The sequence below is a fragment of the Sphingopyxis sp. genome (genome assembly GCF_035250425.1).
Lineage (GTDB): Bacteria > Pseudomonadota > Alphaproteobacteria > Sphingomonadales > Sphingomonadaceae > Sphingopyxis.
Map to the genome: position 1 here is coordinate 1 of NZ_DATFFD010000233.1, position 57,098 is coordinate 57,098.

Below are 57,098 nucleotides of genomic sequence, written 5' to 3' on the forward strand. Positions count from 1 at the left end.
ACAGTTGCTGGCGATAGAGGCGTGGACGTTCGGCGAGGTGCGCGAGGAAATCGGCCTTGAGCGCCGCGAAATGATTGGGGGTCATGGGGACGTTCGTCTTGCCCCACCAGATGGTGTCGGCGGTCTCGGCGTCCTGAACGATGAACTTGTCCTTGGCGCTGCGGCCGGTGTGCTTGCCCGTCTGGACGACGAGCGGGCCGTCCTTGGCGAGCCGGCCTTCATTGTGGCGCACCGCGTCCTCGATCAGCGCCGAAGTGCCCCAGTTTTCGGCCACCTCCGCCTTCGTCTCGATGCTGTCGCGGCCGAACACAATCTTGGTCATTTGCTTCGCCTTTCCTTGTCCGGCACCGCCGTCTGCATACCTATGCAATGCTTAGCGCGCTAATGGGCTGGCCCGCATCTGCATGGGTGCCGACGTGTCCGCCGATTCCGAAATCCCGGCCGCGTTAGCCCGCTTGGATGGGGAGGTCAAAAGATTAAAGCGGAGCCGCGCGGCGCTTGCGACGAGCGCATAAGCGAGGGAACCGGTGCCATGCGCGCGCGGTTGTCGCTGAACGCCGGATAGGCTAATCGCTCCCTTGGAGCCCGCCCAATGGAAAGAGCATGACGGCAACCATCGCGCTGGTCGACGACGACCGCAATATCCTGCAATCGCTGTCGATCGCGCTGCAAGCCGAAGGATTCGTCACGCGCGTCTATTCGGACGGCGAGGCGGCGCTGAAGCCGTTGATCGACAATCCGCCCGACCTGGCCGTTTTCGACATCAAGATGCCGCGGATGGACGGGCTCGAACTGCTGCGGCGGCTGCGCGAGAAGAGTCAGCTTCCCGTCATCTTCCTGACCAGCAAGGACGACGAGATCGACGAGGCGCTGGGCCTCGCGATGGGCGCCGACGACTATATCGCCAAACCCTTTTCGCAGCGGCTGGTGATCGCGCGCATCCGCGCCATCCTGCGCCGCGTCGAGCTCAACCGGAGCGCGCCGAGCGAGGACGACGAACCCGTCGCCGAGCCGATCACGCGCGGGCGGCTGAGTATGGACCCGGCGCGGCACAAGGTCGCATGGGACGGCAAGGATGTGACGCTGACCGTCACCGAATTCCTGATCCTCGAAACGCTCGCGAGCCGCCCCGGCGTCGTGCGCAGCCGCAACCAGCTGATGGACGCAGCCTATCAGGACGACGTCTATATCGACGACCGCACGATCGACAGCCACATCAAGCGCCTGCGCCGCAAGTTCCGCGAGGTCGATCCCGAATTCGACGCGATCGCGACCCTCTATGGCGCGGGTTACCGCTTTGCCGATGAAAGCTGATGCCCTGAAACCCGACCGGCTGAAACCCGACGCGAGCATCGCCGAGCAGGAGGAATCGCCGCTCGTCTGGTCGGCGCGCTGGTCGCTGACGACGCGCATCCTCGCGGTGAACATATTGGCGATCGCGCTGCTCGCGGGCGGCTTCTATTATCTCGACACCTATCGCAGCCGCCTTGTCGATACGCGCATCGAGGTGATGAAGGACCAGCTCGCGATGCTCGACAGCGCGCTCGAGGCGGCGCGCCCCGACGAGCGGACGCGGCTGATCGAAGAGTTCGCCACGGCGACCGAATCGCGGCTGCGTTTCTACGCCGCCGATGGCCGGCGCATCTCCGACAGTTTCGAAACCGGTCCGCCGACCTATACGCTGCGCGATCCCGACCTCCAGCCATGGAAGCGCGATGCCGCGCGCGCGATGGACCGCGGCATCGACTGGGTCGTTGGCGCGCCCACTTATCCCGATTTCGAGGAACCCCGCGTCGACAGGGCGCAATCCTGGCCCGAAGTCGTCGAGGCGCAGGCGAGCGACGTTGCGGCAAGCCGCTTCCGCTATGCCCCCGAACGCACGCCGCTGCTCAGCGCCGCGCGCGTCGTCGACCTCGATACGCCGCAGACGGTGCTGATGACGCTCAACGCGCGCGACATCACGCGCACCGTGCGCGCCGAGCGGTTCCGCATCGCGGTCGTCGTCTTCCTGGTCCTGCTTGCCTCGGTCCTCCTCTCGCTGTTCCTCGCGCGCACCATCGTCCGCCCGCTCCGCCGCCTCGCGCGCGCCGCGGTGCGCGTCCGGCTCGGCCGTGCGCGCGAAGTCGTCGTCCCGCGCCTGCCGAGCCGCCGCGACGAGATCGGCACACTCGCCCGCGCGCTGTCCGACATGACGCAAGCCCTTCGGGAACGCATCGACGCGGGCGAGCATTTCGCCGCCGACGTGACGCACGAACTCAAGAATCCGATCGCCTCGGTCCGCTCGGCGATCGAGGGGCTCGGGCGCGTCAAGAGTGACGAGCAGCGCGCGCAACTGCTCGCGATCGCCGACGAGGATGTCCGCCGGCTCGACCGGCTGGTGAGCGACATCAGCGAAGCGAGCCGCGTCGACGCGCAATTATCGCGCACCCTGTTCGAACCGATCGACGTCGGCATCATGATCGAATCGATGCTCGCCGCGCGCGCGGCGCGCGTCGACGCGAATGTGCCGCAGCCGCGCGTCGCCTTCGCGCGGCCGCGCAAAGGCACGACGGTGGTGATGGGCGACGGCCACCGGCTCGAACGCGCGATCGACAATGTCATCGACAATGCGATCAGCTTCTCGCCCGAAGCCGGCCTCGTGTGCGTCTCGGCAACGCGCCTCGGCGACGAGGTTCACATCAAGGTCGACGACGACGGCCCCGGCATCGACCCGGCGCAGCGCGACGCCATTTTCCGCCGCTTTCACAGCGAACGCCCCACCGGCGAGGCGTTCGGCCGCCACAGCGGGCTGGGCCTGGCGATCGCACGGACGATCGTCGAGGGGCATAGCGGGACGATCAGCGCCAAGGACCGCGACGACAGCAAACCCGGCGCCAGCCTGCTCATCACCCTCCCCGCGCGCGAAGGCGGGCAGGAAGTGGGATAACCCCGGATTTCCTCCCCCTTGATGGGGGAGGCAGCGAGACTTGGCCGTGCAACGGCCTAGTCTCAGCGGTGGGGGTGCGCTCTCGGCCCGACGCGACGGTGCAAGGACGCACCGTCACCCCCATCCAACTTCGCCTAATCGCTGCGCGAAAAGGCTCCATATCCTTCCCCCATCAAGGGGGAAGGGTCCGATTGTCGCCTTGCGGCACCGCATCGTCGCCGGTAAGCCATGCGCCATGCTTCCGAGCCGGACCAGAACCGATATCGTCAATATCCATGCCAGCTGCGTCGCGGCGGGCAATGGCGGCGTGCTGATCCTCGGCAATTCGGGACAGGGCAAATCGGACCTGGCGCTGCGGCTGATCGACCGCGGCGCCAAGCTGGTCGCCGACGACCGCTGCGACATCTGGTTCGAGCGGGGTCGCCTGTGGTGCCGGCCGCCCGAAAATCTGGCGGGCAAGCTGGAGGTGCGCGGCATCGGGATCATCGAACGCGCGTGGACGGCGCCGGTGCCGCTCGCGCTCGCGGTGCGCCTGACCGAGCGCTACGACCGCATGCCGTCGATCAACCAGGTCGAGATGGTCGCAGGCCGCCCGCTGCCCGCGCTGCTCTTGCCGGCGTTCGAGGCGTCGGCGCCGATCAAGATCCTGCTCGCGCTCGAACGGCTGGCGCCCGGCGCATGATGCATCCACGATGAGTCCGGCCGCCGAATCGCGCCTGTTGCTGGTCACCGGCCTGTCGGGCGCGGGCAAATCGACCGTGCTCAACGTGCTCGAGGATCTCGGCTGGGAGGTGGTCGACAATCTGCCGCTCGCGCTGCTCGAAACGCTGATCGACGCGCCGGTGAAGCGCGGCGAAGCCGGACGCCCGCTCGCGATCGGGATCGACAGCCGCAGCCGGGGGTTCCGTCCGGCGTTGCTCGTGCGGCGGATCAAGGAACTGCGCGAAGGCGGTGGCCGCGACATCCAGACTTTGTTTCTCGACTGCGCCGGCGCCGAACTCGAGCGCCGCTTTTCCGAAACGCGGCGCCGCCACCCGATGGCCGAAGACCGCCCCGCCGCCGACGGGATCGCGCGCGAGCGCGAGATGATGGAGCCGCTCCGCCGCTGGGCCGAGCATGTCGTCGACACGACGAATTACAGCAGCAATGATTTGCAGCAGGAAATCCGCCAGCGTTTCGGCGATGCCGGCGACGGCGAACCCGTGCTCAACGTCATGAGCTTCGGCTTTGCGCGCGGCCTGCCGCGCAACGCCGACCTTGTCTTCGACATGCGTTATCTGCGCAACCCGCACTGGGATCCCAAGCTCAAGCCCGGCACGGGCCTCGACCCCGACGTCGCCGCCTATGTCATCGCCGATCCCGCTTATGAAGACAGCGTCGCGCAGATCGAAAGGCTGATCCTGACTTTGCTGCCGCGCTACCGCGCCGAGGGCAAAAGCTATGTCACCATCGCCTTCGGTTGTACGGGCGGCCGCCATCGGTCGGTCCATGTCGCGGACCGTGTTGCCCAAACGCTACGCGGCCACGGATATGCGCCGACGCTGACCCACCGCAATCTTGACTCTGCCCCGCAAGATGGGCTTGAGGGCAAGCCCCCGCCCGCGTCTCCCGCACCCGGCGGCAAAACATAAGGGTCGACGACTGCATGCCGAACGATAAGGCTCTGCCGCTTCTGGGAATGGTGCTCGTCACCCACGGCCGCCTCGCCGAGGAAATGGTGCGCGCGATGGAGCATGTCGTCGGTCCCCAAAGGGCCATCGCGACCGTCTGCATCGGCCCCAACGACAATATGGAAATGCGCCGCAAGGAAATCGCCGACGCCATTCGCAAGGTCGACGAAGGCCGCGGCGTCGTGATGCTGACCGATCTGTTCGGCGGCACGCCCTCGAACCTCGCGATCAGCCTGCTCGAGGCGGGGCGTACTGAGGTGATCGCCGGGGTCAATCTGCCCATGCTGATTCGCCTGGAGAGCGCGCGCAAGACGATGGAGTTGCGCGCCGCGGTGATCGCCGCGAAGGAAGCCGGCCAGAAATATATTTCGGTCGCGTCGGAAATGCTGGGGGTGGGACCATGAACGAAAATTCCGAGACGGTCGAAATCACCAACCAGCGCGGCCTGCATGCACGCGCCAGCGCCAAGTTCGTGACCTTCGTCAGCCGCCTGCCCGAAAGCGTGTCGGTCGAGGTCGAAAAGGGCGGGTCGCGCGTCAACGGCACCTCGATCATGGGGCTGATGATGCTCGGCGCCGCAAAGGGCGATTCGATCACCATCCACACCAAGGGCGATGGCGCCGATGCGGCGCTGCTGAAACTCGTCGGGCTGGTCAAGGACAGCTTCGGCGAGGATTGACCGGATGACCGGTCGCCGTTCCACCATCGAGAGCCTGTCGAACCCGCTGATCAAGCGGATGCGGCTGCTGCGTGAGAAACGCCATCGTCGCGCCGAGGGGCTGTTCCTCGCCGAGGGGCTGCGCATTGCGACCGAGGCGCGCGAAGCGGGCGTGTTGCCGCGGTGGCTGTTCCTCGGCCCCGAGGGCGACGCGCACCCGCTCGCGGCAGCGCTGGTCGCCGACACGCTGGCGGCGGGCGGCGAGGTCATCGACACGACGGGTGCGATTCTCTCGAAACTGTCGGGCAAGGATAATCCGCAGACGGTGGTCGGTATTTACGCCGAACCGCAAACGACGCTGACCGATCTCGACCGCGATGCCGCACCGATCTGGCTCGTTGCCGAACGCCTTCGCGATCCCGGCAATCTCGGCACGATGCTGCGCACCGGCGATGCGGTCGGCGCGGGCGGGCTGATCCTGCTCGACGAATCGACCGATCCCTATGCGGTCGAGGCGGTGCGCGCGAGCATGGGGGCGATCTTTACGCAGAAGCTGGTGATCGCGCGGTGGGAGGAGTTTCTCCCCTGGCTCCGCCAAGGCGCCGGCCAGCTTGTCGCGACCTGGCTCGGCGACGATACGCAGGATTATCAGGCGGTGCGCTACACCGCGCCGACCTTCATTCTCACCGGCAATGAATCGCAGGGCATGCCGCCCGAATATGCCGAAGCCGCCGACGTGCGCGTCAAGATGCCGATGATGGGCAAGGCCGACAGCCTGAACGCCGCGGTCGCGACCGCGGTGATGGCGTATGAAGTGCTGAACCAGCGGCGAAGCTGAAAAGCGGCAATGCGTTCAGCGCGCGGCCATTGACGTGTTACTATGCGATTCCTTTCCCGTTCGCATCGAGCGAAGTCGAGATGCCCCTCGACCCGGCGCGATAACGATGGGTGTCTCGACTTCGCTCGACACGAGCGGGATGAAGGAGTCAGTCAATGCCGAAATTCGCTCCCTTTCTTGTTCTGTGTTTCGCGCTTTCCGGCTGCATGCCGGCCGACGAAACCCCACCACAGACACCCGGTAGCACGCCCGTCGCGGCCTATATGGCGCTCGGCACCGAACCCGGCTGGACGCTCGAGATCACGCCGTCGCGGCTCAATTATGACGGCGACTATGGCGAGACCAAGATCATGGTGCCGAACCCCGGTGCCAAGCCTCACGCGGGCGGCGAGCGCTATGTCACCGGGCGGCTCACCGTCGACATCGCACGCGGCGAATGCAGCGACGGGATGAGCGACCGGCGTTACGCCGACACAGTGACGGTGACCGCCGACGGCAAGACGGTGAAGGGATGCGGCGGCAAGATCCTGCCGCCGAGCGAACTTGCGGGCACGAACTGGACCTTCGTGTCGATCGGCGGCGTCGCGGTCGCGGCGGACCGGCCGACGTCACTGCAATTCGATGGCAACCGGCTGAGCGGCAGCGCGGGCTGCAACCGCTTTTCGGGGACTTATTCAGTCGATGGCGGGACACTCAAGGCTGGGCCGCTGATGGCCACCGAAATGGCGTGTCCGGGCATGGAGCTGGAACAGACCTTCTTCAAACTGATGGCGACGCCGGTCAGCCTGACCTTCGCCGGCGATGGCACGCTGATCCTGACGGGCGAAAACGGTAAAACAGCGGCGCTACGGCGGGTAATTTAAGCACCTCCCATCTCCGTTCGTGTCGAGCGAAGTCGAGACACCCATCGGCAGTCCTCAACCTCACGGCATCTCGACTTCGCTCGATGCAAACGGGATTTCAGAATGGGCTTATTCCCCCGCGTCGTTGACCGCCGCCGGCGCCGCCGCGAGTTTCGCCAGCGGGCGCGCTGCTTGCTCGGCCACCGGAAGCGACGCGATTTCCTTGTCGCCGGTTTCGATGTCGAGTGCCTCGAAGCGCTTCGCCTGCGTCAGCACCTGGCTTTCGAAGCTGCCGACAAAGGCATTATACGCCCCCGTCGCCTGATCGAGATTGCGCCCGACCTTGGCGATGTGCGAGCCCATCACCGACATGCGCGCGTAGAGTTCCTTGCCGAGCGCCGCGATCTCGCGCGCCTGATTGGCGAGCTTTTCCTGCCGCCACACCGCCGCGACGGTGCGCGCGATCGCGATGAGGTTGGTCGGGGTCGCGAGCAGCACCTTGCGCTCGAATGCATAGTCCCAAAGCTCATGGTCCTGATCGAGCGCGGCGGCGAGGAAATGCTCGCCCGGTACGAACATCACGACGAAATCGGGCGTATCCGGAAACTGGTTCCAATAAGCTTTAGCACCGAGCGCATTCACGTGCGCCCGCATCGCAGAAGCATGCGCGTCGAGATGCTTCGCCTTTTCCACCTCGTCGACCGCGCCGAACGCGTCCTGATAGGCGTTGAGCGACACCTTGGCGTCGATCACGAGATTCTGCCCGCCGGGAACGCGCACCACGACGTCGGGGCGCAGCCGCCCGCCGTCGCCGTCGTTTACGCTCACCTCGGTCTGGAAGTCGGCATGTTCGGAGAGGCCGCAGCTTTCGAGCACGTTGCGCAATTGCTGCTCGCCCCAGCGCCCGCGCGCCTTGGGGGCGTTGCGCAGCGCGTTGACGAGCTTCGCCGCCTCGCTCGACACGCGCTCGGTGCCCTCGCGCATCGCGGCGATCTGACCGTGGAGCAGGCCGAAGGCATCACGCCTTTCGGCCTCGACCTTGCCGACGGCTTCCTCATATTTCTGCAATCGTTCGTGGACCGGATTCAGCAGCGCTTTCAGATTCTGTCCCGCCGTCTCTTCGCTCTGGCGAAAGCGCGCGTCGGCGCGTTCGAGGAACGCCTTTTGCGCGCCATCGAGCATCACCTGCCCGACCTCGCGGAACTGCGCGGTGAGCGCCGCCTGCGCGTCCTTGAGCTGCGCGATCTGCGCGTCATGGGCTTCGTCGCGCGCGCGCTGTTCGCTGAGCAAGGCGGCAAGCTGGATGTCGGCCGCCTTGCGTGCCTCGGCCTCGGCGGCAAGGTCGGTGACCGCGCTCTTGAACCGCTCTGCCAGCCCATCGCGTTCGGCCATGAGCGCGCCCGACTGGCGGCCGGCGAAAAGCCAGCCGATCAGGGCACCGATGGCAAGGGCAACGAGGGCGACAATGAGCGAGCTTCCATCCATCGGCGGAACATAGGACGAACACCGGGGGCTTGGCTAGGGGCTAATTGGGGAGCGGGGCGAGTGTCGGCTTTGGGGTGGGGAGCGGACATAGTCAGTTCCTCCCCGGAACGGGGAGGAACTAAAACGTCCGCTACCGGTCGAATTGAGACACTACCGCGCCCCGCCGCCCGCGAACGGCAGGATCGCCCGGTAAGCGTCGATCCCCGGCGCGCCGCCGACGATCATGCCCTGGGTCAGCAGCCAGTAATGGCGGACGATTTCGGCCTGCTGTTCCAGCCCATAGCGTTCGAGCAGCCAGCCGGGCTTCAGGCTGTAGCTGTACGTCGCGAACGGGTGGCGCATCAGCACCAAATACCAGCGGCCGCGCGTCTGCGCCTGCCACACATGCGTCATTTCGTGGATGAACAGCCCCTGCAATCGCTGCGACGCGGCGCTGAAATCCTCGCAATAGAGTTCGCCATGCGGGTTGAAGTGCAGGCTGCCCATCGGCGCCATGACGATGTGCCGCGGCTGGAAGAATATCCATTTATGGTGGTTCACCCGCACGCGGTCGTAGGCGATCGCGTCGCCGAACACCGTCCGGGCGAGCGCGATTTCGCCGGTCGTCAGGGGTCGCGACGGACGCGGCACCCGCGCTTACTTCTTGGCCGCGTCCGGCGCCGCTTTTTCGGCACCCTTCTCCATCGAACCATGATCCATCGCGCTATGGTCCATCGCGCCCCCGGCGGCGGCGCCCTCCGCCGGTTTGATCACCATGTCGAAGAGGATGCGTTCATTATTGTTGTTCGTGAAGACGAACGCCATCGGCAGCTTGCCCGCGCGCACCGCGGCGCCGTTGATGCCCCAGATCATCAGATGCTTGCCGCCCTGCTTGAAGACAAGCTCGCCCTTCGCAGGGACGTCGGCGCGGAGCAGCGGCTTCATCGTCACGACGCCGTTTTCCTTGACGCTTTCGTGCATTTCGACGCGCTGCGCGAGGTCGGCGGTCACCGCGACGAGCTGGACCGGCTGCGGCCCGCCCTGGACGCGGAAATAGCCGACCGCCGGACGGTCGGGGGTCGCGCCCATCACGATATGGCCGCTGACGACGTTCAGCGGCTTGGCAGCGACCAGATTATCGCCGCAGGACGTCAGGGTCAGCGCGGTGGCGGCGAGTGCAAGGATCGCAAAAGGTTTCATTTTGGGAGGACTCCGTAAAAGCGTGTCATTTCGCGCCCTCGATAAGCCCTGAAAGCTCTTGTGCCAAGGATTAGCGCACCTATATCGCCCCCATGAAACCCATGGACGGCGTGCCTTTTGAGGGCGCCGGAGAAGCAACAAGGACTGAATACCAATGGCAAAAGTGATCGGGATCGACCTGGGCACCACGAACAGCTGCGTCGCGGTGATGGAAGGCGGAAAACCCAAGGTTATCGAAAATGTCGAAGGCACGCGCACGACCCCGTCGATCGTCGCCTTCGCCAAGGACGGCGAGCGCCTGATCGGCCAGCCGGCGAAGCGCCAGGCCGTCACCAACCCCGAAAACACCGTTTTCGCCGTGAAGCGCCTGATCGGCCGCCGCTTCGACGATCCGATCACCAAGAAGGACACCGAGCTGGTCCCCTACACGATCGTCAAGGGCAGCAACGGCGACGCGTGGGTCAAGGCCGGCAACGAAGATTATTCGCCGTCGCAGATCTCGGCCTTCATCCTTCAGAAGATGAAGGAAACCGCCGAGGCCTATCTGGGCGAAAAGGTCGAGCAGGCGGTGATCACCGTTCCCGCTTATTTCAACGACGCGCAGCGTCAGGCGACCAAGGACGCCGGCAAGATCGCGGGCCTCGAAGTGCTGCGCATCATCAACGAGCCGACCGCGGCGGCGCTGGCTTACGGCCTCGACAAGACCGAAAACAAGACGATCGCGGTCTATGACCTTGGCGGCGGCACTTTCGACATCTCGATCCTCGAGGTTGGCGACGGCGTGTTCGAGGTGAAGTCGACCAACGGCGACACCTTCCTCGGCGGTGAGGATTTCGACAGCAAGATCGTCGAATATCTCGCCGACGGCTTCAAGAAGGACGAAGGCATCGACCTTCGCTGCGACAAGCTCGCGCTCCAGCGCCTGAAGGAAGCCGCCGAAAAGGCGAAGATCGAGCTGTCGACCGCGGCATCGACCGAAGTCAACCTGCCCTTCATCACCGCCGACGCCAACGGGCCGAAGCACCTGGTGAAGACGATCACGCGCGCCGACCTCGAAAAGCTGGTCGAAGAGCTGGTCAAGCGCACGCTTGAACCCTGCAAGAAGGCGATCAAGGACGCCGGCATTTCGGCGAGCGAAATCGACGAAGTCGTGCTCGTCGGCGGCATGACGCGCATGCCGCGCGTCCGCGAAGTCGTGAAGGATTTCTTTGGCAAGGAACCGCACACCGGCGTGAACCCCGACGAAGTCGTCGCGATCGGCGCCGCGATCCAGGCGGGCGTGCTGCAGGGCGACGTCAAGGACGTGCTGCTGCTCGACGTGACGCCACTGTCGCTGGGCATTGAAACGCTGGGCGGCATCATGACCAAGATGATCGACCGCAACACGACGATCCCGACCAAGAAGTCGCAGGTCTATTCGACCGCCGACGACAATCAGTCGGCGGTGACGATCCGCGTGTTCCAGGGCGAGCGCGAAATGGCGGCGGACAACAAGATCCTCGGCCAGTTCGACCTCGTCGGCATCCCGCCGGCGCCGCGCGGCGTGCCGCAGATCGAGGTGACCTTCGACATCGACGCCAACGGCATCGTGTCGGTCCACGCCAAGGACAAGGGCACCGGCAAGGAGCAGCAGATCAAGATCCAGGCATCGGGCGGCCTCAGCGACGCGGACATCGACCAGATGGTCAAGGACGCCGAGCAGTTCGCCGAAGAGGACAAGACGCGCCGCGAAGCGGCCGAGGCGAAGAACAACGCCGAAAGCCTGATCCACTCGACCGAACGCCAGCTCGTCGAGCATGGCGACAAGGTCGACGCGGGGCTGAAGTCCGAGATCGAAGCCGCGATCGCCGAAGCCAAGACCGCGGTCGAAGGCGGCGACCCCGCCGCGATGACCGAAAAGAGCCAGGCGCTCGCGCAGGTCGCGATGAAGCTCGGCCAGGCGATCTACGAGAAGGAGCAGCAGTCGGCCGCATCCCCCGGCGGCGACGAAGCTGGCGAGGCGAAGACCGACGAAGACGTCGTCGACGCCGAATTCTCCGAAGTCGAAGACGACAAGAAGTAAGAAACTCCCCTGCCGGACCCCTTACCCGGGTCCGGCGGGCCGGAGGGGGCCTGTTTGACCTATGTCACTCGACATCGATTATTACGAACTGCTGGAAGTCGATCGCACCGCCGACGAGGCCGCGCTGAAGGCGAGCTATCGCAAGCTCGCGATGAAATATCACCCCGACAAGAATCCGGGGTGCGACAATAGCGAAGCGCGCTTCAAGGCGATCAGCGAAGCCTATGACTGCCTGAAGGATCCGCAGAAGCGCGCCGCCTATGATCGTTTCGGCAAGGCCGGCGTCAACGGCAACGGCGGTTTCGGTGGCGGCAATGGCGCCGATTTCGGCGACATCGGCGATATTTTCGAATCGATCTTCGGCTCGGCGTTCGGCGGCGGCCGCCAGCAGCGCGGTCCCGCGCGCGGCGCGGACCTGCGTTACGACATGGAGATCAAGCTCGAGGACGCCTTTGCCGGCGTCACGCGCGAGATCCAGGTCGATGTCGCGGCGCGCTGCGAGACGTGCGACGGATCGGGCGCGAAGCCCGGCACCCGCACCAACCGCTGTTCGACCTGCGCCGGCCACGGCAAGGTGCGCGCGCAGCAAGGTTTCTTCATGGTCGAGCGTACCTGCCCGACCTGCCAGGGCGCGGGCGAGGTCATCGCCGATCCGTGCAATACATGCCATGGCGAAGGCCGCGTCGACCGGCGCAAGACGCTGACCGTCAACATCCCCGCCGGGGTCGACGAGGGCACGCGCATCCGCCTGTCGGGCGAAGGCGAGAGCGGCGCGCGCGGCGCGGCGCCGGGCGACCTCTACATCTTCCTCCACATGGCGCGGCACAAGCTGTTCGAGCGCGAAGGCACGACCTTGTTCACGCGCGCGCCGATCAGCTTCACGACCGCCGCGCTCGGCGGCGAAATCGGCATCCCCGGCCTCGACGGCCGGATGCACGACATCGCCATCCCCGCGGGCATCCAGTCGGGCAAGCAGCTGCGCCAGCGCGGCGCGGGCATGCCGGTGCTCAACGGCCGCGGCCACGGCGACCTTGTCGTCCAGATCGACGTCGAGACGCCCACGAAGCTGACCGCGCGGCAGAAGGAATTGCTCTGCGAGTTTCGCGAGACCGAGACGGGCGACGAGTGCCCCGCGAGTCAGGGCTTTTTCGGCCGCATCAAGGAAATGTGGGACGATCTGACCGATTGATTTTCGTCGTTGCGAATCTATCCGTCGTCATTCCCGCGAAAGCGGGAACCCAGTTTGAGCAAACCACGGTAGCTACTGGGTTCCCGCTTTCGCGGGGATGACGAAGTTTTTAGCCGATCTCTGCCCTGAGCTCCGCAATCAGCGCCTTCACCTTGGGCAGCCTTGCCTCCTCCTCGTCGAGGATCGCGTGGAACGCGCGGCGTTTGATCGCCTTCAGATCCTCGCCCGCCAGCGCGCCTTCGCCGCCGACGCTCGACGCCACGATGTCGATCAGCCGGTCGGCGCCGTGGAGCCGGCCCCAGAGATAATCATTCTCGCGGTACGCGCGGCTGAAGAAGGCGCCGAAGCTGTTGAACTCGACCCCCTTCAGCATCGCCGCCGCGCCGCCGGTGCGGATCGCGGTCGCGTCCGACGGCGAGATGCGGTCGATCTTGATCGGGTCGAACTCATCGAACCCCTCGCCCTGCAGCAGCGGCAAGGTCGCGATATCGTAAAAGGGGTAGCCGAGATAGGCGAGCAGGAGCGTCCGCCGGTCGCCCTTGGGCATCGCTGCGAGCCCCGCGGCGATGAGCGCGTCGGCCTCGCCATCGACCGCGCGGAGGTCCCGCCGCGCCGCGATCGCATCGATCCAGTCGCCGGGTCCGGCGTCGGCGGGCAGGTCGAGATCGGCAAGCCAGCTGTCGCCCTGCCGGTCGAGATAGAGGCCGAGCGCAGTGAAGATCGCCTCGCGCATATCTTCGCACACCGGGTCGCGGCCGTCGCGCGTCGCCTCGACCGCGGTGTCGAGCTCGCGCGCGAGGAAACGCAGGCGGCGGATGCGAAAGCCGAGATCGTGGGTGCGGAAAAAGACGATGGCGTCGCTGCTCGCGCCCGCGCCGCGTTTGCCCGAAATCCGGTCGAGCCCGCGTGCGCGCGCCTCCTCCCACAACCCCAGGCGCCGGTTCGCCTGATGGACCGCGCCTTCGGGCGGCAGCAGCCGGTCGATCAGGCTCGCCATCTCCTCGACCACCGCCGACAGCTTGAGGTGGCCATAGGGCGCATAGGCGAAGCCCGCGCGCGCCGATGCCTGATCCTGTGCCTTGGCGCGCCATTTTTCGAGCCGCGCGACCGTTGGCGTGTCGAGGAAGAAGGTGGTGCCGAACAGCGCCGCGACCTGTTCCTCGACCTCGACCTTCATCGCATCGACGATATGCTGCATCCGGCGGATGCGGCGCGACATCCCCTCGATCGCCTCGACATTCTCGCGGATCGGCTGTTCGCGCGGAATTTCGGACAGTGCGCCCAATATGGTAGCCAGAAAGCCGGGAAGCCGCGCGCCCTCGCCCGACACCTGTTCGCCCGGCTTGCCGAAGCTGATCGAGCGATAATCGGGCTTGGGGTCGATATAGACGAAACGGCGATCGATCTCGCGCCGCGCCGGGCGCTGCTTCAGCGCCGCGATGGCGGGCCGGAAGGGCGCATTCGCGAGCACCGAACCGTCTATCAGCACGCGGTCGGCGGGATCGCCTTCGCCGCCCGCCGGAAGCTGCGCATGGATGAAAGCCTCGCGGCCCGGCCATGCGATCTTGCGCTTTTCGAGCACCCGGTCGAGTTCGCGCAAGGTGAAGGGCGGAAAGGCACCGGGAAAACTCGCCGTCGCGCGCGCCGCCGCGGTCAGTCCCGGGACGTCGTCGAGCCGATTGCCGAGGCGGCTGTCCTCGCGAAAATGCAGCATCAGCCGGTGCTCGTCCTCGGTCACGCGCGCCGGGCTGTTGAGCGCCAGCGGTACGCTGTGCCCCGCGAAATCGGTGACCGAGACAAACAGGTCGACCGGCTGCCCGCCCGGCACCAGCACCGGCCCGCGCGGCCCCGCGTCCATCGCGTCGAACGCATCGAGGAGCAGGTTCGTGAAGGTTTCGCCGCCGAAGGGCGGTTCGAACCAGCGCGCGCGGACGAAGCGCGACAGCTTGACGCGCACCTCGTCCTGCGCGCCTTCGCCGACGGTGCGGTCGATGGCATTGCCGCGCTTCTTCATCATCCAGCCGGCGATCGGCACCGCCCAGAATTTGGTCGCCGCCGACAACGGCCGCGCGTCGGGGTCGATCAGCCGGTCGACGTCGGCATCCTCGAGCCAGAGGTCGGTGAGCGGGTCGAGCGACTGCCCCGTCGCCAGCGCACGCGCGAGGAAAATGCCGTTGATGCCCCCCGCGCTGGCGCCCGCGACGATGTCGGCGAGCACGCGCAGCCGCACATTGCTGCGCGCCGCGATTCCCGCGAGCAGCTCGCCATAGACTTTGCCCGCCCCGGTCAGCGGCGCGCCATCGTGGAAGGCGCGCGATGCCGCGGCGAGCCGCCAGACCTCTTTCGTGATGCCGTGCATATAGACGGCGAGGCTGATGCCGCCGTAGCAAATCAGGGCGAAGCGCAGTTCCTTTTCCCGCATTGGCAAGCTGATAGCGGGGTTTTGGGCGCTACGTCACCCCTTCCCCCTAGATGGGGGAAGGATACGAAGTCTTGTCGCTGCGCGACTAGACGAAGTTGGATGGGGGTGAGGGTGCGTCCTCGTACCATCGCGTCATACCGAAACCGCACCCCCACCGCTGCGACTAACCAGCAAGCTGGCAAGTCTCGCTGCCTCCCCCAATCAATGGGGAGGGGAAATCCCTTGCTTTTGCGAATGTGTCGCACTAGCGCGCACTCCGAAACAGGAGCTATCATGAATCGCAAAATTGCCGCCGCCGCGCTGCTCGGAACCGCGCTTTCGTCGCCCGCCTTCGCGCAGGACACCGCCCCCGTCGACGCGGATAGCGCGGCGGGCGAGACGATCGTCGTCACCGCGGCGCGCACGATCCTGCCGCCGAACGCGCTGCCGCTGACGATCGACATCATCGGCAAGGATGCGCTCGACCAGCAGCTCGCGATTTCGGGTTCGGTGACCGACGCGGTCGCGAATCTGACCCCCAGCTTCTCGCCGACGCGGCAGAAGCTTTCGGGCTCAGGCGAATCCTTGCGCGGGCGTTCGCCGCTCTATGCGATCAACGGCATCCCGCAATCGACCCCGATGCGCGACGGCAGCCGCGACGGCTTTACCATCGACGGCTTTTTCGTCGATCGCGTCGAGCTGATCTTCGGGTCGAACGCGCTGCAAGGCATCGGCGGCACCGGCGGCATCGTCAACCAGGTCACCGTCGGCGCGCCGAAGGAAGAGGGGCTTTCGGGCCGCGTCCTGCTGCAGGGCACCGCCGACAATGATTTCTCGGGGGCCGGAATGGGCGGCAAGGCCGGCGGCCTCGTCCAGTATAAGGCGGGCCGGTTCGACGCGAGCGTGGGCGCGACCTATGAAATCCGCGGCGTCTTTTCGGATGCGAAGGGCCGCCCGATCGGGCTCAACCTGACGCAGGGCGAAACGCAGGACAGCAAGGCGACGAACTTCTTCGCGCGGCTTGGCTATGAGCTGTCGCCGAGCGCGCGGCTCGACCTGATCGCGAGCCGCTTCGAGCTCAAGGGCGACGGCGATTATGTCGCGATCCCGGGCAACCGGGCGCTCGGCCTGCCGACGAGCGCCGTGCGCGGCACCCCGCCGGGTGTACCCGCGGCGAACCGCACCGAAAGCGTCGCGCTGTCGCTGACCGACACCGACCTTTGGGGCGGCAATTTCGTCAGCCAGATCTTCTTCAACCGCAGCCGCGACACCTTCGGCGGCGAGGTGCGCGACGCGCAGGGCCGCTATATCGCGACTTTCCAGGATCCGGCCATCGGCCCGATCGGCGACGTGTTCGACCAGTCGCAGAACCGCAGCCGCAAATTGGGCGCGAAGTTCAGCTACGAACGCGCCGTCCCGGGCTTCGAGGATCTGACGCTGACGATCGGTTTCGATGCGCTCGTCGACAAGACCGAGCAGGCGCTGATCGCCACGAACCGCGTCTGGGTGCCGCCGAGCGATTTCCAGAGCCTCGCGCCCTTCGGTCAGGCGAACCTCAAATTGTTCGACGGCGTCGTCCGTCTCGCCGGCGGGCTCCGCTGGGAAAATGTGAAGATCAAGATCGACGATTTCCACACGCTCGCCTCGACGACCTTCGTCGCCTGCCCCGCGCCGCCCGCGACGCAGCCGGTGCCATGCGGCCTCGCAAGCTATGGCGGCGTCGACGTTGCCGGCGGCAAGCCCAGGTTCGAGGATCTGCTGATCAACGGCGGCGTGATCGTCGAGCCGTGGGATGGCATCCGCGCCTATGCAAGCTATGCCGAGGGCTTCACCGTTCCCGACATCGGCCGCATCACGCGCAGCGTGAACCGCACCGGGGTCGACATCGACACTTTCCTCGACATCTCGCCCGTCGTGTCGAACAACCGCGAGATCGGGTTCGAGGTGAAGCGCGGGCCGGTCGATGCCAGCGCGGCCTATTTCTGGTCGTCGAGCGACAAGGGCCAGCTGCTGATCACGCGCCCCGACCGCATCTTCGACGTCCAGCGCCTGCGCGTCGAAATCCAGGGGCTCGAAGTCAATCTCGGCGTCCAGACGCCGATCGACGGGCTCAAGCTCAATGTCGGCTATGCGCATCTGATCGGGCGCTTCGACAGCGATGCGGTGCCCGACGGCAAGGTCGACAGCGACCTCGACGGCGTCAACATCTCGCCCGACCGCCTCAATCTCGCGGCAAGCTATAACAGCGGCCCCTTCTCGGCGCGGATCCAGACGCAAGTCTATATGAAGCGCCGCTTCGACGGCAAGGCGCGCGCCGCCGATGATGCCCGGGGCAGCCCGCTCAAGCTCGCCGACAATGATTTTGGCGGCTACACGCTGACCGACGCCTATGTCCGTTACCAGACGGGCTTTGGCGGTATCAGCCTGTCGGCGCAAAATCTCTTCAACAAGCAATATATCGACTATTCGAGCGATACGCGTCTGCCGAGCGACCAGCTGTCCTATTTCGCTGGCCGCGGGCGCACCTTCACGCTCGGCTGGGATTATCGCTTCTAACATGATGAAGCTGCTCGACACGCTGCACCGCTGGACGGGGGGACTGATCGGCCTCGTGCTCGCGCTGCTCGGCCTGTCGGGCACGATCCTGCTCTATGAGCATCTGTGGATCGGATTTCCGGGGACCGGCGATCCGCTGCGCGGCGACCTCGCGACGGTCGCCACGACCACCGAAAGGCTGATGGCGACGCCGGGCGCGCAGGGCATCATCTATGCCGACGACCGTTTCGGGCTGCATCAGCTCCGCCTCGGCAAGGAAGCCGGCGCCTACGCCAGCCAGTCGGGCGACATCGTCACGCACTGGGCGAGCCAGTGGGAACGGCCCGAGCTGTGGATCTTCGATTTCCATCATCATCTGTTCGCGGGCGACAATGGCGAATGGGTGATCGGGATCGCGGGGCTGTGCGGGCTGTTCTTCGTGATCAGCGGCGTGATCCTGTGGTGGCGGACGCGGAGGACGTTTCAGCTGCGACTGTGGCCGAAACGGATGTCGCGTCCGTCGATCGTGATGCACCACCGCGACCTTGGCGTCGTCGTCGCGCCGCTGCTGCTGATTTCGATCGTCACCGGCACGATGATGATCTTCCGCCCGTTCGCGCTGGGGGTCGTTGCGCCCTTCGGGCCGGTCGCCGAAACCGCGAAGGCGCTTGATCCGCCGAAATACAAGGGCGGGCCGCTCGCCGAAAAGCCCGATTACACCGCGATGCTGACCGAAGCGCGGCGCCGCTTTCCCGAGGCCGAATTCCGCATCCTCAGCCTGCCGCGCAAGGCGGGCGACCCGATCATGCTGCGGATGCGCCAGCAGGCCGAATGGCTTCCCAACGGTCGCTCGACCTTGTGGTTCGACGCAGCGAACGGCGAGCTGCTCGGCGCGCGCGATGCGCTCGTAATGCCGAGCGGCGCGCAGGCGTTCAACATGGCCTTCCCGATCCATGCTTCGAAGGTCGGCGGCTGGACGTGGCGCATCGTGCTGACGATCTCCGGCCTCGCGATGACGATGCTCGGCAGCCTTGCGGTGTGGACCTTCTGGTTCAGGCGGCCGAAGACGGCGAAGCAGTCGGTGAAGAAGGTGGCTTTGGCCACGAGTTAAACACCATCGTCACCCCGGACTTGATCCGCGGTCCATGCCGAGGGCGCAGAAATGGATGCCGGATCAAGTCCGGCATGACGAAAGAATGAGGAGCGCCGCTCCCCGCGCTTTCCTATTTTACCGGCCGCCCTATATCCTGCGCAGTCCATGACCCGCGCCCGCGTCCTCCTCCTTACTGCCGCCCTCGGCCCGCTCGACTATCGCGTGCCCCACGGCACCGACGCGCCGCTCGGCAGCGTCGTGATCGCGCCGCTCGGCCCGCGGCGATTGGGCGGCGTGGTGTGGGAGGATGCGAGCTTCGGCGCGCCCGAGGCGGTCGGCGACAATCGGCTGCGCAATCTCTATGAAGTCGTGCCCGTCCCGCCGGTGCCCGCGCCGCTGCGCCGCCTCGTCGAATGGACGAGCGACTATTATCTCGCGCCGCCCGGCGCGGTGCTGCGCATGGTCCTCCCCGGCGTCGCCTTCGCCGACGCGCGGCGCCCGATCGTCGAATATCGCGCCACCGGCGAGCTGCCCGCGCGGATGACGCCGCAACGCATCGTCGCGCTCGAAGCGATCGGCGAGCGGCAGGGGATGGTGCGCGAACTCGCCGCGATCGCCGAGGTCAGCGAGGCGGTGATCCGCGGCCTCGTGAACACGGGCGCACTCGAAGCGGTGACCGTATCGGCCGACCAGCCCTATCCCGAACCCGACAGCGGCTTTGCCCCGCCCGATCTCTCCGGCGAACAGACCGCCGCCGCCGCGCAGTTGAGGGACGCGGTGCACGCCGAAAAATTCGACACTTTGCTGCTCGACGGCGTCACCGGGTCGGGCAAGACCGAAGTCTATATGGAGGCGATCGCCGCCGCGATCGACGCGGGCAAGCAGGCGCTGGTGCTGCTCCCCGAAATCGCGCTCACCGAACCGATGCTGACACGCTTTACCGCACGTTTCGGCTGCGAGCCCGTCGCGTGGCACTCGGGGCTGCGCTCGACCGAACGCCGCCGCGCGTGGCACGCGATCGCATCGGGAGACGCGCGCATCGTCATCGGCGCGCGCTCGGCGCTGTTCCTGCCTTACGCCCGGCTCGGCGTCATTGTCGTCGACGAGGCGCATGAGACGAGCTTCAAGCAGGAGGATGGCGTCCATTATCACGCGCGCGACGTCGCGGTGATGCGCGGGCATTTCGAGGGGCTGCCGGTGATCCTCGCCAGCGCGACCCCCGCGCTCGAAAGCCTCGCGATGGTCGAAGCGGGGCGCTATCGCCATATCCAGCTCCCCGCGCGCTTCGGCGGCGCGACCTTGCCCGACCTTGCGGCGATCGACATGCGGCAGGATCCGCCCGACCGCGGCCGCTGGCTCGCGCCGCCACTCGTCGACGCACTCGCCGATCGGCTCCAGAAGGGCGAGCAGAGCCTGCTCTTTTTGAACCGTCGCGGCTTCGCGCCGCTGACGCTCTGCCGGACGTGCGGGCACCGTATCCAGTGCCCCAACTGCACCGCGTGGATGGTCGAGCACCGCCTCGTCCACCGCCTCGCGTGCCATCATTGCGGCCATGTCATGCCGCCGCCGCGCCTCTGCCCCGAGTGCGAGGATGAGGACAGCCTCGTCGCCTGCGGCCCCGGGGTCGAGCGCGTCGCCGACGAGGTGAGCTTACGCTTCCCCGAGGCGCGCGTCGCCATCGTCACCTCGGACACGCTCTGGTCGCCCGCGAAAGCCGCCGAGTTCGTCGACAATGTCGAGGGGGGCTTGGTCGACATCATCATCGGCACCCAGCTCGTCACCAAGGGCTATCATTTCCCGAACCTCACATTGGTGGGCGTCGTCGATGCCGACCTCGGGCTTGACGGCGGCGACCTCCGCGCGTCCGAACGCACCTTCCAGCAGATCGCGCAGGTCGCGGGGCGCGCCGGGCGCGGGGTGAAGCCCGGCGAGGTGCTGATCCAGACACGCGTCCCCGAGGCGCCTGTCATGGCGGCGCTGGTCGCGAACGACCGCGACGGTTTTTATGCCGCCGAGGCCGCGGCGCGGAAGTTCGCCGGCGCGCCGCCCTATGGCCGCTTCGCCGCGCTCGTCATCTCGTCGGAGGATATCGAGGTCGCGCGCGGCGTCGCGCAGCGGTTGGGGCAAAAGGCGCCGGTCGCCGACGGCCTCGCCGTCTATGGCCCCGCCCCCGCGCCGCTCGCGATGCTCCGCGGCCGCCACCGCTTCCGCCTTTTGCTCCACGCGCCGCGCAGCTTCGACCTGCAAGGGACGATCCGCGACTGGGTCGCCAGCGTCGACTGGCCGGCAAAGGCGCGGCTTGCGATCGACATCGACCCCTATAGCTTTGTTTAGCCGTAACAGGGCTTTACTGTAGCCGGGCGCGCTGGCAGCATCCCAGCGGGTTATGATGCGGGGGGCGCATAATGAAGAGAATCGGCTTGGGCCTGCTGGCCGGGATCGCGATGGTCGCCATGACGGGACCGGCCGAAGCCAAATGGCTGCGCGCCGACACCGACAGCTTCATCATCTATAGCGAAAGCAACGAAAAATCGCTCCGCGAATTCGCCCAGAACCTGCAACGGTTCGACACCACGCTGCGCCTCCTCTTCAAGGTCGAAACGCCCGGCGAGGAAAGCAAGCTGCCGATCTATCTGGTTGCCGCGGCGCCCGACGTCGCCGAATTGGCAACCGGATCGCGCAGCGCGTCGATCGCGGGCTTTTACCGGCAGGACCGCGACGGCAGCTTCGCCATGTCCTTTCGCCAGAATAGCGGCAGCAACGTCACCGGCACATCGGCCGCTCAGCAGGTGCTGTTCCACGAATACAGCCATCATTTCATGAAGCGCCACCTGCGAGCGGCGTTTCCGTCGTGGCTGATCGAGGGCTTCGCCGAATATTATTCGACCGTCGATTTCGACAAGCAGGGCCGCGCGATGATCGGCCAGCCCGTCTATCGCCGCGCTTATGGCCTGTTGGAGATGCCGAAAATTCCGGCCGAGAGGCTGTTGTTCGAACAGCCCGGCGCGATGCGCAACAGCGGCCAGATGGACGTCTATTACGGCCGCGCCTGGGTGCTGACCCACATGCTGTTCCACAGCATCGCACGAGCGGACCAGATCAACGCCTATACAAGTGCGATCAACAGAGGGATCGACCCCAAACAGGCGGCGACCGACGCCTTCGGCGACCTCAAGCTGCTCGACAAGGATCTGAACCGCTATATCGAGGGCAGACTGAGCTACCGCACCACGCGCGATGCCGTTCCTGTCTCGGCCAATATCAAGATCGCGCCGCTATCGGCGGACGAAGATGCCGTGATCATGGCACGGCTCGAGCGGCTGAATGCGCGCGGCGACGCGGCGCGCCTGACCAAGGCGCGCGACACGCTGCGCAAGCTCGCCGCGGCGCAGCCCGCCAACGCCGATGTCCAGTTCGAACTCGCGGCCGCCGAATGGGACATGGACAGCGGCAAGCGCGACCTTGCGGCGATGCGGGCCGCGTTGGACAAGGTGCTCGCGGCCAGGCCCGACCATGTCCGCGCCAACGTTCTGCTCGGACGGCTCAAGCTGTATCAGCTAAGCGAAAAGGGCGAGGATGATGCGGTCGCGTGGCGCGAGGCGCGGAAGCCCATCCAGCTCGCCAACCGCACCGACCCCGACGACGCGGTGCCGCTCTACGCCTATTTCGACAGCTTTCGGGCCGAAGACAAACGGCCGAGCGAGATGGCGATCAAGGCGCTCGAGCGCGCCTTCGTGCTCACGCCCGAAAATATCGAGATGCGGGTCGCCTATGCCTTCGCGCTCGCGAATCAGGGCGAGTTCGAGCGCGCGGTGCGGCTGGCGCGGACGGTCGCCTTCGATCCGCACGACACTGGCCAGGGCGAAGCGATGCTCGCACGGCTGGAGGCGATGCAGGGCCGCCGCGCGGACTCCGGCAAGGAAGCCGTCGCCGGCGACGCCGACGACTAGAGTGCCGGTTTTGATGGAGTCAAAACCGGCACTCTGGATTCTTGTTTGTCCGCGATTTCCGAGCCGTGAAAAGTTCCATTTCACTCGAAATCACTCTAGGGTCAGACCCTGGCCCTTCTTCAATAATCGGGTTCGGCGCCGCCCAGCACTTGCGCCGCCTGCCCCGCCAGCCACGCCATCGCCGCCGCCCACGGCTGGTGCCCGTGGCTGATCCGCGCGACGCCGAGCGCGGCGAGTTCCTTGTGCGTCGGCCCGCCCTTGCCGCGCAGGATATTCACCGGCAGCGGCGATCCTTCACAGATCGCGCCGATGCATTTGGAATCGAGAAGGAAGGGAACAAAGAGCCCGCCCGTCCCGGCGTCGGCATAGGCATGCGCGCGCTCGAGCGTCGCGGCGACAAGCGCATCGCCATCCTTCGCCGCGTCGCGTCCCAGGAACAGGTCGCAGCGCGCATTGACGAAGATGCCGGTGTCGGCGGCAGCGCGATACCGTGCGGCCGCGTCTGCAATCGCGAGCAGTTCCTTCTGCCCGGGTAGCCGGTCTTCCATGTTGATACCGACCGCGCCTGCTTCGCGCGCCTGTGCCACCGATTCGCCCACCGCCGCGGGGTCGTCGCCATAGCCCGCTTCCATATCGATCGTGACGGGCAGGTCTGTGACCGCCAGTATCTGCGCGAGGTTGGCGAGCGCCGCTTCGAGCGGAAAATTCTCACCATCGGACGATCCGTGCGCCGAAGCGACGCCCCAGCTGCCCGTCGCGATCGCCTTCGCGCCCGCCGCGGCAACCGCCCTGGCGCTCCCCGCGTCCCAGATATTGACGAGGATCAGCGGATCGCCGGGGACGTGGAGAGCCTTGAACGCGGCAATTTTATCAGACATCAAAAACTCTCCCTCTTGAGCAATTCTTCCTTGATCGGCAGGCCGTAAGCATAGCCGCCGAGCGTTCCGTCGCTGCGTACCACACGGTGGCACGGGATCAGCACCGCCACGTTATTTGCGCCGTTCGCGCTCCCCGCCGCGCGCACCGCCCCGGGCTTGCCCACCGCCGCGGCGATATCGGCATAGCTGCGCGTCTCGCCCGCCGGGATTTTCCTGAGCTCGCGCCACACCGCTTCCTGAAAGGCGGTGCCCTTCACATCGATCGGGATATGGTCAAAGCCGTTCACCGGCGCCTCGACCGCGTCGACGACCTGCTTCAGTAAGGCTTCGAACGCTTCGCCGCCCTCGACCAGTTCGGCCGCGGGGAAACGCTCTTCCAAGGCCTCGCGCCCTTCGTCGAAGCTCAGACGGCACACGCCCTTCCCGGTCGCCGCGACGAGCATCGCGCCAAGGCTGGTCGGCACGACCGCCCAGTGGATCACCGTGTCCTTGCCGCCGTTCACCCAGGCCGACGCCGTCATGCCCATGCGCCCCTCCATATTCTGGTAGAAACGCGACGGCCCCGAAAAGCCCGCGTCGTAAATCGCGTCGGTCACCCGATTGCCTTCGCTCAGCGCTTGCCGCGCACGTTCTTCGCGCAGCGCGCGGGCATAGGCGGCGGGCGACAGCCCGGTGTGACGGGTGAAGACGCGCTGGAAATGCGTCGGCGAATAGCCGGTGCGCGCGGCGAGGTCGGCGAGCGCGAGCGGTTCCTCGCTGCCCTTGATCGCCGCGATCGCCTTGATCACCGCATTTTCGTCGCGCGCGACATCGTCGGGCAGGCAGCGTTTGCAGGGACGGAGGCCCGTCGCGCGCGCCGCATCGCCGTCGGCGAAGAAGCGGACATTCTGGCGCAAGGGATGGCGCGCGGCGCAGCTTGGCCGGCAATAGATGCCTGTGGTCAGCACCCCGGTGACGAAACGGCCGTCCTGCGCCTTGTCGCGCGCCTGCACCGCTTCCCAACGCTCGTCGTCGGTCATGGCCTGGAAGTCCATGGTCAATTCCTCTCGATTCGCGCGGCAAAACAGCCATAGGCGGCGTTGTGCGCATCGATATAGGATATGGCATCGTCGGCGAACAGGTCGCGGATCGCGCCATCGGCCTCGCCCGGCCCCGCAAGCCGCGCGGTCTGCAGCATGCCTTCCGCATCGAAAGCGCGCAGCGCGAGCGGGCGCCCCTCGAACACCGGCGGCAGTTCGTCGCGATAGGTCGCCGCTTCGACGCCCGGCCGCACATAGATCGCGTAGGCGCTGCGGTAGGGCGTTTCGACATCGTGGCTGGTGTGGTGGAGCAGGATCAGCGCCTCGCCCGCCTTCGCGTCCTCAAGGCTGACCCGGCACGGGAAGCCGCGATCGGCGGTCGCGGTGACACGGCGCGCATTGATCGCGGCAAGTTCGCTGTCGTCGAGCGCAAAGAGCGGGGCAAAGGGTTCGGGGCTGAGTCCCTGGATCGAATAAGTCATCAGATCGTCCTTTCTATTCGGTCGGATGCTGATGCCACGTCCCGGTTGCGGCCGCGTCCCGATGCTTGCGTTCAAAGCCCGCGCGGCTAGTGTGCGCGCCATGACCCGCCTCCTCGCGCTGCTGCTCGCCCTTCTGACCCTCGCGCTCCCGGCGCACGCCGCCGACGACATCAGCGCCGCGTCACGCAGCGTCGTGCGCGTCGTCACCGTCGCGATGGTCGATGGCGAGGTCGTCGGCTTCGGCCATGGCAGCGGCATCGCGGTCTCGCCGACGCGGATCGTCACCAATGCGCATGTCGTCGAATCGGCCGCCAAATATCCGGACAATGTCGCATTGGGCGTCGTCCCGTCCGAAGGGCAGAAGAGCTTTGCGGGCAAGCTGATCGCGATCGACACCGCGCGCGACCTCGCGCTGATCGAGATTACCGAAGGCCGCCTGCCGCCCGCCGCGATCTACACCGGCCCGCTCGATTCGGGCGCCGATGTCGTCGCGCTCGGTTACCCGGGCAATGTCGACCTTGCGACCGCGCGCAGCGCCAACGACTATATCACCCCGCGCACCCCGACGCGCAGCGAAGGCAATATGTCGAACACGCAAAGCGTCGACGGGGTCGCGATGCTGATCCACACCGCAAAGATTTCGCGCGGAAATTCGGGCGGCCCGCTCGTCGACCAGTGCGGCCGCATCACCGGCATCAACACCGCGATCACGCGCGCCGACGACGGCGATTCGCCGTTCGCCTTTGCAATATCCGGGCGCGAGCTCATGCGCTTCCTCGCCGATGCGAACCAGCAATATACCAGCGTCGGCACGCCGTGCGTTTCGATGGCCGAAGCCGATGCGCGCGACCGCGCCGCGATCGACGCCGAAGCGCGCGCGAGCGCCGAGGCGAATGCCGCGAAGGACGCCGCCGCCCGGCTCGACCGCGAATTGAAGCAGGCGCGCGCCGCGGAAAACGCGCTCGCATCGCGCGAAAACCGCATCGCGCTCGCGGGCGTTTTCTTCGTGATCGGCGCGCTCGCCGCGGGCGCGGGCCTGCTCTTCTACAGCCAGAAGAATTTGCGCAATGCCAAGATCGCGGGCGGCGCCGGCGCCGTGCTGATGCTCGGCGCCGCGATCCTGTTCGTCACCCGCCCCGACGCCCATGCCGAGATCGCCGAGGAGGCCGCCGCAGTCACCGCGACCGGAGCGCCCAAACTCGCGCAGGGCAAATTCCTCTGCACGATCCGCCCCGACCGCAGCCGCATCACCGTGTCGGCAACCACCGACGTCCCGATCACCGTCGGCAAGGGCGGCTGCGTCAACGATCGCACCCAATATACGCGCGGCGCCGACGATCGCTGGCAGCGCATCCTCGTCCCCAACGAGGAAGCGACGGTCACCGTCGCGTCGATCGATTCGACCGGGCGCGAATATCGCGTCGACCGCTATCTGCTCGATGCCGAAACGATGACGAAAGCGCGCGAGATCCGTTCGGCGATCACGCTCAAAAGCTGCACCGCCAACCCCGACGAACTGGCGGGCCTCGCGGCGCAGCAGGAGGCGATCCGCAGCGCGCTTCCCGCCAGCCCCAACGAGCGGCTCGTCTATCGCTGCCAGCCGGCTGGTGGCCCGGCAGCGCCTTGACATGACCATTTAAAAGACCTATTAACAGGTCATGGGAAAACCGCTCCTCGCCGATTACGGCATCAGCATTTCGGAACTCAAAAAGAATCCGTCGGCCGCCATTCGCGCCGCCGACGGGGCTCCTGTCGCGATCCTCAATCGCAATACGCCGGAAGCCTACCTGATCCCTGCCGAAGCTTGGGAGGAGATCGTGGAAGCGCTGGACGATATGCGGCTGGCCGAGATCGTGCGCGAGCGGGCGAATGAAAAGGGCGTCAGGGTAAATATTGACGACCTCCTATAATCTCGAGTTTCTTCCGAGCGCTCAGAAAGAATGGGACAAGCTGGGCACCGCGGTCCAGCGCCAGTTTGCTCGAAAACTGCAGGAACGACTGAGCAATCCACATATTCCGGCGGCGCGGCTGCGCGACATGCCCGATTGCTACAAGATCAAGCTTCGTAAAGTCGGATACCGGCTCGTCTATCGCGTGTTCGACGACCGCATCGTCGTGCAGGTCGTCGCGGTCGGGAAGCGCGAGCGCGACGAAGCCTATCGGAAAGCGTCGCAACGGATCTAAAGCACCGCCGTCCCTATCCCCCGCACGCCTTGAACAGCATCAGCGTGCGTTCGCGCGCTTGGGTTGCGCTTGCTTCGTGATAATCCTTGCGCCGGTCGCTGTTGAAGCCGTGCCCCGCCTCATAGACGAAGATTTGCGCGGTCGGGTGAGCCTTGGCAATCAGCGCCTCGACGCCCTCCATCGGAATCCCGTCGTCATAGCGGCCGAAATGGGCGATCGCCGCGCAGGCGGGCGCCTCGTCCTTGAACATCGTCGGCACGAGGCTGCCATAATAGGCCGAGGAGGCCGCGAGGTCGGGGCTGATCTGCGCCATCCGCCACGCGACCGAGCCGCCATAACAATAGCCGGTGATGAACACCGGCCCCCCAGAATCGTTGGCGCCCTTCAGCGCATCGATGCACGTCTGCGCGTCCTTCAGGCTCTGCTCGAAGGGATGCAGCTCACGCGCCAGCTGGACCGCGCGCTGGAACTGCGGCCCCGAATAGTCGCTCTCGAACCCCGGATGCTCGCGGTCGAAGAGCGCGGGGCTCAGCACCTCATAGCCCTCGGCGGCGAACTCGTCGCACATCTCGCGGATATGGTCGGTGACGCCGAAGATTTCCTGCACCAGCACCAGCCCGCCGCGACGCTCGCCGTCGGGCCGGGCATGATAGACCGCGATTTCGGCGCCATCGTCCATCGTCATCCGAATCATTTCGCCCACCGGCCTACCCCTCTTCCGTTCGCGCTGAGCTTGTCGAAGCGCAGTCCTTCTTTGCGCGCCTTTTGAAGAAAGGGCGGCCCTTCGACAAGCTCGGAGCCTGCCCCCGCGGAGGCGGGGGGCAAACGGCTTTAGGGACGGAGCCTGATTAGCCCCACCCCCGCCTTGCATTGCAGCAAAATCGTTGCTAGGCGCGCCGCGACTTCGCGTGGGGGACATTCGTCGAATATCCCCAAAAAGCGCGCGACCCATCCCCCACGGGATAGCAACAAAGGACTTTCACGCGTGGAGAATTCCGGCGGCATTCAGGGCAACATCACGGCGGGCCTCGCGGGCCGTTATGCGGTCGCTTTGTTCGATCTGGCGCGCGAATCGAACGCGATCGACGCGGTGGCCAAGAGCCTCGCGACGCTTCGCGCCGGCCTGACCGAATCGGCCGACCTGTCGGCGCTGATCGCCAGCCCCGTCGTCGCCCGCACCGACGCCGCGAACGCCATCGCCGCGGTCGCCAAGGCGATGAAGCTCGATTCGCTGACCGCGAAGTTCCTCGGCGTGCTCGCCGAGAATCGCCGTCTCGCCGATCTGCCCCGGATGATCGACGCGTTCGATGCGATCGTCGCCGATCACCGCGGTGAAGTGACCGCCAAGGTCACCAGCGCGCACCCGCTTTCGGCGGCGCAGCTGAAAGAGCTGACCGCGAACCTCAAATCCCGCGTCGGGCGCGACGTCACCGTCGCCGCGACCGTCGACCCCGCCATCCTCGGCGGTCTCGTCGTCCAGCTGGGCAGCCAGCTGATCGACGGCAGCATCCGTACCCGTCTCAACAGTTTCGCCCAGGCGATGAAGGGCTGAAAAGCCCGACGCCCAAATGCCCCGATGAAAGGCTAAACAATGGAAATCCGCGCCGCTGAAATCAGCAAGGTCATCAAGGACCAGATCGCCAATTTCGGCACCGACGCAACGGTCAGCGAAATCGGCAAGGTTCTGTCGGTCGGCGACGGCATCGCCCGCGTCCACGGCCTCGACAATGTCCAGGCCGGTGAAATGGTCGAGTTCGCCAACGGCGTGCAGGGCATGGCGCTCAACCTCGAAGCCGATAACGTCGGTATCGTGATCTTCGGCAGCGACGCCGAGATCAAGGAAGGCGACACCGTCAAGCGCACCGGCACGATCGTCGACGTCCCCGTCGGCAAGGGCCTGCTCGGCCGCGTCGTCGACGGCCTCGGCAATCCGATCGACGGCAAGGGCCCGATCAAGGCCGAGAAGCGCATGCGCGTCGAAGTCAAGGCGCCGGGCATCATCCCGCGCACCTCGGTCCACGAACCCGTCCAGACCGGCCTCAAGGCGCTCGACGCGCTCGTCCCCGTCGGCCGCGGCCAGCGCGAACTGATCATCGGCGATCGCCAGACCGGCAAGACCGCCGTCGCGATCGACACCTTCATCAACCAGAAGGAAGCCAACGCCGGCACCGATGAGTCGAAGAAGCTTTATTGCATCTATGTCGCCATCGGCCAGAAGCGTTCGACCGTCGCGCAGATCGTCCGCCAGCTCGAAGAAAATGGCGCGATGGAATATTCGATCGTCGTCGCCGCGACCGCGTCGGAGCCCGCTCCGCTGCAGTTCCTCGCGCCCTACACCGGCTGCACGATGGGCGAATATTTCCGCGACAACGGCATGCACGCCGTGATCGTCTATGACGATCTGTCGAAGCAGGCCGTCGCCTATCGCCAGATGTCGCTGCTGCTGCGCCGCCCGCCGGGCCGCGAAGCTTACCCCGGCGACGTGTTCTATCTGCACAGCCGCCTGCTCGAGCGTTCGGCAAAGATGAACGCCGACAATGGCTCAGGCTCGCTCACCGCGCTGCCGATCATCGAAACGCAGGCGGGCGACGTTTCGGCGTACATCCCGACCAACGTGATTTCGATCACCGACGGCCAGATCTTCCTCGAAACCAACCTGTTCAACGCCGGTATCCGCCCCGCGATCAACGTGGGTCTGTCGGTGTCGCGCGTCGGATCGGCCGCGCAGACCAAGGCGATGAAAAAGGTGTCGGGCTCGATCAAGCTCGAACTCGCGCAGTATCGCGAAATGGAAGCCTTCGCGCAGTTCGGTTCGGACCTCGACGCGTCGACGCAAAAGCTCCTCAACCGCGGCGCGCGCCTGACGCAGCTTCTGAAGCAGCCGCAGTTCCAGCCGATGCCGTTCGAAGAGCAGACCGCGTCGATCTTTGCCGGCACCAACGGCTATCTCGACAATGTCGCGACCACCGACGTCTCGCGCTACGAAGCGGCGATGATCGCCTATCTGCGCAGCGACCATGCCGGCGTGCTCAAGACGATCCGCGACACCAAGGATCTTGGCGACGACGCCAAAAAGGGTCTGGTTGCGGCGCTCGAAGCGTTCGCCAAGATTTTCGCTTAAAGGTTTACGTCGTCCCGGCTTCGGCGGGGAGGACGAAATATAGGGGCCTTCATGGCAAACCTGAAAGAACTCAAAGGGCGGATCAACTCGGTCAAATCGACCCAGAAGATCACCAAGGCCAAGAAAATGGTCGCGGCGGCCAAGCTGCGCAAGGCGCAGGCGGCTGCCGAAGCCGCGCGTCCCTATGCGACGCGCCTCGAAGGCGTCGTCGCCAGCCTGGCGTCGAAGGTCGGCGGGTCGGACTCGGCGCCGAAGCTGCTCGCCGGCACCGGCAAGAGCGACACGCACCTGCTCGTCGTGCTCAACAGCGACCGCGGCCTCGCCGGCGCGTTCAACTCGAACATCGTCAAGGCGGCGCGCGACAAGGCCAACGCGCTGCAGGCAGAGGGCAAGAAGGTTCTCTTCTACCTGATCGGCCGCAAGGGCCGCCCGGTGATCGGACGCCTGTTCGCGGGCCAGATCACCGAGCTCTATGAGACGACCGGCATCCGCGACATCGGCTTCGATCAGGCGTCCGAGATCTCGGCGAAGGTCATGGAGCTTTACGAGGCCGGCGCATTCGACGTCGCGCATCTCTTCTATTCGAAGTTCCGTTCGGCGCTGCTTCAGGAAGCGACCGGCCAGCAGCTGATCCCCGTTCCCGCGCCCGTCGACGTTCCGGCATCCAGCGGCGCGGCGGTCGAATATGAGCCGGGCGAGGAAGAAATCCTCGCCGACCTGTTGCCGCGCAACATCACGATCCAGATCTTCAAGGGCATCCTTGAAAACGCCGCGTCCGAACAGGGCGCGTCGATGACCGCGATGGACAATGCGACGCGCAACGCGGGCGACCTGATCAACAAGCTGACCATCATCTACAACCGCACGCGTCAGGCGGCGATCACGACCGAACTCATCGAAATCATCGCTGGCGCCGAAGCGCTGTAAGCTATCCAAGCAAGGAAGAAACCAATGGCAACCGCACCCTCTGCCGAGAAGAAGGCACCCGCCAAGAAGGCCGCCGCGCCCAAGGCTGCTGCGCCGAAGAAGGCTGCCGCTCCCAAGGCCGCGAGCACCGGCACCGCCACGGGCCGCATCGCACAGGTCATCGGCGCCGTCGTCGACGTCCAGTTCACCGGCCAGCTCCCCGCGATTCTGAACGCGCTCGAAACCGACAACAACGGCAACCGCCTTGTTCTCGAAGTCGCGCAGCATCTCGGCGAGAACACCGTCCGCACCATCGCGATGGACGCGACCGACGGCCTGACGCGCGGCCAGCCCGTCACCGACACCGGCGCACAGATCTCGGTGCCCGTCGGCCCGCAGACGCTCGGCCGCATCCTCAACGTCATCGGCGAGCCGATTGACGAACAGGGTCCGGTCAACGCCGTGAGCCGCGCGCCGATCCACGCGAAGGCTCCCGAATTCGTCGACCAGTCGACCGAAAGCAGCATCCTCGTCACCGGCATCAAGGTCATCGACCTGATCGCGCCTTACGCAAAGGGCGGCAAGATCGGTCTGTTCGGCGGCGCGGGCGTCGGCAAGACCGTTCTCATTCAGGAACTGATCAACAACATCGCCAAGGGCCATGGCGGCACCTCGGTGTTCGCGGGCGTCGGCGAACGCACCCGCGAAGGCAACGACCTCTATCACGAATTCCTCGACGCCGGCGTTATCGCCAAGGACAAGGACGGCAACCCGACCCCCGAGGGTTCGAAGGTTGCGCTGGTGTTCGGCCAGATGAACGAACCGCCGGGTGCCCGCGCCCGCGTTGCGCTCTCGGGCCTGACGATCGCCGAATATTTCCGCGATCAGGAAGGCCAGGACGTGCTCTTCTTCGTCGACAACATCTTCCGCTTTACCCAGGCGGGTTCGGAAGTGTCGGCGCTGCTCGGCCGTATTCCCTCGGCCGTGGGTTATCAGCCGACGCTGTCGACCGACATGGGCGCGCTGCAGGAACGCATCACCTCGACGAACAAGGGTTCGATCACCTCGGTGCAGGCCATCTACGTTCCCGCGGATGACTTGACCGACCCTGCCCCGGCAACCTCGTTCGCCCACCTGGACGCGACGACGACGCTCAACCGCGCGATTTCGGAACTCGGCATCTATCCGGCGGTCGATCCGCTCGATTCGACCAGCCGCGTGCTGACCGCCGCGATCGTCGGCCAGGAGCATTATGAGACCGCCCGCCGCGTTCAGGAAACGCTGCAGAAGTACAAGTCGCTCCAGGACATCATCGCCATTCTCGGCATGGACGAGCTTTCGGAAGAAGATAAGCTGGTCGTCGCGCGCGCGCGCAAGATCCAGCGCTTCCTGTCGCAGCCGTTCCACGTCGCCGAGGTCTTCACCAACATCCCCGGCAAGTTCGTGGCGATCGAAGACACGGTGAAGTCGTTCAAGGCGGTGGTCGATGGCGAATATGACCATCTGCCCGAAGCGGCCTTCTACATGGTCGGCGGCATCGACGAAGCGGTCGCCAAGGCCGCCAAGCTCGCCGAAGACGCGTAATTCGGTTCCCCTCGCGCTTGCGGGAGGGGTTAGGGGAGGGTCTGTCGGGGGACGGACCTTCACTTGCTACGAAACAGCCCCTCCCCCGACCCCTCCCGCAAGCGGGAGGGGGGAGATTGAAGACATGGCTCTGAAGTTCGAACTCGTCACCCCCGCCCGCCTCGAGCGGACCGCCGACGTCCATATGGTCACCGTGCCGGGGGCCGAAGGCGATTTTTCGGTGCTCGAAGGCCACGCGCCTTTCATGGCGACGCTGCGCAACGGCCCGCTGACCATCTATAGCACCGCCGGCGCCGCGCCCGAGGTGATCGAGGTCGAAGGCGGCTTTGCCGAGGTTAACGAGGCCGGCCTCACCGTTCTGGCCGAGCATATCGCAAACTGATCGCTTCCGCCGTCCACGGCGATCAAAAGCCCGCATCCTTCATGGATGCGGGCTTTTTTTATGCCCACGCGCAATCGCCCATCGCATTAGGACAATGTCAAAGTTTCCGGTTTATTCACCGTGTCGGATGGGGGCTCGTCTGCACTGGCAGCGATGCTCCTGAAAGATATGGAAGCAGGAAAAACCGATGAGTGCATTCGGACGCCGACCCGGAACCGCTGGCCGCCCCGCCTTTGGCGTGGCCAAGCCGATGCAGACTGGTCCGGGCGTGCCGGGCGGAACCCAGTTTCCCGCGATCGAGACGCCGGTGAACATTCCGCAGATGCCGTCGAACCTGACGCCCGAAGAAGAGGCGATGGAGCGGCTGAACCAGCGTTCGACCGCCGAGGCGATGGAGCCTGAAAAGGCGCAAGGGTTCGAAGCCAGTGTCCACAAGATCAAGGAACAGGTGCTGCCGCGCCTGCTCGAACGCGTCGATCCCGAGGCGGCTGCGACGCTCAACAAGGACGAGCTGACCGAGGAATTCCGTCCGATCATCCTCGAAGTGCTCGCGGAACTCCGCATCACATTGAACCGCCGCGAGCAGTTCGCGCTCGAAAAGGTGCTCGTCGACGAACTCCTCGGCTTCGGCCCGCTCGAAGAGCTGCTCGCCGACCCCGACATTTCGGACATCATGGTCAACGGGCCGTACCAGACCTATATCGAACGCAAGGGCCAGCTGGTCATCGCGCCGATCCAGTTCCGCGACGAACAGCATCTGTTCCAGATCGCGCAGCGCATCTGCAACCTTGTCGGCCGCCGCGTCGACCAGACCACGCCGCTCGCCGACGCCCGCCTGAAAGACGGCAGCCGCGTCAACGTGATCGTGCCGCCGCTCAGCTTGCGCGGCACCGCGATCTCGATTCGTAAATTCTCGGCCAAGCCGATCACGCTCGACATGCTGTGCCAGTGGGGCGCGATGAGCCAGAAGATGTGCACCGCGCTGAAAATCGCGGGCGCCAGCCGCTTCAACATCGTCATCTCGGGCGGTACGGGTTCGGGCAAGACGACGATGCTCAACGCGCTGTCGAAAATGATCGACCCCGGCGAACGCGTGCTGACGATCGAGGATGCCGCCGAACTTCGCCTGCAGCAACCGCACTGGCTGCCGCTCGAAACGCGCCCCGCGAACCTCGAGGGCAATGGCGCGATCCACATGGGCGATCTTGTGAAGAACGCGCTGCGTATGCGTCCCGACCGCATCATCATGGGTGAGGTCCGCGGCGCCGAATGTTTCGACCTGCTCGCCGCGATGAACACCGGTCACGACGGGTCGATGTGTACGCTCCACAGCAACTCACCCCGCGAATGCCTCGGCCGTATGGAAAATATGGTGCTGATGGGCGATGTGAAGATCCCGAAGGAAGCGATTTCGAAACAGATCGCCGATTCGGTCGACATGGTCATCCAGATCAAGCGCCTGCGCGACGGCTCGCGCCGCGTCACCAACGTGACCGAGGTGATCGGTATGGAAGGCGACGTCATCGTCACCCAGGAACTCTTCAAGTTCGAATATCTCGACGAGGACAAGGACGGCAAGATCGTCGGCGAATATCGCGCGATGGGCCTGCGCCCCTATACGCTGGAAAAAGCGCGCCAATATGGGTTTGATCAGCCTTATCTCGAGGCGTGCCTGTAGCATACCCCTCTCCCCTTGGGGGAGAGGGATGCACAGACTTGGCAGCTTGCTGCCTAGTCGAAGCTGGGTGAGGGTGTGAACGAAGCGCGCGAAAGCAGCGTTTGAGACCCTCATCCAACTCCGCCTAGCCGCTCCGCGGCAAGGCTCCATATCCTTCTCCCTCAAGGGGAGAAGGTTTATTTCCCGGCAAGCCAGAACGCCGTCGCGAACAAAGCGACGGCAGCCGACGCGAGCGCGATCCCGCGCCACGGCATGAAGCCGACCTGTTCGACGTCGCGGCGGTTGTTGCGGCGCCAGCTCGCGATCTCGGCCACGCCGAACAGAATCGCGGCGCCGATCCCTATCGACAGCATGGACACTTGCATTGCCGCGCATCCCTTCGCAAACAGGGTCTTCCCCTGGAGAGAGGTGCCCCATATGCGTTCCCTATTATTGCTTGCAAGTGCCGCCGCCCTGATCGCCGTTCCCGCGACCGCGATGCAGCACGACGCCCACGCCGCGCACAAGGCTGAGGACGCGATCGCCGCCGCCGTTGCCGCGCCCACCCGCACCGCGACGAACACGCCGCGCGACACATATCGCCACCCCGCCGAAACGCTCGCCTTCTTTGGCGTGAAGCCCGGCGACACGGTGGTCGAGCTGTGGCCCGGCGGCGGCTGGTACACCGAAATCCTCGCCCCGCTGACCAAATCGGGCGGCGGCACGCTCTACGCCGCGGCGCCGTGGGAACGCGGCCTCAACCGCGTGAAGGCAAAGCAGACCGAGAATGCCGACGTCTATGGCGCGGTGAAGCTCGCCGAATTCCCTAATGCGGGCACCAATCCCAAGGTTCCCGACGGCAGCGCCGATGTCGTGCTGACCTTCCGCAACGTCCACAACTGGCGCTTCGACGGCACCGACAACACCGCGAACGCGTTCAAACAGATCTTCGCGATGCTGAAACCCGGCGGCACGCTCGGCGTCGTCGAGCATCGGCTCAATGAAAGCGACGACAGCGCGAAGGAAGAAAAGTCGGGCTATATGAAGAAAAGCTCGATCGTCGCCTTCGCCGAGGCTGCGGGCTTCAAGCTCGCGGGTGAGAGCGAGATCAACGCCAATCCAAAGGACACCAAGGATTATCCCAAGGGCGTCTGGACGCTGCCCCCGAACCTGACCGAGGGCGAGACGGACCGCGCCAAATATGTCGCGATCGGCGAATCGGACCGCATGACGCTGAAATTCGTGAAGCCCGCGTCCTGAAGCATTTCGAATCCATAGACCCGGCGCTGCTTTTGAGCGCCTATGCGCAGGGCATTTTTCCGATGGCCGACGGGGCGGATGACCCGTCGGTCCATTGGGTCGAACCGCGGCTGCGCGCGATCCTGCCGCTCGACCACTTCCACCTGTCGCACAGCCTGAAAAAAATCATCGTGTCCGACCGCTTCCGCGTCACGACCGACACCGCCTTTGCCGATATGGTCGCGCTCTGCGCCGCGCCCGCCGACGACCGGCCGACGACGTGGATCAATCCGGTAATCCGCGCGAGCTACGACCGTTTGTTCCAGCTCGGCCATGCGCACAGCGTCGAATGCTGGCTGGACGGCGAGCTCGCGGGCGGGCTCTACGGCGTCACGCTCGGCCGCGCCTTTTTCGGCGAATCGATGGTCAGCCGCGCGCGCGACGCCTCGAAGGTCGCGCTCGCGCACCTCGTCGCGCGGCTCCGCGCGGGCGGCTGGAAATTGCTCGACTGCCAGTTCATCACCCCGCACCTCGCCAGCCTCGGCGCGATCGAAATCCGCCAGGCCGACTATCTCGCGCGGCTCTATTCGGTGTTGGCGGGGGGCGACGGCACAGCCTTGGGTGCCGGGGCCGGTACGACCGGCGGCGCGACAGGCGCTGCTATGCCCTCGCCGCCGTTCGTCGCGGGCGACTGGGGCGCCCTCGACGCCTTGGGCGCCGCGGCCGCGCCCGATTTCGGCGCCGAACGCGCGACGGGTTCGCCGCCCGGATATGTCATCGCGCAGCTTTTGACGAAGACGTCATAGATCGGGTGCTCGATGACGTTGCGGTCGGGCCGCTCGCGGAAAATCCAGCCCGAAAAGACGCGATACCATTTGTCGTCGCGCTGATCCTGCACCGTCAACTGGACGAAGGCGCCGGTTTCGGGCGGATCTTCCCACGGCGCCGTCTGTTCGCACGCGCGCAGCCGCACGATCGCGCGGCCGACGCGCGCCGTTTCGCCGGGCTTCATCTCGAGATCGCGGACGAGCCCGTTGCGCTTGTTGAGCAGGCCGACGACGGCGACGCGGTCCGCCATCGGGGTCGCGCCTTCGATGCCGCCGACTTCCTGCGGCACGCGTTCGGATTTGGCGATCTGCGGCGCCTTGTCGCTGCCGCCGCTTTTGGTCGGCGTCCGGTCGCAGCCGGCCAGCGCGCTCGCCGCGACGAGCGTCAGGAACGCGATGCGGAGGGGGCGCGACCTCACGGAAGCTCAGTCGGCGCCGGGCCGCCAGGCCTCATAATCGCCGGTCGCGGCAGCCCGGTGGCCGCCGCGTTCGAGCGCGCCGGCGGGGCGATAGGCGCCCGTGCTGCCGGTCAGGTTCGCGGTCGGCTCTTTCTCCCACGCGCGCGGCGCGGGAAGGACGTCGGTCGGCAGTTCGTCGAAGGTGCCGTGAAGCCAGCCGTGCCATTCGGGCGGCACGCGGCTCGCATCGTTCGATCCATTGTAGAGCACCCAGCGACGGCCGCCCTTTTTCGCGCGGAAATAGCGGTTGCCGAGGCTGTCCTCGCCCACCTTCGTGCCGGTGCTCCAGCTGTTCAGCAGCGTGCCGACGGTCGCGCCGTCCCACCAGGTGAAAATCTTGCCCAAGATGCTCATGGCGTGGCGTTTACAGGCAAGGCAGCGCGGTCCGCAAGCCGCAAACCACGCGGACGGGCGCTATTTTCCATCTTTCCATGTGATCTTGGCGGTCTCGTCGATGCCAAGCTTCGCCGCCGTACCGCCCGCGAGTTCGAGCACCGCCGAAACCTCGCCGCCGCTGACCACGGGTTCGAGCGATTCGGGGATGGTATTTTCGGCGATCCGGTCGATGCTGCCGTCGGCGCGGATGAAGATCATATCGAGCGGGATCAGCGTGTTCTTCATCCAGAAACTGGCGATTCGCGGCTTCTCGAACGGAAAGATCATTCCTCCGCCCTCGGGCAGACTGGTGCGGAACATCAGCCCGCGCGCCTGCTCCTCCTTGGTGCGGGCGACTTCGACGTTGAATTTGTGCGTGGCGCCATCGGCCGCGATCGTCGCGACGCCCTGCGCCTCGCTCACATCCTTGCTGCATGCCGCCATCGGCAGTGCGAGCGACAGGGCAAGGGCGGTAAAAATGGCGCGCATCGGCAGATCCTTATCCCGTGATGTCGCCGGACCTAATCGAGCATCGCTTCATCGTCCAGCACCGCCAGCGCCGCCTCGTCCCCCGGCGGGACGGCGAGGATGCGGCGCGCGATCGTCATGCTGTGTCCCGCGCGCAAAAAGGCGGCGATTTGCCGCTCGCGCTGCTTCGGATCGTCGCTCGATCGCACCGCGAACGGCCCGAACCGCCGCCGCCGCGCGAATCCGATCGCCGCAGCGACCGCGGCGCCCTCGGCCGTCTCGATCGCTTCGCCGCTGTCTTCTTCCGCGATTCCGTCGACATAAAGCTGCGCCTTGACCCGCCGCACGCCCAGCCCGCGCCGCGTCATCGCGCCCGCGCGCATCGCGGCATATTGGCGGTCGTCGAGATAGCGCAATTGCTCCATCCGGTCTGCCACCGCCTCGCACGCCGTCATGGCGTCGATATCGTCTATCCATTCGGATTCGCGGACTTTTCGCGACAAATAGCGCGTCAGTTTCGCCCGGCTCGTCGCGAATCGCGCGACATAGGCGAGCGCCAATTCGTCAAGCCTGGCCGCGCCGAGAGGCCTTTTCGATCGGTCGGATGGGGCGCGGCGGTTGGCCATATGCCATGTTTGTGCCACAGTCGGGCCTGATTGAGAACGATCAACACCGCCATATCGGGCCATAACGCCCGGAAATGGGCGATTGTTCTAACAACACAGGGCTCGCGCACATTATTATGGCTGCAAAAGATGACATGCTTGTTGCCGCGCGGCCCGTTTCACGGGATGTCGCACCCCCTATGACCCAGATCATCGACACTGAGGCCGGCGCGCTGACGTCGACCCCGACGCTTTGTGCGCAACCGCGCCGCTTTTCGGACTTCGCCACCGTCGGCGAAGCGCTCGACTATGCCGCGAACGGCACGCGCGGGCTCAATTTCCACGATCCGCGCGGCAAGCTTGTGCGTCCTTATCCGTACAGCGAACTCAAGGCCGACGCGCTCCATGCCGCCTATCGGCTGATCGCCGCGGGGGTGAAACCCGGCGACCGAATCGCGCTGATCGCCGAAACCGGTCCCGAATTCGCCGCGCTCTTCTTCGGCACGATCTACGCCGGCGCCTGGCCGGTGCCGCTGCCGCTGCCGACCAGCTTCGGCGGGCGCGATAGCTATGTCGGCCAGCTCGTGGTCCAGCTTTCGAGCTGCGATCCGACGATGCTCTTCTTCCCGCCCGAAATCGCCGCGATGGCGGTCGAAGCGGCCGAAAAGGAAGGCGTGACGCCCGTCGACTGGAGCGCTTTCGAGCAGAATCCGGCGCCGGTCGCCGCGCTTCCCGAGCAGAAGTCGGACGAAACCTGCTATCTCCAGTACAGCAGCGGCTCGACCCGTTTCCCGCATGGCGTCGCCGTTACCCACGCCGCGCTGCTCAACAACCTTGCCGCGCACAGCCACGGGATGGAGCTTCAGGATAGCGACCGCTGCATTTCGTGGCTCCCCTGGTATCACGACATGGGCCTTGTCGGCTGCCTACTCTCGCCGGTCGCGAACCAGGTGTCGGTCGACTATCTCAAGACCGAGGATTTTGCCCGCCGCCCGCTCGCCTGGCTCGACCTGATCAGCCGCAACGAGGGTACGACGCTCAGCTATTCGCCGACCTTCGGCTACGACATTTGCGCGCGCCGCGTGTCGAGCCAGACGCATGTCGCCGACCGCTTCGACCTGTCGCGCTGGCGCGTCGCGGGCAATGGCGCCGACATGATCCGCCCCGACGTGATGCAAAGCTTCGTCGACGCCTTTGCCGACGCGGGTTTCAAGGCGAGCGCCTTCCTGCCGAGCTATGGCCTTGCCGAAGCGACGCTTGCGGTCAGCATCATGCCGCCGGGCGAAGGCATCGTCGTCGAACTGGTCGAGGAAACCGAGCTGTCGGGCGCAGCGAATGATTCGGGCCGCCCGACGCGCTACCGCGCGATCGTCAACTGCGGCCGTGCTGCGCGCGACATGGTGATCGAGGTCCGCGACGAGGCGGGCAATGCGCTGCCCGACCAGACCGTCGGCAAAGTGTGGTGCACCGGCCCGTCGCTGATGACCGGCTATTTTCGCGACCCCGAATCGACCGCCGCCTGCATGAAGGACGGCTGGCTCGACACCGGCGATATGGGTTATTTGTCAGACGGTTACATCTATATCGTCGGCCGCGCCAAGGACATGATCATCGTCAACGGCAAGAATCACTGGCCGCAGGATATCGAATGGGCGGTCGAGCAATTGCCGGGCTTCAAATCGGGCGACATCGCGGCCTTCGCGATCACCGCGCCCGGCGGCGAGGAAACCCCGGCCGTGCTCGTCCAGTGCCGCACCAGCGACGAGGCCGAGCGCCTTGCGCTGCGCGAGACGATTCGCGACCGCGTCCGCGCGATCACCGGCATGAACTGCCTGATCGAACTGATCCCCCCGCGCACCTTGCCGCGGACCAGTTCGGGCAAGCTCAGCCGGTCGAAGGCGCGCGCGCAATATCTGGCCGGGGAAATCCAGCCTTTCGCGATGGCTGCATAAGACTGTTGCTGCCCTATCTATCGTCGTCACCATCTATCGTCGTCACCCCGGACTTGATCCGGGGTCCACAGCTGCCGTTGCGCCAATGGATCCCGGATCAAGTCCGGGATGACGAATGGCGGAAACGACCAATTTATGACGTTTTTACCTCGTCACCCTGAACTTGTTTCAGGGTCCATGGTCTGCCGTTTTTTCCTTCGGCGCAGCGTGGGATCAAAGCTCAGGCCATGGAAGCTGAAACAGGTTCAGCATGACGAGGTTTGGATGCCCGCTCTCCACCCCAAAGCCGACCTCCATAAGCGGTCTAATATGTTGTCCCCGGGCGGGACAGAAATTCGCGCCGGAACAGATCGATAGTTACCTTCGGGTAACCCCCGCGCGCTACACAAGGCGGGTGAAAAGCCTGCTGACCGATCCAATTGCTGCCGAAGTCATTCCTGCACGGACCCTGCTGGGGCTGGGGCCGCGCGATCAGGACATCGGCAACCTCCGCCAGCTCCAGCTCGCGCCGCTTCGCGGCCGCGGGTCGCTGCGCCTGCTGATGGGTATGGGCATGGCGCTCGTTGCCGCCTTCACCATGATTCTCAGCGTGCCGCTGCCGGTCGCCGCCGGCTGGCTGGGCGGCGCGCTGATTTTCGGCGTCTGGTCGTACAGCAGATTCCGCAACCTCCCGCTCGGCGACCCCAAGCTTTCGGGCGTGGCCGAATATCGGCTGTGCGTGCGGCACGCGCTCTATTCGGCGGTTCTCTGGGGATCGCCTTTCTGGCTGCAGGGACTGACGCCGACGCTCGACCATGTCCTTTCGATGTGGACGATCGCAGTGCTGATGATGGTCACGCTGTCGATCGTCGCGCACAGCGTCCCGCTGGCCTGCGCGCTGTTTATCGGGCCTGTCACGCTCTCGGCGGCCGCCGCGCTGGTGCGCGCCGGCGCGCCCCAGCTGGCCGGCGTCGCGCTCGCCGCGGGACTGCTGCTCTGCGCCTTTTGCGTCCGTTTCGCGCAAAGCCATATCCGCTTCCGCCGCGCCGAAGAGACGCTGCACGAAAAGACCGAAACCGTCAGCCTGCTGCTGCGCGAATTCGAGGAAACCTCGGCCGACTGGCTGTGGCAGACCGACAATAGCCGCCGCCTCGTCCATGTCTCGCCGCGCCTGGCCTATGCGCTCGGCGGCACCGCGGAGACGCTGGAGGGCGTCCCGCTGTTGCAGGCGCTTTCGGGCGATGCCTGGGAAACCGGGCTGTTCCCCAAAAGCCTCCACGACATGGCCGAACGGATGAAGCGGCGCGAGAGCTTTTCGAATCTGATCGTGCCGGTGACGATCGGCGGCATGCCGCGCTGGTGGGAATTGTCCGCCTCGCCGCGTCTCGACGAAGCCGGAAAGTTCCTCGGCTTCCGCGGGGTCGGATCGGATGTCACCGAAAAGCGCGCGACCGCCGAACAGATCGCCAAGATGGCGCGGTTCGACAATCTGACCGGGCTGCCCAATCGCCTCAGCCTCAACGAGGATCTGGCGCGCGCAATGGCGCACGCGCTCGACGCCAAGTCGCGCTGCGCGCTGCTGATGATCGACCTCGACCGGTTCAAGGCAGTCAATGATACGCTGGGCCACCCTGTCGGCGACAAATTGCTCGCGCAGGTCGCAGCGCGGCTGAAAGGCCTGATGGAACGCGGCATGACCTGCGGGCGGCTTGGCGGCGACGAATTTGCCGTGGTGCTCCACAATGTGGCGTCGGCCGATGCGGCCGAGGATCTCGCGCAGCGGATCATCACGACGATCAGCCGCCCCTATGTGGTCGACAATCATCAGCTGTTCGTGGGCGCCAGCATCGGATTCGCGATCGGGCCGACCGATGGCGCGACGGTCGAGACGCTCACCCGCAATGCCGATCTCGCGCTCTACAAGTCCAAGGACAAGGGCGGCAATGTCGTCGCGGCCTATGTCGCATCCTTGCACGCCCAGGCCGAGGAACGGCGCGTGATGGAGCAGGAATTGCGCGGCGCGCTCGAGCGCGGCGAGTTCGAACTCTATTATCAGCCGGTGGTCACCGCCGCCGACGGCACGCTCAACGGCTTCGAGGCGCTGATCCGCTGGCACAACCAGAAGCTCGGCAATGTCTCGCCGGGCCGCTTCATCCCGCTGGCCGAGGATGCGCGGCTGATCTCGCCGATCGGCGAATGGGTGCTGCGCACCGCGTGCCGCGAAGCGATGAAATGGCCGTCGAACCTGAAGGTCGCGATCAACGTCTCGGCCGACCAGCTCACCGACCCCAGCTTCGCCTCGGTCGTCGTCTCGGCGCTCGCGCAGAGCGGGCTTTCGCCGCAGCGGCTCGAGATCGAAGTCACCGAAAGCGTCTTCCTGCGCGACGGCGGCGGCGCGGCGCAACTGCTCGACCAGCTGATCGGGCTCGGCATCCGCCTGTCGCTCGACGATTTCGGCACCGGCTATTCGTCGCTCGGCTATCTGCGCAAGACGCAATTTTCGACGATCAAGGTCGATCGCAGCTTCGTCGTCGGGGCGGCGAAGGGCAGCATCGAATCGATCGCGATCATCCGCGCCGTCGTCGCGCTCGCCGACAGCCTCGGCATGTCGACGACCGCCGAAGGAGCCGAGACCGAGCTCGAGGTCGAAACGCTCCGCAGCATGGGGTGCAGCAACATCCAGGGCTATTATTACGGGCGGCCGATGCCGGCGAGCGACGTGCTGACGCTGTTCCGCGCGCCCGACGATGTGGCAACCGTCGCGGCGTGAGTTTCGGCCCTTCCCCCTTGATGGGGGAAGGATACGCAGCCTTGCCGCAAAGCGGCTAGGCGCAGTTGGATGGGGGTGCGCTCTCGTCCTCGCACCATCGGCCAGATCGAGAGCGCACCCCCACCGCTGCGACTAGGCGGCTGCGTCGCCAAGTCTAGCGCCTCCCCCATCAAGGGGGAGGAAAGGACAGCACGACGATCCGAAACACCCGCACGACGGATTGAACGTCTTAACAGAAGCTTTCCCCATCCACCGCATCGATGGCGCGACTCGTCGCTAGATGGGTGGTGGCCCGCGCTGGACGTGGCAAAGACGCTCCAACGCTTGAAGACAAGCCATCGGGGGGTCGCTTTCCATGCTTATTCGTCGTTACCTGGCAGCCGCCATGGCGTCTGTGATGATGATCACCGGCCTGCTCGCCAGCACCCCCGCTGCCGCGCGCGACTATCTGCAGTGCGTCCCCTTCGCCCGCGCCGAATCGGGCGTCGAAATCCGCGGCAACGCCAAGACCTGGTGGGCGCAGGCCGCCGGCATCTATCAGCGCGGCAATGAGCCCCGCCAGGGCGCGGTGATGGCGTTCGCCGGCACCGGCGGCATGCCGCTCGGCCATGTCGCCGTCGTCAAGAAAATCGTCAGCGACCGCGAAATCCTGATCGACCACGCCAACTGGTCGCCGATCAACGGCCGCCGCGGCCAGATCGAGCGGGGCGTCCGCGTCGTCGACGTCAGCGACGCCGGCGACTGGAGCATGGTTCGCGTGTGGTACGCCCCGATCGGCGACCTTGGCCTCCGCGCCAATCCGGTGCAGGGCTTCATCTACGCCGACGGCGAAGCGGGCGCCCCGAACAAGGCACCGAGCTTCAAGGCACCCGTATGGGCCCAAAACGACTGGAAGCCCGGCAACGGCCTCGAATTGGTCGCCGCCTCGCTCGGCCAGTAAGCCCGAACGACACTGCAAGCACATTGCGCGCATAAAGAAAGCCCCGGATCGCCTCCGGGGCTTGTCTTTTATGCACCATGATGCCGCGTGCTTAGGCTTCGTCGCCTTCGCCGGCGGCGGTGTCTTCGAACCAGGCTTCGACCTCGCCCGACAGCTTGATCGTCATCGCCTGGCCAAAGCGGTCCTTCGACTTGCCCGCGGCGACGCGGATCCAGCCTTCGGAGATCGAATATTCCTCGACGTCGGTGCGCTCCTTGCCCTTGAAGCGAATCCCGATGCCGCGCTGCAGCACCTCCATGTCGAAATGGGGCGAGCGCGGATTGGTCGACAGATGGTCGGGGGGCGTATCGGTCATGACTATATTTCCCAAAAAAATGATGGCGCGGCCCTAGCTGGACCGCGCCATCATCGTCAATCGTTGAGAAGCGGCACCGAGGGACCGGTGCCGCGACCTCAGCTTAGAACCCGGCCTTCAGCGTGACGAAAAACTGCTGCGGCGCGCCCGTCAGCAAAGTCTGACTGTCGCCGCGGTTGGCGAAGCCGTTGGTGCCGATCGTCGACACATATTCCTTGTCGAACAGGTTCGTCGCATTGGCCTGGATCGAGATGCGGTCATTGAGACGATAGCCAATGCTGGCATCGACGATCACGAACCCGCCGACCTCGGCGTCATTCTCGTACGAATAATAGCGTTTCGACGTGTAGTTGGCGCCGACGCGCGCGAAGAAGGTGCCATTGTCCCAGGTGATTTCGCCCTTGGCGAGATGGCGGGGCGAGTTGACCACCGTCTTGCCCGCGGTCGCCGCGACCACGGCGCCCGCCGCATTGACGACATCGTCCTGATATTCGGAGTCGTTATAGGCATAGGAGGCGAAGAGCGCGAGTTCGGGGGTGACGCGGAACGTCCCCGCCGCCTCGACTCCCCACGAACGGACATCGCCGACGTTGCTGAGGATCGCCGGATTGCCCTGAATGCCCGATCCGTTGGCGAACGCGATGATGCGGTCCTTGAAGTCGACATAATAGCCCGCGATCACGCCCTGAAAGCGCGAGGCTTTGGTGCGGAAACCCAGCTCATAGGTCGTCGAGGTTTCGGGTTTGAGGTCGAGCGCGTCGAAGCCCGCCTGCGTCGTGGCGAAGGGACCGCCGGTCGCCGAGCTTTCGAACGCGCGCATATTCTGGGTGTAGCTCGCGAACAGCTCGTTATCGTCGTTGACGCGATAGAGCAGGCCAGCCTGCGGCAGGAACCAGTCCTTCGCCTCGGTCTTTCCCGACGCGAGCCCGCCGCGCACGACCGGCGTCGCAAGGTTGGTGACGCGCAGCCCCTTCCAGCCCGCATTGATCTGGAAGCCGCCGAGGTCGAGCGTGTCCTGCACATGATATTGCAGCGTCTGGGTGTCGAAATCGAACTCCCACTGTGTGGCCAGCGGATCCTTGGGGAATTTCAGGCTGCCGCGGCTCGGCGCGCCCATGGTGTCGGCAAGGCCATAGAAGCGCCGCGCCTGGTTGAAGGCGTTATCCTCGTACCACATGCCGATTTCGAACTTGTTGTTGCCGACCTCGAACAGGCTGGAGGTGACGATGCCATAGCGTTCGATGTCATATTCGGTGGTGCGGATCGTCATCGGCGCGCCGCCGGGGGTGGTCACATAGGGCGTGAACCACAGGCCGCGGCCCTTGTTGCCATGATAATAGCCCGTCGCCCTCAGCGTCCAATATTCGCCGAGCGGCGCCACGACGCCGACGCCGGCCAGCCAGTCCTTGCGCAGGCCCGCGGCATCATAATAAGCGTCGTCCACGGTTCCGACGGGCGCCGGGAACGCCTCGCCGGCCCCGGCATAGGGCGCGACATAAGGCGTTCCGAGCGGCAGGCTGCCATTGGCGACGCCCGCGTTATAGGCCGCACGCGCGACCTGGTTCTGATAGACTTTGGCGACCTGGACCGCCGTGTCCCAATCCTTCGCGAAATTGTCCCACTGATAACCGAGGCGGCCGATCATGTCGGCGCTGAGGTCCTGATAGTCATTCTCGCGGCGGTTCGAATAGTTGACGAAGCCGAAGAACTGGCCGTCGCCGACGGGCTGGACGATGCGCGCATTGACCTGGTCCTGACGCTGGATGCCATTGCCCTTCCACTTGTCGGCATCCTGCCAGGCATAGCTCAGCGACAGACGCGGCCCGCCGGGCGCGATCTCGCCGCTGTCGATGCGCGCGAAGAGGCGCTTGGTCTCGTCGCTGCCATAGGTGGCCGACGCCTCGACGCCGAGTTCCTCGGCCGGTTCGCGCGAGAAGAATTCTATCGTGCCGCCAAGGTTGCTCGTCGACGCCGCGCCAAGCGAGCCCGCGCCCTGCGCGACTTCGACCCGGCCGACATTCTCGCTGATGATCGCGCGGCTGATGTGCAGGCCGTTGTGGTTGCCATAGGCCATGTCGCCGAGCGGCACGCCGTCGAGCGTGAAGCCGAGCTGGTTCTGCGAAAAGCCGCGGATCGAGATGCGCGCCGACCATTCATAGGCACCGAACGGATCGGCGGCCTGGAAATTGACCCCGGGCAGCTTGTCGATGGCCTTGAGCGGGCTGATCCCCGAAACCTCGAGTGCGATGTCGGCGGCGCCCAGTTCCTGCACCTGCCGCGCCTGCCCCTGCCCGAGCACGACGATCTCGTCGACATCGCCGGCATTGGCGGCATCGGCCGCGGCGTCTTCGGCCAAGGCCGGCGTCGCGGCCAGCATGGCGAGCGCAGCGATCGAGGCGGCCCCGGCGCGCAGGCGGTTCCTGAACTGATTGGTCATCGATGAATCCCCTTTTCCCGGTCGCGAAATGGCGCCGGGGTCGCGGGGGCATTAGGCGGGCGATATTGCTGCGCTGCGGCGGAAGCGTGACAGCGTGATGACGGAAAGAAGAAGGATAAGCGGCAATCGCGCCACCACCCGGTCGGGAACTTTTTACCCCGGATCGATCAGGGCAAATATTGTCTCGCATCGGATCACTTCTAAGAAGAGGAGGATGCGATTGCAGAACATATAAAAGAACTATTATAGCGCCGCGGCGGCGTAAAGCCTGTCGGCGAGCGGATAGAGGTCGCGCTCCTCACGCTCGACCCGCATCGCGAGCACGGCGAAGATCGCGGCCGTCTCGCGGCCGAATTCCTCGGGGCGGGCTGCGACGCGTTCGGCGGTCCATTTGCCGTCATAAGCGACATATTCCGCCGCAAGATCGCCCATTTCCAATTCGAACTCGTGCGTGATGCGCATCATCTCCGCGTCGCCCGTCGCGCGCAGGCGCGGATAGAGGATCCAGTCCTCGCATTTCAGGTGGCGCACCAGCGTTTCGCGAAGCCGCGCGCGCGCCGCCGCCAGCTCGGCCGGCCGCGGCGGGCCGGGGGTGTTGGTCAATTCGGTTATGATCCCCGCCAGCGCGATCAGCGCCGCATGTTCGGCGCGCAGTCGCTCCATTTCGCGGCTCAAGGGCATGGCAGCTCCAAGCGATACGAGGCGGTCCCTCCACTTCGTTTTGAGAGCACCGCAACCGGAAAGTAAATTGATATTTGATACCGTCCGAAATGCCGGAAGGGTCCGCACCGGAACGATCCCTTGCGGTCGTTTCGCCGCTGGCGCGGCCCGGCACCGGCTGCCCGCCGTACCGGGAACCGCTCGCCGCCTTGTTCATTGTGACTCGGGAGAGCGAAAGGGAAATCGATGGCCGCACGCGCTTACTGGAAGGGGCAGATCCGGCTCGCGCTGGTGTCGATCCCGGTCGAAATCTATTCGGCGACCAAATCGGGCGCCGCGGTGACCTTTCGCCAGATCCACGAACCGAGCGGCAAGCCGGTCAAATATGAAAAGATCGTGCCGGGCATCGGCGCGATCGACCATGACGATATCGTCAAGGGATTCGAACTGTCGAAGGGCAATTATGTCCTGCTCGACGAGGAGGAGATCGAGGCGGTCAAGCTCGAGAGCAAGCGCACATTGGAGCTTGTCCAGTTCGTCGATACCGACGCGATCGACGTCCTTTATTATACCAAGCCCTATTATGTCGTCCCCGCCGACGAACTCGCCGAAGAAGCCTATATCGTGCTGCGCGAAGCGCTCAAACGCACCAAAAAGGTCGGGCTCGGCCAGCTCTCCTTGAGGGGTCAGGAACAGCTTGTCGCGCTGCGCCCGTGCGGGCGCGGGCTGGTGCTCGAAGTGCTGCGCTACGCCGACGAGGTGAACAAGGCGGCGAATTATTTCCGCGATGTCGGCGATGCAAAACCCGATGCCGACCTGCTCGACCTCGCCGAAACGCTGATTGGCAAGAAGAGCGGCAAGTTCGACGCGTCGGATTATCACAATCATTATGTTGACGCCTTGAAGCGCGTGATCGCCAAAAAGGCGAAGGCCAAGGGCAAGCGCGTCCTCGAGGATGTCGAGGAACCCGCCGGCGTGTCGCGCGGCTCGAACGTCATCGACCTGATGGCGGCGCTCAAAGCTTCGGTCGAGGGCAAGAAGAACCCCCCCGCCGCCGCGGAGAAGAAGGTGTCCGCCAAGAAGGCGGCGGCCAAAAAGACCTCCGAACGCAAGCGCGCCTGATGATCCTCAACGACGCCCTGTGGTTCGAAACGATTGACACCCAGATTTTGCTGCGCCTCGGCGTCGCGACGCTGGTGGGCCTCGCGCTCGGACTCGACCGCGAGCTCAAGGGCTACGACGCAGGACTGCGCACCCACGGGCTGGTGGCGCTCAGCGCGGCGCTATCGACCGTCGTCTCGATCGCGCTCTATCATCAACTGGGCGGCGCCGATTCCTCGCTCGATCCGCTGCGCGTGATCGAGGGTATGGCGGCGGCGATCGGGATCATCGCCGCGGGGCTGATCATCGTCAAAGGCGGCGAGGTGCGCAACCTGACCACCGCCGCGCACATCTGGCTGACCGCGGCGGTCGGCATTGCGAGCGGCGCCGGATATTTCGCCGTCGTGCTGATCGCCGCGGGCCTCGCGCTGGTGCTCCTCGTCCTGCTGCGTGCCGTCGAGCGCCGTTTGCCTTCGGACGCGCACGAGGACGCCGATGAGCCGCGCTGATCCCCTCGCGCAATATCATGCGAAGCGCGACTTTGCGCTGACCCCCGAGCCTGCGGGCAAGGTCGCGCCCGGAAAGGGCAACCGCTTCATCGTCCAGAAGCATGATGCGACACGGCTCCACTACGACTTCCGGCTCGAAGCGGGCGGCGTCCTCAAAAGCTGGGCGGTGACTAGGGGGCCGAGCGCCGACCCCGCCGATAAACGCCTCGCGGTGCGCACCGAGGACCATCCGATGAGCTACGCCGATTTCGAGGGGGTGATCCCCAAGGGCGAATATGGCGGCGGTACGGTGATGCTGTGGGACCGCGGCACCTGGGCGCCGGTCGAAGGCAAGAGCGCAAAGGATCTGGACAAGGGCCATCTCCATTTCACTCTCGACGGCGAACGCATGAAGGGCGAATGGCTGCTCGTCCGCATGAAGCCGCGCCCCGGCGAGAAGCGCGAGAACTGGCTTCTGCGCAAGGTGAACGATGCTTATGCGGGCGGCACCGACGACCTCGTCGGGCGCGAGCTCACGAGCATCCTCACCGGCCGCACGATGGCCGAAATCGCCGGCGACGAAGGCGGCGAGCAGTCGCTTGCGGGCGCCAAGGGCGCGGCTTTCGCGAAGAAGATGGCCGATGCCGCCGCGCACAACAAAAAGATCGCCAAGCCTGCCGCAAAGGGCAAACCGCCCAAATTCCGCCCGCTCCAGCTCGCGACGCTCGTCGACGCCGTCCCCGCCGGCAATGGCTGGTTCCACGAAATCAAATATGACGGCTACCGCGCCGAAATCGCCGCCGCGGGATCGGACGTGCGCGTTTACACGCGCAATGGCCTCGACTGGACCGAAAAATTCACGCCGCTCGTCCGCCATATCGCGGCGCTCGATCTGCCGCCCTGCCTGATCGACGGCGAGATCGTCGCCTATGGCAAGGACGGCAACCCCGATTTCTCGTCGCTGCAGGCGGTGCTGAAGCGCGGCCACGGCGCGCAGGACGAGAAAACGGAGCTGCTCTTTTTCGCCTTCGACCTGCTCGAAGAGGGCGGCAAGTCGCTTGCCAAGCTCGGCAATCTCGAACGCAAGGAGCGGCTCGAAGCGCTGCTTCGCGATGCCCGGCCCCCGATCTCGGTTGCCGACCATGTCATCCGCGCGGGCGAAAACCTCTATGGCGCGATGTGCGGTGCGGGGCAGGAAGGCATCATTTCGAAGCGCGCCGACGCGGCCTATTCGGGCCGCCGCTCGAAAAATTGGGTGAAGGTCAAATGCACGCGGCGGCAGGAGTTCATCCTTGTCGGCTGGAAACCTTCGTCGACCAAGGCGCGCGCCTTCGCCTCGCTCCTGCTCGCGCAGCGCGAGGGCGGCGCGCTCGTCTACAAGGGCAATGTCGGCACGGGCTTCGACGCCGCCGCCATGGCCGACCTCGCCAGGAAATTCGCGAGCCGCGAACGCAAGACCGCGCCGCTCGAGGTCGACGCCGTTTCCGCACGCAAGGTCCGCTGGCTCAAACCCGATCTCGTCGCCGAAATCGCCTTCGCCGAATTCACCGCGGGCGGATCGGTGCGCCACGCAAGCTTTCTTGGCTTGCGCGCAGACAAGGAGGCGAAAGACGTGACCCCCGAAATCAGCCAGGCCGCACCCGAACCGGCAAACGAGGTGACGATCAGCAGCCGCGACCGCATCATTTTTCCCGAAGCGAAGGCGACCAAAGGCGATCTCGCCGATTATTATGCCGCGATCGCGCCGGTCATGCTCCCGCACACCGCGCGCCGCCCGATCAGCCTCGTCCGCTGTCCGCAGGGGCGCGGCAAGAAATGCTTTTTCCAAAAGCATGATTCGGGCTCGTTCGGCGAGCATGTGCGGCACGTCCCGATCCGCGAGAAGGACGGCGGGCACGAGGATTATCTCTATGTCGAGGACGCCGACGGCCTGCTCGCCTGCGTCCAGATGGGGACGATCGAATTCCACGGCTGGGGCAGCCATGTGGGCTCCCTCGAAAAGCCCGACCGCATGGTCTTCGATCTCGATCCCGACGAGGGACTCGCCTTCGCCGACGTCAAAAAAGCCGCCGCCGACATCCGCCGCCAGCTCGCCGATATCGGGCTCGTCAGCTTCGCGATGCTCTCGGGCGGCAAGGGCGTGCATGTCGTCGTGCCCGTAGATCCGGGGCACAGCTGGGACGCCCACAAGGATTTCTCGAAACGCTTCGCCGAGGCGCTGAGCCTCGCCGAACCCGACCGCTTCGTCGCGACGATGAGCAAGGCGAAGCGCAAGAACAAGATCTTCATCGATTACCTCCGCAACCAGCGGGGCAGCACCGCGATCATGCCCTGGTCGGCGCGCGCGCGCGAACAGGCGCCGGTCGCGGTGCCGATCGGCTGGGATGCGCTTGCCGATGTCGAAAAGGCGGGACGTTGGACGATCAAGGACGTTGCAGACCTGCTCACTCGCGCCGCCAGCTCCGAACTCAAGGGCTGGGGTTTCGCAAGCCAGTCGCTTCCCGATTTCTAGCCGCCCCGGCGGCATCCGCGCTGCCGCTTCCGGAGTCGCGCGCGCGGAAATCGGCGGAAGCCTCAATGATACCAATAAAATACCAAAATGCCGCATATTTTGCGCTAACCGGCGCCCTATCGCATCTTATAGAGCTTGACGTATAGATTGGTATGTATAAGTTCCTTCGAAAATCAGAGCAAAATTGATCTAGAATCAAAAAGAGGGAGACTTAACATGACCAATGCAAGATATCTGCTCGCTTCGGCTAGCATTGGTACGCTGCTTTTCGCCGCAAGCGCGGCCCACGCCCAGACCCCCGCCACCGCACCCGCCGCCGACGCCGACGCGGCGGAAAGCGAAATCGTCGTCACCGGCATCCGCGGCTCGCTTCGCGAAGCAATCGACGCCAAGCGCGACCTGTCGGTGATCGCCGACGTCGTCACCGCCGAGGATGTCGGCAAATTCCCCGACAAGAATGTCGCCGAAGCGCTCCAGCGCGTTCCCGGCATCGTCGTCAACCGCGAGTTCGGCGAGGGCGAGCGCGTCTCGCTGCGCGGCACCGCGCCGAACCTTACCAAGACCTTGCTCAACGGCCATAGTGTCGCGACCGCCGACTGGTTCATCCTCGACCAGGTCGCCTCGACGCGCAGCTTCAACTATCTGACCCTGCCCGCCGAGATCATCGGCCGCCTCGAAGTCTATAAAAGCCCGCAGGCCGACGTCGAGGAAGGCGGGGTCGGCGGCACGATCAACGTCATCACGCGCAACCCGCTCGACCTCGACCCGCTCACCCTCTCGGCGTCGGTGCAGGGCGTCTATTCGGACCTGTCGGGCAAGTTCGATCCGCAGATCTCGGGTCTCGTCAGCTGGAAGAATGCCGACGAGACCTTCGGCGTCCTCGTCGGCGCCCTCTATCAGAAGCGCCGCACGCGCCGCGACGGGCTCGAGATTTTCGGCTATCGCTCCTTCCCCGTCGGCGGCGGGCAGAGCGCGCTCGTCCCGACGCTGATCGGCTCGACGATGTTCGAACAGACGCGCGAGCGTTACGGCGCCAATATCGGCATCCAGTTCCGCCCGTCGGACGAACTCGAGGTCAACATCACCGGCCTCTATTCGCGGTTCAACGCCGACAACTTCAACCAGAATTATATCGCATGGGGCGAACAGGCGCTCGGCGGCGGCGGCACGATCAGCAATGCGGTGGTGCAGGACGGCGTCGCGGTCGCAGGCAATGTCGCATCGCGCGCCGGCGGCACGCAGGGCTTCGGGGTCGTTTATGACGCGATCGACCGGGCGGCGGTCGCCAAGACCGTCTCGGCCGACTTCGACCTCACCTGGCGCCCCGTCGACAGCCTTTCGGTGCATTTCAAGGTCGGCTGGACCAAGGCCAACGGCGACACGAGCAACGAGAATTTCATCGAGTTCGCGGGACCCGGCGCGTTCAGCTACGACCTGCGCAGCGGCCGCCCCGAAGTCAGCTTCTCCAACCCGAACCCGCTCAACCCAGCGGGCATCCGCCCCGACTTCGCGCGCATGCAGTCGGTCACCAACGACGATGAGGAGAAATATTTCTATCTCGACGTCGAAAAGGAGGTCGAGTGGGGTCCGATGACCGCGCTCAAATTCGGGGTCAAATATACCGACCATGACCGCGTCGCCGAACGCTTCGCGACCAATGGCGGCGTCTTCACCCCCGGCCTGCGCTGCGGCGGCGTTCCCTGCACCTCGGCCGATTTCGCGACCGGCAGCGGGATGCCCGGCGACTTCCTCGACAATATCGCGTCGCCCGGCACGCTCCGCGATTATTGGCGCGTCGATCCCGCCAAGCTGCGCCAGATCTATGGGTCGCAGACCGCGCCCGGCACCGACCGCTTCCTCGTTCCCGGCAATACTTATTCGATCAACGAAAAAGCCTATGGCGGCTACGGCCTCGCGAAATTCGGCGGCGACGGCTGGCGCGGCAATGTCGGCGTGCGCGTGATCGAGACCAAGCAGACGTCGGACGGCTTCATCATCGGCGGCGCGAACCCCCAATTCACCAATCCGTTCGGCGGCTTCACTCCATCGCGGGCGAAACGCTCCTACACTGACATCCTGCCCAGCGCGAACCTGTCGGTCGACCTGTCGGACCAGGTCGTGCTGCGCTTCGCCGCGGGCAAGACGGTGACGCGCCCCGACTTCGTCGACATCACCCCGGGCGTCGACCTCAACGGCACCTTGCTCACCGGCCGCGGCGGCGATCCGAACCTCGATCCGTACCGCGCCAACCAATATGACCTGTCGATCGAATGGTATCCCGATCGCGAGACGATCGTCGCGCTCGCCGCCTTCTACAAGGATATCCAGTCGTACATTGTCAACACGACCTCGACCGAGATCCTGCCGAGCGTCTTCGTGCCGGGTTCGCAGCCCGCGGGCTGCGTCGCGGCGGGCGGCGCCAATCCGAACCTGTTCAACTGCCCCTATCAGATCAACCGCCGCAGCAACGGCGACGGCGGGCGCAACCAGGGTTTCGAATTCCAGGTGTCGCGCCCGATCTGGGGCGGCTTCGGTATGGTGGCGAACTACACTTATTCCGACGCCAAGGCGAACAACGGCGATCCGATCCCGGGCAATTCGAAACACTCGCTCAACCTGACCGGCTATTATGAAAACGACCTCGTCAGCGCGCGGCTCTCGTACAACTACCGGTCGAAATTCTTCATCGATATCGACCGCGCGGCGCCGCTCAATCAGGCCGCGCTGTCGTCGCTCGATGCGTCGGTCAGCGTCAACATCACCGACAATATCGCGCTGACGGCGGACGCGATCAACCTGACCAACGAGAAGATCGAGCAATATTCGGGCAGCCGCGACCGCCCGCGCGCGATCTATGACAATGGCCGCCAATTCTATGTCGGGGCGCGCCTGAAGTTCTGATCGGACCCACTATCCTTCCCCCTCGATGGGGGAAGGATATGAGGCTTGTTGCGAAGAGCGTCCTTGCACTGCCGCTTCGGGCCGCGACGCCCCCCAGTCCGGCCGCCGCGGCTATTCGCAGCAGCGGTCGGGGTCGTCCGATGCATCGAGGGCGACGAGCAGCCCGACCCCCGCGAGGATCGCGAGGCCGCCCACGACCGCCGCCACGGTTCCCGCGTCGGACATATTGCGGCGCCCCTTCGCCGGCGTCGACCGGCCGGGCGCATAACGCGCCGGCGTCAGCCGCTGCCCGGCGAGCGAGATTTGCGGCGATCGCTCGTCGCCCGAAAACCGAACTCGAGCCCCTCGCCGATGCGCCACGCGGGTCCTTTCAGCCCCACCCCGTCGCTCCGCTGCATCGGCGCCACCGTCAGGCCCACGCGAAACTTCCTTGCCTCGTCACTTTTCGTTCCGCCGAGCGGGATGCGCAGGCGCGCACCGACGAAACCTCCCGTCGCGACCGGTCCGGCGCCGTTCATCGGTGCGCTGCCGTCGATCGTCTGGGCGTTTAGCGGCGACGCGCAGCAGGACAGCAGCGCGAGCGATGCGGCGATGGATTTCATGGTCATTCGATGCCCCTCCCTGAAACCCGATCCTCGCCCCGAAATACGGCCGAAGAATGGCCACGAAGCGCGGCGCGCCGCGCCGGTGACGGCCCCTGCTGAGCATCGGGCACCATGCCGTGACAGCCCCGCCCAGCCCTATCGCCGCTTGATCCCGTAATCGATCCTGATCCGGACCCAGGCGCCCACCAGCGGACGTCCACCAAGCCGCGGCGGCCGTACCTGGAACGCCCACGCCGCGGCGAGCACCGCGCGATTGATCTGCGATCCGTTCGGATATTCGTCGAGCCCGACGCAATCCTCGACGCGATAACCGGGCGCGGTGCGGCAAGCGATCAATCCCCAGCCGGGTCCGCTGGCGGTCGACAAATAGCCGCGAAGCTCGTCGTCTCGCGGCTCGCGATACCAGGCGGCCGCATAGAGCGGCTCGCCATTGGGAGCCGTTCCCACGCGTTCCGTATCGCGCGAGGCGGACGAACCGCCGGTGTTGGGCGGCCCATAGACCTTCCCGCTTGGGGGACGAACGGGAGTCGGGGGAAGCGCCGGCGCTGGCGGCTGTTCGGCCGGCGTCTTCATGATTGGCGGAACCTTTGGTTCCACGGCGCGCGGGGGCAGCGGCTCTTCGGTTGCCGGCTGGGGCGGCACGGGTTGCTCTTCGGTCTGCTCGCGCTTCGCGCTGCTTGGTTTGGGCGCTTCCTCCGAAATCTGGCTGGCCTCGAGGCTCACCGCGCTGACGCGCGCCTCCCGATAGTCGGGCTCCGCTTCAAAGCCAAAGGTGAGCAGCAAGAGCAGCAGGAGCGCGGGGATCAGAACCGCCAGGCTTATGGCAAGCGTGCGGCGCCCCGCCCCGATGCTGAGCTGTTCGACATAGGGAGTGGCTGGAACAGGGCTCAGCTGAAACAATCTTTGGTGGCGGCATCCGCCGGTTGCGGTGCCCGGGGCCAGGTTCGCGACGGATAATGGGGCGCCGGGCCTTTGACAAGTACGCCGCCGTTCGACGACGAAATTGCGCGCGGACCTTTCACCCGGCCTCGCGCCATTCCCCCGGCGCCAGCGCGCCAAGCTCCCACCCCCCGATCCGCCAGCGCACCAGCCGCAACGTCGGATAGCCGACCGCCGCGGTCATGCGGCGAACCTGGCGGTTGCGGCCTTCGGTGATCGTCAGCTCGATCCAGCTGTCCGGAACGCTCTTGCGGTAGCGCACCGGCGGGTCGCGGTCCCACAGCAGGGGCGGGTCGATACGGCGGGCCGTCGCGGGGCGCGTCATGCCGTCGTTCAGCGTGACGCCGCGGCGGAGCGCATCGAGCGCGGCTTCGTCGGGCTCGCCCTCGACCTGCGCCAGATAGGTTTTGGGCGTCTTGTGCTTCGGCGACGAAATGCGCGCCTGC

Annotated in this window: 51 protein-coding genes and 1 pseudogene (1 of these 52 running past the window's edge); 32 read left to right on the top strand and 20 right to left on the bottom strand. The window is 65.6% G+C overall.

The annotated features are described in order from the left end of the window. Positions 1–322 (bottom strand): phosphoenolpyruvate carboxykinase (ATP) (locus VJ811_RS13725; RefSeq protein ID WP_324073255.1); only part of this gene is annotated, 322 nt, incomplete at its 3' end. 281 nt (positions 323–603) lie between these two features. Between VJ811_RS13725 and VJ811_RS13730 the strand changes: the two genes are divergently transcribed. The 8 genes from VJ811_RS13730 to VJ811_RS13765 all read left to right on the top strand — a co-directional run bounded on the left by VJ811_RS13730 (position 604) and on the right by VJ811_RS13765 (position 6,955). Beyond that, complete coding sequence (locus VJ811_RS13730) at positions 604–1,314, top strand: response regulator transcription factor (protein WP_037554897.1); 711 nt, start codon at positions 604–606, stop codon at positions 1,312–1,314. Continuing rightward, complete coding sequence (locus VJ811_RS13735) at positions 1,304–2,926, top strand: sensor histidine kinase (RefSeq protein ID WP_324073261.1); 1,623 nt, start codon at positions 1,304–1,306, stop codon at positions 2,924–2,926. Before VJ811_RS13730 ends, VJ811_RS13735 begins: the two co-directional genes overlap by 11 nt. A 235-nt stretch (positions 2,927–3,161) precedes the next feature. Then, the gene (locus VJ811_RS13740; RefSeq protein ID WP_324073263.1) at positions 3,162–3,608 is read left to right on the top strand and encodes an HPr kinase/phosphatase C-terminal domain-containing protein; all 447 of its coding nucleotides are present in this window, start codon (positions 3,162–3,164) and stop codon (positions 3,606–3,608) included. A gap of 10 nt (positions 3,609–3,618) precedes the next feature. Further along, a complete protein-coding gene (gene rapZ, locus VJ811_RS13745) occupies positions 3,619–4,557 on the top strand; it encodes an RNase adapter RapZ (RefSeq protein WP_324073266.1) in 939 nt (312 codons plus the stop codon). A 14-nt stretch (positions 4,558–4,571) separates the two neighbouring features. Further along, positions 4,572–5,000, top strand: coding sequence for a PTS sugar transporter subunit IIA (locus VJ811_RS13750; RefSeq protein WP_167919829.1), 429 nt, complete (start codon positions 4,572–4,574; stop codon positions 4,998–5,000). Next, the gene (locus VJ811_RS13755; protein WP_037555414.1) at positions 4,997–5,275 is read left to right on the top strand and encodes an HPr family phosphocarrier protein; all 279 of its coding nucleotides are present in this window, start codon (positions 4,997–4,999) and stop codon (positions 5,273–5,275) included. The genes VJ811_RS13750 and VJ811_RS13755 overlap by 4 nt, the downstream gene beginning before the upstream one ends. Before the next feature lie 4 nt (positions 5,276–5,279). Further along, positions 5,280–6,092 carry an RNA methyltransferase gene (locus tag VJ811_RS13760; protein ID WP_324073275.1) on the top strand — a complete coding sequence of 271 codons (813 nt, stop codon included), beginning with the start codon at positions 5,280–5,282 and terminating at the stop codon, positions 6,090–6,092. 155 nt (positions 6,093–6,247) lie between these two features. Beyond that, complete coding sequence (locus tag VJ811_RS13765) at positions 6,248–6,955, top strand: META domain-containing protein (RefSeq protein WP_324073278.1); 708 nt, start codon at positions 6,248–6,250, stop codon at positions 6,953–6,955. Positions 6,956–7,063: 108 nt separating this feature from the next. Here the strand turns inward: VJ811_RS13765 and VJ811_RS13770 are convergent, their stop codons facing one another. The 3 genes from VJ811_RS13770 to VJ811_RS13780 all read right to left on the bottom strand — a co-directional run bounded on the left by VJ811_RS13770 (position 7,064) and on the right by VJ811_RS13780 (position 9,598). Then, positions 7,064–8,419, bottom strand: a complete 1,356-nt coding sequence (locus VJ811_RS13770; protein WP_324073279.1) for a DNA recombination protein RmuC — start codon at positions 8,417–8,419, stop codon at positions 7,064–7,066. Positions 8,420–8,569: 150 nt separating this feature from the next. Further along, the gene (locus VJ811_RS13775) at positions 8,570–9,049 is read right to left on the bottom strand and encodes a vgr related protein (protein WP_324073281.1); all 480 of its coding nucleotides are present in this window, start codon (positions 9,047–9,049) and stop codon (positions 8,570–8,572) included. A gap of 6 nt (positions 9,050–9,055) precedes the next feature. Then, positions 9,056–9,598 carry a copper chaperone PCu(A)C gene (locus tag VJ811_RS13780; RefSeq protein WP_324073283.1) on the bottom strand — a complete coding sequence of 181 codons (543 nt, stop codon included), beginning with the start codon at positions 9,596–9,598 and terminating at the stop codon, positions 9,056–9,058. A gap of 154 nt (positions 9,599–9,752) precedes the next feature. Here VJ811_RS13780 and dnaK point away from each other — a divergent pair, with 154 nt between their 5' ends. Together dnaK and dnaJ are read left to right on the top strand one after the other, a co-directional pair. Further along, positions 9,753–11,660 (top strand): molecular chaperone DnaK, encoded by a 1,908-nt coding sequence (gene dnaK / locus VJ811_RS13785; RefSeq protein ID WP_324073284.1) that lies wholly within the window; start codon positions 9,753–9,755, stop codon positions 11,658–11,660. Positions 11,661–11,721: 61 nt separating this feature from the next. Further along, a complete protein-coding gene (dnaJ, locus tag VJ811_RS13790; protein WP_324073286.1) occupies positions 11,722–12,849 on the top strand; it encodes a molecular chaperone DnaJ in 1,128 nt (375 codons plus the stop codon). 109 nt (positions 12,850–12,958) lie between these two features. On the opposite strand, the gene VJ811_RS13795 is transcribed toward dnaJ, so the two are convergent. After that, positions 12,959–15,271, bottom strand: coding sequence for a patatin-like protein (locus VJ811_RS13795; RefSeq protein ID WP_324073288.1), 2,313 nt, complete (start codon positions 15,269–15,271; stop codon positions 12,959–12,961). A 273-nt stretch (positions 15,272–15,544) separates the two neighbouring features. On the opposite strand from VJ811_RS13795, the gene VJ811_RS13800 reads away from it, so the two are divergent. From VJ811_RS13800 to VJ811_RS13815, 4 genes are all read left to right on the top strand, one after another. Next, positions 15,545–17,806 (top strand): TonB-dependent receptor, encoded by a 2,262-nt coding sequence (locus VJ811_RS13800; protein WP_324073290.1) that lies wholly within the window; start codon positions 15,545–15,547, stop codon positions 17,804–17,806. Positions 17,807–17,810: 4 nt separating this feature from the next. Continuing rightward, positions 17,811–18,896, top strand: a complete 1,086-nt coding sequence (locus VJ811_RS13805; RefSeq protein WP_324073384.1) for a PepSY-associated TM helix domain-containing protein — start codon at positions 17,811–17,813, stop codon at positions 18,894–18,896. A gap of 147 nt (positions 18,897–19,043) precedes the next feature. Beyond that, positions 19,044–21,212: a primosomal protein N' gene (locus VJ811_RS13810; RefSeq protein WP_324073291.1), complete on the top strand. Its 2,169-nt coding sequence runs from the start codon at positions 19,044–19,046 to the stop codon at positions 21,210–21,212. 71 nt (positions 21,213–21,283) lie between these two features. Next, complete coding sequence (locus tag VJ811_RS13815) at positions 21,284–22,828, top strand: hypothetical protein (RefSeq protein ID WP_324073293.1); 1,545 nt, start codon at positions 21,284–21,286, stop codon at positions 22,826–22,828. 119 nt (positions 22,829–22,947) lie between these two features. Here the strand turns inward: VJ811_RS13815 and VJ811_RS13820 are convergent, their stop codons facing one another. From VJ811_RS13820 to VJ811_RS13830, 3 genes are read right to left on the bottom strand one after another with little or no spacing between them, the layout of a single operon-like run. Then, positions 22,948–23,706: an isocitrate lyase/phosphoenolpyruvate mutase family protein gene (locus VJ811_RS13820; RefSeq protein ID WP_324073295.1), complete on the bottom strand. Its 759-nt coding sequence runs from the start codon at positions 23,704–23,706 to the stop codon at positions 22,948–22,950. Beyond that, the gene (gene ada, locus VJ811_RS13825) at positions 23,706–24,740 is read right to left on the bottom strand and encodes a bifunctional DNA-binding transcriptional regulator/O6-methylguanine-DNA methyltransferase Ada (protein WP_324073297.1); all 1,035 of its coding nucleotides are present in this window, start codon (positions 24,738–24,740) and stop codon (positions 23,706–23,708) included. The genes VJ811_RS13820 and ada overlap by 1 nt, the downstream gene beginning before the upstream one ends. Positions 24,741–24,742: 2 nt before the next feature. Beyond that, positions 24,743–25,207: a DUF1203 domain-containing protein gene (locus VJ811_RS13830; RefSeq protein WP_324073300.1), complete on the bottom strand. Its 465-nt coding sequence runs from the start codon at positions 25,205–25,207 to the stop codon at positions 24,743–24,745. Positions 25,208–25,307: 100 nt separating this feature from the next. On the opposite strand from VJ811_RS13830, the gene VJ811_RS13835 reads away from it, so the two are divergent. Genes VJ811_RS13835 through VJ811_RS13845 form a run of 3 tightly spaced genes read left to right on the top strand, consistent with a single transcriptional unit; the run spans position 25,308 to position 27,391 of the window. Further along, complete coding sequence (locus VJ811_RS13835; RefSeq protein ID WP_324073301.1) at positions 25,308–26,834, top strand: serine protease; 1,527 nt, start codon at positions 25,308–25,310, stop codon at positions 26,832–26,834. A gap of 31 nt (positions 26,835–26,865) precedes the next feature. Beyond that, positions 26,866–27,117 (top strand): type II toxin-antitoxin system Phd/YefM family antitoxin, encoded by a 252-nt coding sequence (locus tag VJ811_RS13840; protein ID WP_324073304.1) that lies wholly within the window; start codon positions 26,866–26,868, stop codon positions 27,115–27,117. Beyond that, positions 27,101–27,391 carry a type II toxin-antitoxin system RelE/ParE family toxin gene (locus tag VJ811_RS13845; RefSeq protein ID WP_324073306.1) on the top strand — a complete coding sequence of 97 codons (291 nt, stop codon included), beginning with the start codon at positions 27,101–27,103 and terminating at the stop codon, positions 27,389–27,391. Before VJ811_RS13840 ends, VJ811_RS13845 begins: the two co-directional genes overlap by 17 nt. 13 nt (positions 27,392–27,404) lie before the next feature. On the opposite strand, the gene VJ811_RS13850 is transcribed toward VJ811_RS13845, so the two are convergent. After that, positions 27,405–28,085 carry a dienelactone hydrolase family protein gene (locus VJ811_RS13850; protein WP_324073385.1) on the bottom strand — a complete coding sequence of 227 codons (681 nt, stop codon included), beginning with the start codon at positions 28,083–28,085 and terminating at the stop codon, positions 27,405–27,407. 291 nt (positions 28,086–28,376) lie between these two features. Here VJ811_RS13850 and VJ811_RS13855 point away from each other — a divergent pair, with 291 nt between their 5' ends. From VJ811_RS13855 to VJ811_RS13880, 6 genes are all read left to right on the top strand, one after another. Then, entirely contained in the window at positions 28,377–28,943 is a 567-nt protein-coding gene (locus VJ811_RS13855; protein ID WP_324073308.1) for a F0F1 ATP synthase subunit delta, read from the top strand. A 39-nt stretch (positions 28,944–28,982) separates the two neighbouring features. Beyond that, on the top strand, positions 28,983–30,512 hold the full coding sequence (gene atpA / locus VJ811_RS13860; RefSeq protein WP_324073310.1) for a F0F1 ATP synthase subunit alpha: 1,530 nt from the start codon (positions 28,983–28,985) through the stop codon (positions 30,510–30,512). A 51-nt stretch (positions 30,513–30,563) separates the two neighbouring features. Continuing rightward, positions 30,564–31,439: a F0F1 ATP synthase subunit gamma gene (locus VJ811_RS13865; RefSeq protein WP_324073312.1), complete on the top strand. Its 876-nt coding sequence runs from the start codon at positions 30,564–30,566 to the stop codon at positions 31,437–31,439. A gap of 24 nt (positions 31,440–31,463) precedes the next feature. Beyond that, positions 31,464–33,002, top strand: a complete 1,539-nt coding sequence (atpD, locus tag VJ811_RS13870; RefSeq protein WP_324073314.1) for a F0F1 ATP synthase subunit beta — start codon at positions 31,464–31,466, stop codon at positions 33,000–33,002. 124 nt (positions 33,003–33,126) lie between these two features. Then, positions 33,127–33,384, top strand: coding sequence for an ATP synthase F1 subunit epsilon (locus tag VJ811_RS13875; protein WP_324073317.1), 258 nt, complete (start codon positions 33,127–33,129; stop codon positions 33,382–33,384). A 187-nt stretch (positions 33,385–33,571) separates the two neighbouring features. Next, entirely contained in the window at positions 33,572–35,062 is a 1,491-nt protein-coding gene (locus tag VJ811_RS13880; RefSeq protein WP_324073319.1) for a CpaF family protein, read from the top strand. Between the two features lie 176 nt (positions 35,063–35,238). On the opposite strand, the gene VJ811_RS13885 is transcribed toward VJ811_RS13880, so the two are convergent. Continuing rightward, on the bottom strand, positions 35,239–35,427 hold the full coding sequence (locus tag VJ811_RS13885; RefSeq protein ID WP_294048476.1) for a hypothetical protein: 189 nt from the start codon (positions 35,425–35,427) through the stop codon (positions 35,239–35,241). A gap of 52 nt (positions 35,428–35,479) precedes the next feature. Between VJ811_RS13885 and VJ811_RS13890 the strand changes: the two genes are divergently transcribed. Together VJ811_RS13890 and aat are read left to right on the top strand one after the other, a co-directional pair. Beyond that, on the top strand, positions 35,480–36,301 hold the full coding sequence (locus VJ811_RS13890) for a class I SAM-dependent methyltransferase (RefSeq protein ID WP_324073323.1): 822 nt from the start codon (positions 35,480–35,482) through the stop codon (positions 36,299–36,301). Continuing rightward, complete coding sequence (gene aat / locus VJ811_RS13895) at positions 36,298–37,086, top strand: leucyl/phenylalanyl-tRNA--protein transferase (protein WP_324073387.1); 789 nt, start codon at positions 36,298–36,300, stop codon at positions 37,084–37,086. The genes VJ811_RS13890 and aat overlap by 4 nt, the downstream gene beginning before the upstream one ends. Before the next feature lie 35 nt (positions 37,087–37,121). On the opposite strand, the pseudogene VJ811_RS13900 reads toward aat, so the two are convergent. The 4 genes and pseudogenes from VJ811_RS13900 to VJ811_RS13915 form a co-directional block, all read right to left on the bottom strand. Continuing rightward, positions 37,122–37,358: pseudogene (locus tag VJ811_RS13900) on the bottom strand (DUF2155 domain-containing protein); the annotation flags it as partial. A 174-nt stretch (positions 37,359–37,532) separates the two neighbouring features. Then, entirely contained in the window at positions 37,533–37,919 is a 387-nt protein-coding gene (locus VJ811_RS13905) for an NADH:ubiquinone oxidoreductase subunit NDUFA12 (protein WP_324073325.1), read from the bottom strand. A gap of 60 nt (positions 37,920–37,979) precedes the next feature. Further along, complete coding sequence (locus VJ811_RS13910; protein WP_324073327.1) at positions 37,980–38,429, bottom strand: DUF192 domain-containing protein; 450 nt, start codon at positions 38,427–38,429, stop codon at positions 37,980–37,982. Between the two features lie 32 nt (positions 38,430–38,461). Then, complete coding sequence (locus VJ811_RS13915) at positions 38,462–38,968, bottom strand: regulatory protein RecX (protein ID WP_324073329.1); 507 nt, start codon at positions 38,966–38,968, stop codon at positions 38,462–38,464. A 245-nt stretch (positions 38,969–39,213) separates the two neighbouring features. On the opposite strand from VJ811_RS13915, the gene VJ811_RS13920 reads away from it, so the two are divergent. From VJ811_RS13920 to VJ811_RS13930, 3 genes are all read left to right on the top strand, one after another. Beyond that, on the top strand, positions 39,214–40,965 hold the full coding sequence (locus VJ811_RS13920) for a fatty acyl-AMP ligase (RefSeq protein ID WP_324073331.1): 1,752 nt from the start codon (positions 39,214–39,216) through the stop codon (positions 40,963–40,965). Between the two features lie 394 nt (positions 40,966–41,359). Further along, positions 41,360–43,714, top strand: coding sequence for a putative bifunctional diguanylate cyclase/phosphodiesterase (locus VJ811_RS13925; RefSeq protein WP_324073333.1), 2,355 nt, complete (start codon positions 41,360–41,362; stop codon positions 43,712–43,714). A gap of 385 nt (positions 43,715–44,099) precedes the next feature. Beyond that, positions 44,100–44,654, top strand: coding sequence for a CHAP domain-containing protein (locus tag VJ811_RS13930; RefSeq protein WP_324073336.1), 555 nt, complete (start codon positions 44,100–44,102; stop codon positions 44,652–44,654). Positions 44,655–44,745: 91 nt separating this feature from the next. On the opposite strand, the gene VJ811_RS13935 is transcribed toward VJ811_RS13930, so the two are convergent. The 3 genes from VJ811_RS13935 to VJ811_RS13945 form a co-directional block, all read right to left on the bottom strand. Then, positions 44,746–45,009, bottom strand: a complete 264-nt coding sequence (locus VJ811_RS13935) for a DUF3297 family protein (protein WP_324073337.1) — start codon at positions 45,007–45,009, stop codon at positions 44,746–44,748. Between the two features lie 103 nt (positions 45,010–45,112). Beyond that, complete coding sequence (locus tag VJ811_RS13940) at positions 45,113–47,446, bottom strand: TonB-dependent receptor (RefSeq protein WP_324073339.1); 2,334 nt, start codon at positions 47,444–47,446, stop codon at positions 45,113–45,115. Between the two features lie 243 nt (positions 47,447–47,689). Then, entirely contained in the window at positions 47,690–48,127 is a 438-nt protein-coding gene (locus VJ811_RS13945; protein ID WP_324073341.1) for a hemerythrin domain-containing protein, read from the bottom strand. Between the two features lie 225 nt (positions 48,128–48,352). On the opposite strand from VJ811_RS13945, the gene VJ811_RS13950 reads away from it, so the two are divergent. The 4 genes from VJ811_RS13950 (at position 48,353) to VJ811_RS13965 (ending at position 55,108) form a co-directional block, all read left to right on the top strand. Beyond that, positions 48,353–49,228 (top strand): Ku protein, encoded by an 876-nt coding sequence (locus VJ811_RS13950; protein WP_324073343.1) that lies wholly within the window; start codon positions 48,353–48,355, stop codon positions 49,226–49,228. Next, on the top strand, positions 49,228–49,716 hold the full coding sequence (locus tag VJ811_RS13955; protein WP_324073345.1) for an MgtC/SapB family protein: 489 nt from the start codon (positions 49,228–49,230) through the stop codon (positions 49,714–49,716). Before VJ811_RS13950 ends, VJ811_RS13955 begins: the two co-directional genes overlap by 1 nt. Further along, the gene (gene ligD, locus VJ811_RS13960; protein ID WP_324073347.1) at positions 49,703–52,207 is read left to right on the top strand and encodes a DNA ligase D; all 2,505 of its coding nucleotides are present in this window, start codon (positions 49,703–49,705) and stop codon (positions 52,205–52,207) included. The genes VJ811_RS13955 and ligD overlap by 14 nt, the downstream gene beginning before the upstream one ends. Before the next feature lie 216 nt (positions 52,208–52,423). Then, positions 52,424–55,108 (top strand): TonB-dependent receptor, encoded by a 2,685-nt coding sequence (locus tag VJ811_RS13965; protein ID WP_324073349.1) that lies wholly within the window; start codon positions 52,424–52,426, stop codon positions 55,106–55,108. Between the two features lie 278 nt (positions 55,109–55,386). Here VJ811_RS13965 and VJ811_RS13970 read toward each other — a convergent pair whose 3' ends face one another. The 3 genes from VJ811_RS13970 to VJ811_RS13980 form a co-directional block, all read right to left on the bottom strand. After that, positions 55,387–55,716 (bottom strand): hypothetical protein, encoded by a 330-nt coding sequence (locus tag VJ811_RS13970; protein WP_324073351.1) that lies wholly within the window; start codon positions 55,714–55,716, stop codon positions 55,387–55,389. A 132-nt stretch (positions 55,717–55,848) separates the two neighbouring features. Beyond that, positions 55,849–56,613 carry a hypothetical protein gene (locus VJ811_RS13975; protein ID WP_324073353.1) on the bottom strand — a complete coding sequence of 255 codons (765 nt, stop codon included), beginning with the start codon at positions 56,611–56,613 and terminating at the stop codon, positions 55,849–55,851. Between the two features lie 118 nt (positions 56,614–56,731). Further along, positions 56,732–57,098, bottom strand: the 3' portion of a protein-coding gene (locus VJ811_RS13980) for a pseudouridine synthase (RefSeq protein WP_324073356.1). The gene runs 179 nt beyond the window's last position; 367 of the gene's 546 nt are visible here — the last part of the coding sequence; the start codon falls outside the window, past its right edge; its stop codon occupies positions 56,732–56,734.

Excerpts from the sequence above, each read along its gene's own strand:
- VJ811_RS13730 (WP_037554897.1), top strand. The coding sequence starts at position 604 with ATGACGGCAACCATCGCGCTGGTCGACGACGACCGCAATATCCTGCAA.
- VJ811_RS13735 (WP_324073261.1), top strand. The coding sequence starts at position 1,304 with ATGAAAGCTGATGCCCTGAAACCCGACCGGCTGAAACCCGACGCGAGC.
- VJ811_RS13740 (WP_324073263.1), top strand. The coding sequence starts at position 3,162 with ATGCTTCCGAGCCGGACCAGAACCGATATCGTCAATATCCATGCCAGC.
- rapZ (WP_324073266.1), top strand. The coding sequence starts at position 3,619 with ATGAGTCCGGCCGCCGAATCGCGCCTGTTGCTGGTCACCGGCCTGTCG.
- VJ811_RS13750 (WP_167919829.1), top strand. The coding sequence starts at position 4,572 with ATGCCGAACGATAAGGCTCTGCCGCTTCTGGGAATGGTGCTCGTCACC.
- VJ811_RS13755 (WP_037555414.1), top strand. The coding sequence starts at position 4,997 with ATGAACGAAAATTCCGAGACGGTCGAAATCACCAACCAGCGCGGCCTG.
- VJ811_RS13760 (WP_324073275.1), top strand. The coding sequence starts at position 5,280 with ATGACCGGTCGCCGTTCCACCATCGAGAGCCTGTCGAACCCGCTGATC.
- VJ811_RS13765 (WP_324073278.1), top strand. The coding sequence starts at position 6,248 with ATGCCGAAATTCGCTCCCTTTCTTGTTCTGTGTTTCGCGCTTTCCGGC.
- VJ811_RS13770 (WP_324073279.1), bottom strand. The coding sequence starts at position 8,419 with ATGGATGGAAGCTCGCTCATTGTCGCCCTCGTTGCCCTTGCCATCGGT.
- VJ811_RS13780 (WP_324073283.1), bottom strand. The coding sequence starts at position 9,598 with ATGAAACCTTTTGCGATCCTTGCACTCGCCGCCACCGCGCTGACCCTG.
- dnaK (WP_324073284.1), top strand. The coding sequence starts at position 9,753 with ATGGCAAAAGTGATCGGGATCGACCTGGGCACCACGAACAGCTGCGTC.
- dnaJ (WP_324073286.1), top strand. The coding sequence starts at position 11,722 with ATGTCACTCGACATCGATTATTACGAACTGCTGGAAGTCGATCGCACC.
- VJ811_RS13795 (WP_324073288.1), bottom strand. The coding sequence starts at position 15,271 with ATGCGGGAAAAGGAACTGCGCTTCGCCCTGATTTGCTACGGCGGCATC.
- VJ811_RS13800 (WP_324073290.1), top strand. The coding sequence starts at position 15,545 with ATGAATCGCAAAATTGCCGCCGCCGCGCTGCTCGGAACCGCGCTTTCG.
- VJ811_RS13805 (WP_324073384.1), top strand. The coding sequence starts at position 17,811 with ATGAAGCTGCTCGACACGCTGCACCGCTGGACGGGGGGACTGATCGGC.
- VJ811_RS13810 (WP_324073291.1), top strand. The coding sequence starts at position 19,044 with ATGACCCGCGCCCGCGTCCTCCTCCTTACTGCCGCCCTCGGCCCGCTC.
- VJ811_RS13815 (WP_324073293.1), top strand. The coding sequence starts at position 21,284 with ATGAAGAGAATCGGCTTGGGCCTGCTGGCCGGGATCGCGATGGTCGCC.
- VJ811_RS13820 (WP_324073295.1), bottom strand. The coding sequence starts at position 23,706 with ATGTCTGATAAAATTGCCGCGTTCAAGGCTCTCCACGTCCCCGGCGAT.
- ada (WP_324073297.1), bottom strand. The coding sequence starts at position 24,740 with ATGGACTTCCAGGCCATGACCGACGACGAGCGTTGGGAAGCGGTGCAG.
- VJ811_RS13830 (WP_324073300.1), bottom strand. The coding sequence starts at position 25,207 with ATGACTTATTCGATCCAGGGACTCAGCCCCGAACCCTTTGCCCCGCTC.
- VJ811_RS13835 (WP_324073301.1), top strand. The coding sequence starts at position 25,308 with ATGACCCGCCTCCTCGCGCTGCTGCTCGCCCTTCTGACCCTCGCGCTC.
- VJ811_RS13840 (WP_324073304.1), top strand. The coding sequence starts at position 26,866 with ATGGGAAAACCGCTCCTCGCCGATTACGGCATCAGCATTTCGGAACTC.
- VJ811_RS13850 (WP_324073385.1), bottom strand. The coding sequence starts at position 28,085 with ATGATTCGGATGACGATGGACGATGGCGCCGAAATCGCGGTCTATCAT.
- atpA (WP_324073310.1), top strand. The coding sequence starts at position 28,983 with ATGGAAATCCGCGCCGCTGAAATCAGCAAGGTCATCAAGGACCAGATC.
- VJ811_RS13865 (WP_324073312.1), top strand. The coding sequence starts at position 30,564 with ATGGCAAACCTGAAAGAACTCAAAGGGCGGATCAACTCGGTCAAATCG.
- atpD (WP_324073314.1), top strand. The coding sequence starts at position 31,464 with ATGGCAACCGCACCCTCTGCCGAGAAGAAGGCACCCGCCAAGAAGGCC.
- VJ811_RS13875 (WP_324073317.1), top strand. The coding sequence starts at position 33,127 with ATGGCTCTGAAGTTCGAACTCGTCACCCCCGCCCGCCTCGAGCGGACC.
- VJ811_RS13880 (WP_324073319.1), top strand. The coding sequence starts at position 33,572 with ATGAGTGCATTCGGACGCCGACCCGGAACCGCTGGCCGCCCCGCCTTT.
- VJ811_RS13885 (WP_294048476.1), bottom strand. The coding sequence starts at position 35,427 with ATGCAAGTGTCCATGCTGTCGATAGGGATCGGCGCCGCGATTCTGTTC.
- VJ811_RS13890 (WP_324073323.1), top strand. The coding sequence starts at position 35,480 with ATGCGTTCCCTATTATTGCTTGCAAGTGCCGCCGCCCTGATCGCCGTT.
- VJ811_RS13905 (WP_324073325.1), bottom strand. The coding sequence starts at position 37,919 with ATGAGCATCTTGGGCAAGATTTTCACCTGGTGGGACGGCGCGACCGTC.
- VJ811_RS13910 (WP_324073327.1), bottom strand. The coding sequence starts at position 38,429 with ATGCGCGCCATTTTTACCGCCCTTGCCCTGTCGCTCGCACTGCCGATG.
- VJ811_RS13920 (WP_324073331.1), top strand. The coding sequence starts at position 39,214 with ATGACCCAGATCATCGACACTGAGGCCGGCGCGCTGACGTCGACCCCG.
- VJ811_RS13930 (WP_324073336.1), top strand. The coding sequence starts at position 44,100 with ATGGCGTCTGTGATGATGATCACCGGCCTGCTCGCCAGCACCCCCGCT.
- VJ811_RS13935 (WP_324073337.1), bottom strand. The coding sequence starts at position 45,009 with ATGACCGATACGCCCCCCGACCATCTGTCGACCAATCCGCGCTCGCCC.
- VJ811_RS13940 (WP_324073339.1), bottom strand. The coding sequence starts at position 47,446 with ATGACCAATCAGTTCAGGAACCGCCTGCGCGCCGGGGCCGCCTCGATC.
- VJ811_RS13945 (WP_324073341.1), bottom strand. The coding sequence starts at position 48,127 with ATGCCCTTGAGCCGCGAAATGGAGCGACTGCGCGCCGAACATGCGGCG.
- VJ811_RS13950 (WP_324073343.1), top strand. The coding sequence starts at position 48,353 with ATGGCCGCACGCGCTTACTGGAAGGGGCAGATCCGGCTCGCGCTGGTG.
- VJ811_RS13955 (WP_324073345.1), top strand. The coding sequence starts at position 49,228 with ATGATCCTCAACGACGCCCTGTGGTTCGAAACGATTGACACCCAGATT.
- ligD (WP_324073347.1), top strand. The coding sequence starts at position 49,703 with ATGAGCCGCGCTGATCCCCTCGCGCAATATCATGCGAAGCGCGACTTT.
- VJ811_RS13965 (WP_324073349.1), top strand. The coding sequence starts at position 52,424 with ATGACCAATGCAAGATATCTGCTCGCTTCGGCTAGCATTGGTACGCTG.
- VJ811_RS13970 (WP_324073351.1), bottom strand. The coding sequence starts at position 55,716 with ATGACCATGAAATCCATCGCCGCATCGCTCGCGCTGCTGTCCTGCTGC.